Source organism: Janthinobacterium sp. GL_088 (assembly GCF_057837845.1).
The window spans coordinates 1-57671 of sequence record NZ_CM174453.1 but is presented as its reverse complement, the minus strand read 5'-3'; the positions used below and the strand labels follow the sequence as shown (position 1 = coordinate 57671).

Genomic DNA, 57671 nt, shown 5'->3' with positions numbered 1-57671 from the left:
TAAGTTAGCGTAAAGCGGCGCCTGACAAGCGTAGTAGCTTGTCAGGTGTTGAGAGTTGTAGTGGGGGAGAAACACGCCAGCAAAGACTGGCGTGCGATAAATGACACGCCGGCAATGACTGGGGTGCTATCAAAAAGAGAAACGGCGCGGATTGCATGAGCAATCCGCGCCGTTTTTTATGGCGCGTTCGAGGGGGCTAGCCTGCCTGGGCTGGCACGAAATAAATCGGATAGACCTCGTCCATCATTGCTGGACATTCTTCCGGTTTTGCCTTTGGAAATGTGACTGACAGGGGCGCTGTCTCATGCAAGCGGTCCTCCACTTCCAGTACGCCTGCGTAGGCCTTGACCTCGCGTGCGGCAGGCGCCTTGCAATCGCCGACCGCCAGTTCGCGGCCATTGCCATGAAAGCTGCTGCCATGGGCGATGTCGGTACACAGGGACGGCCAGTATTGGAAGGGAAAAAAGCGTCCTGGCGGCGCGGTTTGCTGCCTGTCTTCCTGATGTAATTTGTGCCGCATGAAGTACATCACAAGCGACTCATACGCGTCGTAGGCCAGTTGCAAGGGCTGGCTGGCCAGCTTGGCGGTCCTGGAGCAAGTGCCACCCTGCGCCATCTGCAAACGCTCACGCCGCGGTGCGCCATCTGTGCGAACGGAAAATTGACCTGGGGCATTGATGCGCAAGGGCGTGGTGCCCATGCGCAGCACCACTGTTAGCTTGCGCTCTGTAGAGCGATAGCTGATGTCGTACAGCTTGCCAGGCTTGAAGCCTTCGCGCGCCTCGATCCTGTATAAGCCATACGAGGCGTCGATTTCCTCGCTGACCTCACGCAAGCCTTGCTGCATGGCGAAGCGCTTGACGGTATCGCTCGGCCCCTCCGGTTCCGGTTTGTCCCAGCTCCGTTCCATGGCTTTCACCCTGCGGCACATCGGCATGGACGCGTTCTTCTCTTCGGCGCATTGCTGCATTTTCGGGCTGGCCAGATAGTAAATATAGGGTTGTACTCCCACCTGTTTTTCCACGCGCAATCGTACCGCCACCGGTGTCAGCTTGCGTCCCGTACCGCGCTCGATAATACGAAACCGCTTGGCGGAAAGGGGGACAGGCGGGCCGACAAGGATATGGCCATCCTGATCCCTGACCAGGAAATCGGGAGATTGATTTGGAAGGAACAGGATGCCACGTGCATTGGCAGGCACGGTGACCACGGCCGGCTTGCCGGATGCAGCCGGCGCCGCATGGAGGAACTCGCCGGATATCTCCTGCATGCAAGAACAAGCCACCGCCACGCCGGACGACAGCAACCATGGCATGGTTACGCAATGGCGAACCCAGCTGGATAAACGTGAGGGGAAGTGCGGCATGTTTTCTCTGAAAGCCGGTGCTGTGACCAGAAAGAATAGTTTCCCATAGAAAAATCCCCCGGGCAACATAGCTGGCCGGGGGATGGGCAGGGAAGCGCCGCTTATTGCTTCAGCAGCGGCCCCAGGTACTTGCCCGTCACGCTGGCCGGGTTCAGCGCCACGTCTTCCGGCGTACCGGTGGCGATGATCTGCCCGCCGCCAGCGCCGCCTTCGGGGCCCAGGTCGACGATCCAGTCGGCCGTCTTGATGACGTCCAGGTTGTGCTCGATGATGACGAGGGTGTTGCCCTGGTCGCGCAGGCGGTGGATGACCTTTAACAACAAATCGATGTCGTGGAAGTGCAGGCCTGTCGTCGGTTCGTCGAGGATGTACAGGGTGCGGCCCGTGTCGCGCTTGGACAATTCCAGCGACAATTTCACGCGCTGCGCCTCGCCGCCGGACAGGGTGGTGGCGCTCTGACCCAGCTTGATGTAGCCGAGGCCCACGTCGAGCAGGGTTTGCAGCTTGCGCGCGATCAAGGGCACGGGCTTGAAGAATTCATGCGCCTCTTCCACCGTCATGCCCAGCACTTCCGTGATGTTCTTGCCCTTGTATTGTACTTCCAGCGTTTCGCGGTTGTAGCGCTTGCCGTGGCAGACGTCGCATGGCACGTAGACGTCGGGCAAGAAATGCATCTCGACCTTGATCACGCCATCGCCCTGGCATGCTTCGCAGCGTCCGCCCTTGACGTTGAACGAGAAGCGGCCCGCGCTGTAACCGCGTTCCTTGGCCGTCGGCACGGTGGAGAACAGGTCGCGGATCGGCGTAAACAAGCCCGTGTAGGTGGCGGGATTCGAGCGCGGCGTGCGGCCGATCGGCGCCTGGTCGACGGAAATGACCTTGTCGAAGTGTTCCAGGCCGCTGATCGACTCGTGCGGCGCCGGTTCCGTCTGCGAACCGTACAGATGGCGCGACAGGGCCGGATATAAAGTATCGTTGACCAGCGACGACTTGCCCGAACCGGACACGCCCGTCACGCACGTCATCAAGCCCACCGGCAAGCTCAGCGACACCTTTTTCAGGTTGTTGCCCGTCGCGCCAGTAATGAGCAGCTGCTTTTCCGGATTGCTGGCGTGGCGCTTGGCTGGTACGGCGATCTTCAGCTTGCCGTTCAGGTATTGCGCCGTCAGCGATTTCTTGTTCTTGAGAATGTCGGACAAGGTGCCTTCGGCGATGATTTCGCCGCCGTGCACGCCCGCGCCGATGCCCATGTCGACGATGTAGTCGGCCGTGCGGATGGCGTCTTCGTCATGCTCGACCACCAGCACGCTGTTGCCGATGTCGCGCAAGTGTTTCAAGGTTTCGATCAGACGGTCATTATCGCGCTGATGCAAGCCGATCGACGGTTCATCGAGCACATACATGACGCCCGTCAAACCGGAGCCGATCTGCGATGCCAAACGGATGCGCTGTGCTTCACCGCCGGAGAGCGTGTCGGCGCTGCGGTCCAGCGACAGGTAGTCGAGGCCCACATTGTTGAGGAATTTCAGGCGCGAAATAATTTCCTTGACCACGCGGTCAGCGATCTCTTTCTTGGCGCCCGTCAGTTTCAGTTTTTCAAAAAATTCCAGGGTCTCGCGCAGCGGTTTTCCCGCCACTTCATAGATGGCCCGCTGCTGCTTGCCGGTGCCGACCTTGACGAAGCGCGCTTCCACGCGCAGGCGCGCGCCATCGCATGACGGGCAGCATTTTTCATTGATGAACTTGGCCAGTTCTTCCTTGACGGCCATCGAATCCGTCTCGCGGTAGCGGCGCTGCAGATTGTTGACCACGCCTTCGAACGTGTGTTCCTTGATGACGGTGCGGCCCCGTTCGTTCACATAGCTGAACGGAATCACTTGCTTGCCGGAACCGTACAACACGGCTTGCTGCGCATTCAGTGCCAGCTGCTCGAACGGCATGTCCAGGTCGAACTCGTAATATGCGGCCAGGTTCGACAGCATCTGGAAGTAAAACTGGTTGCGGCGGTCCCAGCCCTTGACGGCGCCCGAAGCGAGCGACAGGTTCGGGAACGCGACGATGCGTTTCGGGTCAAAGAATTCGATATGTCCCAGGCCGTCGCATTCGGGGCAGGCGCCCATGGGGTTGTTGAACGAGAACAGACGCGGTTCCAGTTCCTGCAGGGAATAGCCACACACATTGCAGGCGAACTTGTTCGAGTACACGTGCTCCTGGGCCGTATCCATTTCGTAGGCGATGGCGCGGCCATCGGCCAGGCGCAGGGCTGTCTCGAAACTTTCCGCCAGCCGTTGCTTGATCTCCTGGTTCACCTTGACCCGGTCGATGACGACGTCGATCGTGTGTTTTTCCGTTTTCTTCAGTTTCGGGAGGTCATCCACTTCATAAATCTTGGCGGCATGCGTGCCGCTCTGCACGCGAAAGCGCACGAAGCCCTGCGCCTGCATCTGCTCGAACAGGTCGACATGCTCGCCCTTGCGGTTGGCGACGACGGGCGCCAGGATCATCAGCTTGGTGTCTTCCGGCATGGCCAGCACAGCATCGACCATTTGTGATACGGACTGGGCGGCCAGCGCGTTTTCAGGATGGTCGGGGCAGTAGGGCGTACCCACGCGCGCGTACAGCAGGCGCAGATAATCGTGGATTTCCGTCACGGTACCCACCGTCGAGCGCGGGTTATGCGAAGTTGCCTTCTGTTCGATGGAGATGGCGGGAGATAAGCCCTCGATCAGGTCGACGTCGGGTTTTTCCATCAATTGCAGGAACTGGCGCGCATACGCCGACAGCGACTCGACATAGCGGCGCTGGCCTTCCGCGTACAAGGTGTCGAAGGCCAGCGAAGACTTGCCGGAGCCGGACAAGCCGGTAATCACGATCAGCTTATTGCGCGGCAAATCGAGATTGATATTCTTGAGGTTATGCGTGCGAGCGCCGCGAATGCGGATCTGTTCCATGTGATTGCCTTGCTTTCAGTGAGTGGTGCGGCCGGCGCATTGTGCCTGGGTGCAGATGAGGAGCCACAACGGGTCAACCTGTAACTATAGCCGGGTTTTGCTCTGCATGCCTGAGGCGTCCATGGGCGGATTGCGCCGCCAGGCGAACGTGCCCTGACAAAGTTTGATACAGATGCGTGCAGACGTTTAAACACTGTATATAATACCAGTATTCAAGTTTCTTGTTTTCACCTGCCGTGAAAAAAACGTGCTGCCGCACGGGAGAGGGCGTCCGCCAGAAAGCGGGTGCTTTGCGCCGCGTGGTCGCTTATAATCCTCGTTTAGTACACTAAACTACCGCGCGGGACACCGGCTCCCGCTGCAGTTCATCAGGAGTTATTCATGGCATCAGTCAACAAAGTCATCATCGTCGGCAATCTGGGCCGTGACCCGGAAATCCGCTACATGCCTAGCGGCGACGCGATCGCCAACATCGCCGTGGCCACTTCGTACAAATCGAAGGACCGCAACACGGGCGAACAAAAAGAATTGACAGAGTGGCACCGTATCTCGTTCTTTGGCCGCCTGGCGGAAATCGTCGGTCAATACCTGAAAAAAGGTTCGTCCGTCTACGTCGAGGGCCGTCTGCAAACCCGTAAATACACTGACAAGGACGGCGTCGAGAAGTACGCAACCGACATCATCGCTGAACAGATGCAAATGCTGGGCGGCCGTTCCGGCATGGGCGGCGACGCCGGCGGTGGCGATGACAGCTATGGCGGTGGCGGCGGCTACGAAGCCCCGGCTCCGCGCCAGGCGCCAGCACCGCGTCCAGCCCCGGCGCCAGCACCACGCCCGGCACCGAAGCCAGCACCGAACTTCTCGGACATGGACGACGATATCCCGTTCTAAATACGCCGTTCTGACGCCTGCCGTCAGGCACTGTCGATAAAAAGCCTGCTTCACCCGTGAAGCAGGCTTTTTTATGGGCGCGGGCAGTAGAAGGTGATGCGGAATGCATGGTCACATTCCACAGCAAGAAGCGGATGGCGGCGCTGTCCGGATGCTGGTCTGATGGCGGTTTTGACGCCACCGGAGAACAGCATGGATTTTCGTATTACGGGTTTGTCGCCCGAGCCTTTTCTGCCTTTTTTTTCCTTATCCGATGCCGAGTTGACCGCGCTCGGCATACGGCGCTATGTGGTCGACCAACATCCCGGATTTCCTGACCGTATTACGCTGGTGGACGCCGAGCTGGGCGAGACCGTGCTGTTATTGAATCATGTGTGCCAACCCGCCATGACGCCCTACCGGGCTTGCCACGCCATTTTTGTGCGCGAGGGGGCCACGCAAGCGTACGATGCCGTCAATCAGGTGCCGGAATCGATGCGGTTGCGTTTATTGTCGCTGCGTGCCTATGCTGCCGATGGCATGATGCTCGATGCCGACGTGGTGGACGGCACCGCCATGGAAGCCGTCATTGCACGACTATTTGGCAATGCGGACGTCAGTTATATCCACGTTCACAATGCCAAGCGGGGCTGTTATGCGGGCCGCATCGACCGCATTGACCGCGCCTGATTTGCTCCCTTATCTAATCGCGCAAGCCGATATCGAGCGTGTATGCCGCCACCGCATTCCTGCGCGCCGCGTTGCGCATCAGGTAGACCTGTACCGTGTACTCGCCATCGGCCGGCAGTTTCGCCTGGTAACTGTTGCCGCTGGTCGAGCCGATGAACAGGGCTTCCTCCTGGCCTGGCTGGCGGATGTTGAAGTAGTTCGACGGCTGATTGGTTTTCAGCTTGACGCCGAGGCTCTGGCCCGCTTTGCCCGTGAGCGTGTATTCGGCCGTGGCGTAGCCTTTGATCTTGCCCTTGACCGTATGCGTGGCCTGGTTCGCCGTCAATGTCACGCTTTCCTTGTGGATGGGATCGGCGCTCCAGGCGGGCGTGGCGAAGACGAGTGCCGCCAGCAGCAGGCAGGTGTGGATGGGCAGTGGACGATGCGGCATGCGTTTTTCCCTTTGACGTTGATGCCAGCACGGTTGCTGGCGCTTTCCATCTTACGCCAGGCACAAAAAACGGCCGCGCACTCATCGAAGGCGCGGCCGGTTTGCGTTGCATCAAGCGCGTTGATGCAAGCCTTAATGGGTACTGACTTCCTTGCGGTTATCGCGCGAGACCCGGTCGATCATCTTGTTGTACGGATCGACGCCCACTTCAAACGGTTTTTCCTTCACCGTAATCGTCACCACGGGGTCACTGCCCGACAACACGCGTTTGTCCGTGAACAGGACTTTTTCATCCTTTTCTTTGGCACCCGGCGCGCGCGCGAAGATGGCGATCTCTACCGGTTCGTCGTAGGCGCGCGGGCTTTCCTTGCCCTTGCCGTCGGACTCCAGCTTGGCCAGGTGCAGTTGCATGGTGACGTCCCACTGGCCATCGGGGCGCTTGACGGCCGTTGCCTGCGTGACGCGATTATCGTAGAACACGATTTTCTCGAACAGGTCCGTGATCAGGGCCTGCTTGTCCTGCGGCGCTTCGGCGCGGATGTAGGCCAGCAATTCCGACGCGGTGGTGAATGGCGCCTGCTGGTAGCCCTTGTCCTGCAGATAGCGTTTCAGGGCACGGTTCAAGGCGGCTTCACCGATTTCGTCGCGCAGGCGGTAAAACACCAGGCTGCCCTTGTTGTAGTGGATGTATTGCTGTCCCTCTACGCGCGCCAGCGGCAATTCCTCGATGGCTTCGCCGCCGCGCCCGCTCAGGTAGCGGTCCAGTTCATAGCGCAGGAAGCGGCGCATCTTGTCGCGGCCGTATTCCTTTTCCATCACCATCAGGGCCGAGTACTGCGCCAAGGACTCCATCAGCATGGTGGCGCCCTGCACGTTGGCGCCGATCACCTGATGGCCCCACCACTGGTGCGCCATTTCATGCGCCGTGACGTAGAACACGTAGTCGATGTCCTCCTTGTCGCGCAGGTCGGCGATGAAGCCGATGCCTTCCGAATACGGAATCGTATTCGCAAACGACTGGGCGAAGCTCTGGTAGCCGGGGAACTCGAGGATGCGCACCTGCTTGTGCTGGTAAGGCGTGAACTCGGTGCTGTAATAGTCGAGCGACTTTTGCACGGAAGTGATCATGCGGTCCGTGTTGTAGCCGTGTTTCTTGTCGAAATAAATTTCGATCGGCACGCCGTGCCATTCGCCTTTGTTGACTTCCCAGCGCGCCGACAGGTAGGCAAAGAACGGCAGCATCGGCTGGTCCATCTTGTAGCGGTAATAGCGGCGGCCATCCTTTTCCCAGCTGCCTTGCAGATAGCCGGGCGCCAGGGCGATCTGCTCGCCGCTGGTGGACACCGTCGTGTCGAAATGGATCCAGTCGGCATCGCCGCCCAGCACCGTGTCGCCATACGCGGTAGCGTCTTCCAGCTTGGCCATGCGCTGCGGTTCGCCCAGGCCCCGCTTGCGGCGCTCATTGCGGTCCGTCAATTCCATCTCCTTGGCATAGCCGAAGTGCGGAAAATACGCCTGGTTGTTGAAGAAGCTGCCGTTCAGGTTGACCTGGTCCGCTGCGCCGCTGTTGGTGAAGCCCTGATGCGTGACGGCCACCGTGAAGTCGAGCGGCAGGGTGGCGCCGGGCGCCAAGGGGTGGGCCAGCTTGAGGATGCTGAAACCGAGCGCCTTGTCGTCGAGCGCTACCTTGTGCTCGGGCAAGTTCAACCAGTGCGTTTCCAGGTCTGGATTGAGCTGGATGCGCAGGGTATCGAGCGGCTGCGCCGTCTTGTTTTGCAGCACGTAGTGGCCCTTGATCAAGACTTTACGTTGCTCAGGATAAATATCCACATTGGCCTGGACTTGCGTGATCTTCATCTGCGGCAAGTGCTGGTACTGTTTGTACAGTTTTTCGTAGCGCGCCTGCCTGTCCATGCCGATGTCCGACGTCTCGTATTTGTTCAGCATGTTTGTGTTGTAGAAGATCCAGCCGCCCGTGCCTGCCCAGCACAGCAGCACCACGGCCAGCGCGGCGCCCGTACGGCCTTGCAGGCGCTGACGAGCCAGGCCCAGGCGTGTCCGCCAGCCGGTCGACAGGCCGCGTACCCAGAATGCCTGCGCCAGCATGACAAGCGCCACGGTGAACAGGCTCCAGTACAGCGCAAACCAGGCCCAGCCCGTGAAGAAGTGGCCGTAGCCATTCATGTCCGAATACGGGATGGCCGGCGTGCCGCCAAAGGCGTACAGATTGTGTTCGAAGTGCAGCATGCCCAGCACGGCTTGCGCCACCATCAGCAGGATCACCAGCAGGTAGCCGATGAACTTGTTATTCGACAGCACTTGCAGGGTGAGGGCGCACAAGCTCATCAGCACGAAGAAGAGGGCGCCCAGCAGGGTGCCTTTCAGGTACAGCCCCAGTTCCACGGGCGCGCCGCCCTTGACGAGCTGGAAGCCGATGGCCGTGAGGACGCCCGCCAGCAGGTAGCCGGCGATGACGCCGACCAGGGCCGTGCATTTGGCCAGCAGTGGCACCCAATCGGGTACGGGCATGGCGTCGCTGACGTCGGCGATCCTCACTTGCCGTTCCTTGAAGATCAGTTCGCCCGCATAGAAGGTGACGATGATGATCAGGAGGAAGCTGAAACTGTTGCTGATCTGCTGCAACAGCAAATGCGTCATCGGATACACGGCCGTGCCATACATGTTCTTGCCGACATTGGCGGCGGCGATCAGGTTGATCATGCCGAACAGCAGCATGACGAGGAAGGGCAGGCTCTTGAAGACGCCGGCGGCGTCGAAGCGCAGGATTTGCCACCACTGGCGCCAGGCCGTCGCGGCCGTCAAGGTGGGGATGCTGCGCGGCAAGTCCCGCGGCGCCGTGACGGCGGGGGCGAGCGTTTCCGCCTTGTGCTTGCCGAACAAGCGCTTGCCCGTCCCCGTGCGTTGCGGCTTGAACAGGATCACGGTAGCGGTGAACAGCAGCGCCGTGATACCCAGCCACAGCAAGCGGTTGGCCAGCAGGAAGCCGGCAAACGGCGGCAGCCCCGCGTTCGCTTCGGCGGACGTGAAGTAGCGCGTCATGCGGCCCAGGGCGCGCATGCCGAACGGGTCGAGCAGGACGGCGATCCATTCGTTGTTGATGTCGCGCGTAAAGGCGCCAGCCGTGCCCCACAGCACGAAAAAGCCCAGCACGCCCACGTAGACCAGCATCATCGAGCGCGTGGTGGCCGCCAGCAGCATCAGCAGGGCGCCGATGAAGAGCAGGTTGGGAATCACCATCACGGCAAAGCTCCATGCATATGCCTGCAGCGAGAACGCGCCCACGCGCTGCGGATCGACCCAGGGCATGAGGGGGCCGAGCATGATGCCGAAGGCGATGCAGACGAAGATGGCCAGGCAGGCGACAAAGCCGGCGGCGAAGCGGCCGAACAGGTAATCCCACTTGCGCATGGGCGTGGCGAACAGCATGTCGGCCATGCCCACTTCGCTGTCGCGCAGCACGGCGCCGGCGATGAAGATGGTGATGAGCAACATCGACAGCAGGCTGAACATCGTCAGCAACTGCGCCACCACGGTGGGCGCATTGCGGTTGATGTTGCCGATGGCGCCGCCGATCTGGATCGAATCGCTGCTGCTGGCGCCAAAGGCCAGCAAGGCCAGGATGACGGCAAATACCCACAGCAGCGGCTGTTTCAGCTGGTAGCCGAGGTCAAACTTGAAAAATTCCTTCCACATGGCGCGCTCCTTACGCCGCGACGGCGGACGGTGCCGCAGCGGAAACGGCGGCGCCGTTGCGGGCAGCGTTGCGCACGTGCAGGAAGTACACGTCTTCCAGGTCAGGGGCGATCTGCACGAAGCCGCTGTCGGGCTGGCTGTCGGCATACACATTGATCTGCGGCTTGCCGCCTACCAGGCGCGTCGACAGCACATTGTGCGACTGCTGGTACTGCGCCAGCTCGTCCATGCCGACGCTGCGGCGCCACACCTTGCCGAGCAGCGTATCGATGGCCGCCTGCGGCTCGCCCTGCACCAGCACCTGCCCCTTGACGATCATGGCCATGCGCGGGCACAGGTCCGTCACGTCGTCGACGATGTGGGTCGACAGGATCACCACCACCTGCTCGCCGATCTTGGCCAGCAGATTCAGGAAACGATTGCGCTCGTCAGGGTCCAGACCGGCGGTGGGCTCATCGACGATCACCAGGCGCGGCGCACCCAGCAGCGCCTGGGCGATGCCGAAGCGCTGGCGCATGCCGCCCGAATACGTGCCCAGGTTGCGCTTGCGCGCTTCCCACAGATTGGTTTGCTGCAACAACGCTTCCACGGCTTCCTTGCGCGGGCCCTTCTCCGTCAAGCCTTTGAGCACGGCAAAGTGGTTGAGCAGGGTTTCCGCGCTGACCTTCGGATACACGCCAAAATCCTGCGGCAGATAGCCGAGCTGGCGGCGCAAGCCGGCCTTGTCCTGCAGCACATCGACGCCATCGAAATGGATGCTGCCGCTATCGGGGTCTTGCAATGTCGCAATGGTGCGCATCAGCGAAGACTTGCCCGCGCCATTCGGCCCCAGCAAGCCGAACATTCCGTTCGGAATGTCCAGGCTGACATTGTTGATGGCCTTGACGCCATTGGCATAGGTTTTGTTCAGCTGTTTGATCTTTAGCATGCAGCACTCTCCAGGACGTGGGTCTAAACGCCGGCAGATGCGTGCCTGCCGGCCTGTGGAAGGGGATCACCCTTGTTTTTATCAACCGCGATGGCGGATGTTACTTAAGAGTAATAATATATAAGCAACTGGCATGAAAAAATGGTTTTGTGACCAAGTGAGGAAATGCAGGCATGAAATGCAGGAGGGCGGGGATGAGTGACGCAATGCTACACTCGCCAGTTTCAGTGACGCCATGATGCGAAAAGGATGGGGATATGTCTGCAACGCCAGGAAACATGACATTGCGCGCCGTTGCCCCGGGCGAAGAGGGGGCATTGGCGCAGCTGTTCCAGCTGTACTGTTATGACAATTCCGCCTGGAGCGGAGAAAGTGTGCTGGCCGATGGCCGCTACGACGTGTGCGACGCGGGGCTGGCCGAGTATGTGCATACGCCCGGGCATACGGCCAGCTGGATCGAGGTCGATGGCGAACTGGCTGGCTTTTTCCTCACGGAGCCTGGCATGGCGGGTGAATTGGCCGTGCAGGAGTTCAGCGACTTTTTTATCCTGAAGAAATACCGGTGCCGGGGCGTGGCGCTGGAAGTGGTGCGCAGGGTGCTGCTGGACAGCGCGCAGACGTGGCTGGTGGCGACGTTTCGCGACGATGCCGCTGCCTGCGCGTTCTGGCGCCACGCGTTTGCACGCCTGCCGTTTGCCAGGGTCGAGCCATACGACGATCCGGCCTTGCCGCAGTTCCAGCTGACCTTGCTGAAACCGGCGGCCTGAGCGCGTTTAGAAGCGCACTTTCACATACGCCGACGGTCCTGTCAGGCGCACGTTCAAGTCCGCATCGCGTTCGCTATCGCGGTGCAGCTTGATTTTCGAGATGCCGTAATCGGCCACGAAACCGATATTTTTGAACGGAAACCATTCCACGCCGATATTGCCGCCGTAGATGTGGCCGTTGATGCGCCCGCCATTTTTTTTGATGCCCGATGCTTCCGCATACATGCGCAAGTCCGGTGTAAACGCGTGGCGCCAGCCCACTTCCAGCAGCGGCGCGAACGCGTGCTCGCCGATGGAATCGCGCGCCGTGGCCGTTTCGCCATTGACGATGCCGGTGGCCGTGCCGTTCAGGTTTGCATTGTAATAGGCCGCGCCCAGGCCGATGCCGAAAGTGTCGTTGCCGCTGCCCAGCCACCATCGGTACGACATCTTGGCCAGGTCCAGTTTCAGATCGGCATCTGCGCTGGCCGTGCCTGTCACGGGCTGGCCATTGATGGTGGTCTGGCCGCTGAGCGTGGGGGTGTAGGATTTGTCATAGCGGTAGTAGTCGAATGCCAGGCCGTGGCGGTCTCCGATCAGCAATTCGGCCTTGATGCGCGGAATGGTCGTATGCTTGGGATTCGATTCGGGCGCGTCGATGCGGCCAAACTGCGTGTCGGCGCCGATATTGATGCGCGGATCGGCGGAAAACGCCCCCACCGACAGACTGACACGGTCCAGTGCCGGCGACGGCTCGGCCCGCGCCGTGGCGCTCGCCGCGGCAATGCCCAGCACACCCAGCATCATGGCGCCGCGCATGGCGAGGTGGTGCGGGCGTGGTGGGGACAGGCGGGTGGACACGGACATGGCAGACATGGGCAACTCCTCAAGATAAAGTGAAAACTGTCGCGACGCTTGGGCGGCCCACGCTGGGCAACAGTGCAATGAGGAAATGGTAGCAACTGTTACATTTAGATCACGTAGCCGCACGGCGCAAATTACCGTCGGATTTGTCCTACCGCGTGTAACGGCTGGTACATGCCGACATTGCCTGCGATGGGGAACGCGGGCAAAATGGTGTGCAACAGGAGGAGACACCGCATGAGAATCGCCGCCATTTCCGATATCCACGGCAACCTGGATGCGCTGGACGCCGTGCTGGCCGACATCGCCCGGCGTAATGTAGACGTGACCGTCAACCTGGGCGATATCGTTTCGGGCCATCTGCAGCCGTGCGCCACGGCGGCACGCCTGATGGGGCTCGATTTACCCACCATCCGCGGCAACCACGAGCGCCAGCTGCTGGGCGACCCGGCCCGCATGGGCGTGTCGGACGCCTATGCACGCGCGCAACTGTTGCCGGAGCAACTAGACTGGATCGCGGCGCTGCCCGCCACCTTGCGCCTGCGGCATGACGTGCTGCTCGTGCACGGCACGCCCAGCAGCGACCTCGTATATTTCCTCGACAGCGTCACGCCGCAAGGCAGCCGCGCCGCCACGCCGCAGGAGGTAGCCGAACGCGCCGGGACGACGGACGCGGCCTTGATCCTGTGCGGCCACACGCACATGCCGCGGCAGGTGCGCCTGCCTGATGGGCGGCTGATCGTCAATCCGGGCAGCGTGGGTTTGCAGGCCTACGACGATGACCATGTGTACCCGCACGTGATGGAAAACGGCACGCCGCATGCGCGCTATGCCATCGCCGAACAGGGAGTGGACGGCGCCTGGACGGCGCAGCTGCACGCCGTGGAATATGACTGGGAAAAAGCGGCCCGGCTGGCGCTGGCGAATGGGCGGCCCGACTGGGCCTTGCCCTTGCGCGCGGGCCGGGTCGGCTGATCAGCGGAACTCTTCCGCCACCAGATTGTACTTCTGCATCTTGTGGTACAAGGTCTGCTTCGGCAAGCCGAGCACCGTGCTCACTTCGCTGACGTTGCCGGAATATGCGCGCAGTTCCTGTTCGATCAGGGCGCGTTCGAAGCCGTTGACCTGCTCCGCCAGCGACAGGGGGCTGGCCAGTCCGGCTGCCAGCAGGCTCGAGGCGCCACCGGCGATGCCCAGCACGAAGCGGTCGGCGATGTTGCGCAACTCGCGCACATTGCCGGGCCAGGAATGGGCCATCAGGTTGCGCATCTGCGCGCTGGAGACCACGGGCGCGGCGCGGTTGTAGCGGGCGGCGGCGGCCAGCACGAAGTGTTCGAACAGGATGGGAATATCCTCACGCCGTTCGCGCAGCGGCGGCAGATGCAGCACGATCAGGTTCAGGCGATAGTACAGGTCGCTGCGGAATTTCTGTTGCTGCGACAAGTCTTCCAGGTCCAGCTTGGCCGCCGCGATGACGCGCACGTCGACGGGCGTGGGCACGTTCGAGCCCAGGCGTTCGATATAGCGTTCCTGCAGCACGCGCAGCAATTTGACTTGCAAGGACAGGGGCAGCGATTCGATTTCGTCGAGGAAAAAAGTGCCTTGATCCGCGTGCTCGATCTTGCCCACCTGCCGCTTGGCCGCACCCGTAAACGCACCCGGTTCGTGGCCGAAGACTTCGCTTTCAAATATGCTTTCGGGAATCGCGCCGCAGTTGACTGCGACGAAGTTGTGCTTGCGGCGGTGGCTGAAGTCATGCAGGCAACGCGCCACCATTTCCTTGCCGGTGCCCGTGTCGCCATAGATCAGTACATCGGCCGGTTCGTCGGCAACGTCGAGTATCAAACGCCGTATGTCGCGCATCGCCACCGAATTGCCTAATAGACGGGATTCGATGCCGCCGCCGTCTTCCAGTTGCCGGCGCAGGCTGTGCACTTCCAGGGTCAGGCGCCGCGTTTCCAGCGCGCGCAGGATGACGTCGACCAGTTGCTCGGAGGAATACGGCTTTTCGATGAAATCATAGGCGCCCGTGCGCATGGCGTGCACGGCCATCGTGATGTCGCCGTGGCCCGTGACGAGGATCACGGGCAGGTTGGCATCGAGCGTCTTGACCGCTTGCAGCAATTCCAGGCCGCTCATGCCGGGCAGGCGCACGTCGCTGACCACGATGCCGGGGAAATCGGGCGTCAGCAGTTTATAGGCCAGTTCGGCCGAGTGAAACGCCAGCACGTCCAGGCCGGCCAGTTGCAGTGCCTGCTCGCTGCCTTCGCGTACGGTGGGGTCGTCCTCGACCAGCAAGACCTTCAAGCCGTCAAACATGTTTTTCCTCCTGCGTTGCAATCTGTAGTTCGATGGTGAAGATGGCGCCGCCGCCAGGGGCGTTTTCGGCGCGCAACACGCCGCCGAACTGGCGCGTGATCTGTTCGGAAATGGCCAGTCCCAGGCCCAGTCCCAGGCCTTGCGGTTTTGTCGTGAAGAACGGTTCGAACAGGTGTTCGCACACTTCCGTCGACAGGCCCGGTCCCGTATCGGCCACGTGGATCAGCACGTGCTCGGGCGTGCATTCGACGGCCACGCGCAGGCTGCGCACGTCGCTGCCGTTCATGGCATCGAGCGCGTTGGCGTACAGGTTCACCAGAACCTGTTCCAGGCGGTTGCTTTCGCACATGGCGAAGATGTCTTCCGGTGGCAGTTGCAAAGTAAAACGCACATTTTCCACCTGCAGCCGGCGTTCGACGAGGAACAGGGCATTGCTGATCGCCGTGGGGATCGAGACGGAGGTCAGGCTGGTCGTCGACTTGCGCGCAAAAATCTTCAATTGACCTGTAATGGTCCCCATCCTGGCCGCAATTTGCGATATCTTCGCCAGGTTGCGCCGCGCGTCGTCGAGCCGTCCGCGCTCCAGCAGGATGACGGCATTGTCGGACATGGTGCGCAGCGCCGTCAGTGGCTGGTTGAGTTCATGCGTGATGCTGGCCGACATTTGCCCCAGCACGGCCATCTTGCCGGCTTGAAACAGTTCGTTTTGCGTGATGTGGAGTTTTTGCTCGGCCTTGCTGCGCACCTCGATTTCCTGGCTCAGGCTTTGCGTCATGGCATTGAGTTCCGAGGTGCGTTCCTCGACCATGGCTTCCAGGTTGTCGTAAGCATGTTGCAGATCTTCGCGGGCGCGCAATTTTTGCGCCACGGCCGCGCGGCGCTGGCGCAGGTAAAAGAACAGCAGCATGAAAAAGCCCAGCAGCACGCAAGAGAAGGCGGCCGCCGCGCGCGCGCTGGCCTTGGCCTGCGCCAGATCCGACAAATAAATGAAAGTCCAGCCTTGCGGCGACTTGAGCTTGATCTGCGTCATGACGCTCGAGCTGATCTTCGGTGGCGTGTCGGCGTGTTCCTGCTCGCGCACGCTGATCACGCGGGCGCCATTGCCCAATTGGCGGTCGGAAATGAAGGGGATGGCTTCCAGCTGCTTCGAATAATACTGGCGCGTGCGATTGAGTTCTTCGACGATCGCGGGGGACAGCGGCGCCAGGGTCTTGTATTTCCAGTCCGCCATGGAACTGAGAAAAATCACGCCGTGCTCGTCGGCCAGCATGACCTTGTCGGCGCCCTGCACCCAGCGTTTTTCCAGGGTTTCCAGGTTCACCTTCACCGTTGCCAGGCCCAGCATGTGGCCATTCTGGTAGATGCCGTGGGCAAAGAAGTAGCCGGGTTCCAGCCGCGTTGTGCCCACGCCATAGAAGCGGCCCGGCGTGCCGCGCAGCGCATCCTGGGCGTAGGGGCGGAACGAGATATTGTCGCCAATAAAGCTGTCGGGCTGCTGCCAGTTGCTGGCGGCGCGCGTGTTGCCGTCGAGGTTGCTGATGAAAATGGTCGAGGATTTCGCCTGGGCATTCATCTGCTCGAGGTAATGGTTGACCGTATCGACCAGCACCGGGTCTTCCGGGTGCTGCAGCAAGCGGATCACGTCGCGGTTCAGCTCCAGGGTCTTGGGCAGGAAGTCGTATTTTTCCAGCGCATTTTCCAGGCTGCTGACATACACCTCGAGGCGCTGTGCGCCGCTGGCCTGCAGCTTGCCGATGGCGATGCGTTCGGTCCAGAAATACACGAGCCAGACGGTGGCCAGGCAGGCGGCCAGCACGACGCCCCAGGCCAGCGTTTCGCGGCCCGACCGTTGCGACAGGCGCTGGCGCCAGGAAAGGGAGGGTTTCGTAGTACTGCTATTCATAAAATCAGCTGCCAACTTGCAAGAACCCACAGTATCGCATTTAAGTAATCGCGGAAATAAAAAAGCCGCCGGATGTGCATCCGGCGGCCTGCGCTGTAACTAGCCGCGATTAGAACGTATGACGCATACCTAAATTGAAACCGCTGTTGCCGGTGCCATTGTCCGTGGCATTGCCGACTACGAAGGTGGCGCCGTTCTTGTTGCTGATGTGGCCGTAACCGGTGTACAGGTCGCTGCGCTTGGACAGGGCGTAGAACGCGCCGATGGCCCACTGCTGGGCGTCACGGTTGGCGTTGCTCTTGTCGTTGTGGCGGATGTACGATGCGACCAGCTTGGTGGCGCCGAACGGTGCGCTGAAGCCGAGCAGGATGTCGTTGCTCTTGCTGTCGTCGAGGGCGCGGTTGTCGGCGTAGCCGAAGTTGCCTTGCACTACGCCAAAGTCGTAGCGCGTGGCCAGCAGGGTGTTGCGCGTTTGCTGGGTCGCCAGCGCATTTTCCTTGCGGTGGTGCGTCAGGGTCACGTTCAGCGGACCGTCGATGTAGTGCACGGCGCCGCCCATGCTGCGGTTTTTCGCATTGTCGCCGGCCACTTCGCCAAAGCCATACGCCAGGTCGGCCGACAGCTTGCTCCAGGTCGGCGTGGTGTATTGCACCATGTTATCGACGCGGATATTCGTCACCATCAGGTTCGATGCCGTGCCGGCCAGGCCGATGACGAATGGATCGGCCACGTCGCGCAGGGCCAGGTAATACGGAGAATATTGGCGGCCCAGGGTGACGGCGCCGGCGCTGCCGGTCAGGCCGACATATGCCTGGCGGCCGAACAGCAGGCCGCCCTGGCCCGAGGTGCCAGTGTCGATATTGAAGCCGCTTTCCAGCACGAAGGTAGCGGCCAGGCCGCCGCCCAGGTCTTCCTTGCCCTTGAAGCCGATGCGCGAGCCGGAAGCGACGCCGGAAGCGACGCGGTTCAGGCGGTCTCCAGCCGCATCCTTGTCGAATACCAGGCCGGCGTCAGCCACGCCATAGATCGTCACGCTCGATTGGGCCATGGCGCCGGTGGAGGCTGCGCCGAGGGTCAGCAGGGTAAACAGGACTTTTTTCATGAAAATCTCTCTAATAAGTTGGAATGACTACTGATCGCACTACCTGACTGCTTGTTACTCAACATCGACAACAAATAAATGGCCCGCTTGTGGCGGGCCATGGCGCTATCAGGCTTTGCTAGCGTGATCCGCTTCGCCCCAATGGCTTTCCGTGTTCTGGCTGGCCGCGTTGGCGGCAGCGGCTTCTTCCTCGGTGGCCAGGCCACCTTCCCACTTGGCGACGACAGCCGTGGCGACGGCATTGCCGACCGCGTTGGTGGCCGAACGGCCCATGTCGAGGAATTGGTCGACGCCCATCAGCAGCAGCAAGCCGGCTTCCGGAATATTGAACTGGTTCAGGGTAGCGGCAATCACCACCAGCGAGGCGCGCGGTACGCCGGCCATGCCTTTCGAGGTCAGCATCAGCAGCAGCAGCATGGTGATCTGCGTGCCGATCGACAGGTCGATACCATAGGCTTGCGCAATGAACAGCACGGCAAAGGTGCAGTACATCATCGAACCATCGAGGTTGAAGGAGTAGCCCATTGGCAACACGAAGCTGGAAATCTTGCGGTCCACGCCGAACTGGTCGAGCGCCGTCAGCAGTTTTGGATACGCCGCTTCCGAGCTGGCCGTTGAGAATGCCAGCAGGAATGGTTCGCGGATCAGGCCGACGAGCTTGAAGATGCGCGGACCGATGACGACGAAGCCGGCGCCGATCAGCAGGGCCCACAGGCACAGCAGGCCGACGTAGAAGCCGCCCATGAACTTGGCAAACGTGACCAGCACGCCCAGGCCGTGGGTGGTGATGACGGAGGCCATCGCGGCGAACACGGCCAGTGGGGCCAGGTTCATGATGGTGCCGGTGATGCGCAGCATGACTTGTGCCAGCTGGTCGACGACGGCTGTCAGGGTCTTGCCCGATTCGCCCAGGCCGGCCAGTGCGCCGCCGAAGAAGATCGAGAACACCAGCACTTGCAGGATTTCATTGTTGGCCATGGCCTCGATCGGCGACTTCGGCACCAGGTGCGTGAAGAAATCTTTCAAGGTGAAGGCGGCCGTTTTCAGATTGGTTGAAGCGTGTACGTCCGGCAATGGCAAACCGAGGTTGGTTCCCAACTGCATCAGGTTCGACAGCACCATGCCCAGCGCCAGCGAAACGAGCGAGGCTACGACGAACCAGCACATGGCTTTCAGGCCGATGCGGCCGGCCGTCTTGCCGTCGCCCATGTGGGCGATACCGACCGTCAGAGTGGAGAACACCAGCAGCGCAATGATCATCTTGATCAGGCGCAGGAAGACGTCGGTGACGATGGAAATATTGCCAGCGATTTGAGCGCTGAGCTTGGCATCAGGGAAGGCGGTGTTGCATCCATAGCCCACGGCAATGCCGAGGATCATGGCAATCAGGATGTACAGGGTTAATGGCCGTTTCTTTTTCATTTTGACTCCTCCGGTGAAACGCCGCTGTGAGCGGATTATTGATAGCGAGCAACTCAAGCTTGGAGTCAATATTTCTCAAAAACAAGCCCTTGCGTGCTAGCGATTATTTGCAGCAAAACCTGTACATAGCAAAGGATATGCCTGAAATTGGAATTTCCTACATAACTTCTTAAGTTGTTGATTTAAGGCGGCTTTTTTGTTGTCAGGATGTCGCAATTTCGCACACTTGCGCGAAATATTGGACGCGCAAGCGCATCGCTGTATGACTTTTCATACGCTAGTCGCGGCAGGGCGGAGGTGCGCCAAAAAGACAAGATTATCAGGACAATAAAAAAGCCCCTCCGAAGAGGGGCCCGATGTTGCGGAATACTATTCTTGACGTTAGAACTTGATATTCGCCGTCAGGCTGAACGAACGTGGCTGGCCCGGAGTGTAGCGGAAGCCGGATTTGTTGATGGCCGCCACATAGGTCTTGTCGGCCAGGTTGTAGGCATTCAACTGCAAGTCGAGGTTCTTGTTGACGGTGTAGGTTGCCATGGCGTCGAAGACCCAGTAGGCATCCACGCGGGCCGGCGTGCCGACGGCGCCATCGGTGCCGCGCAGCATTTCACCCACGTAACGCGCGCCGCCGCCGATCTTCAGGCCAAACGGCAGGGTGTACGAAGTCCAGCTGGTGAACGCCTGTTTTGGCGTGTAGGTGAGGCTCTTCTCGCCGCTGGCCGTGAAGACTTTGTTCGACTCGACCTTGGTATTCATGCGCGTGTAGCCGGCGCTGACCAGCCAGTTCGGCATGATCTCGCCCACCACGCCCAGTTCCAGGCCTTGCACGCGCTTCTTGCCGGTCTGGTAATAAATGGTCGAGATGACAGGATCTTGTTCCAATTCATTCTTGACGGTGGTCTGGTAGACGGCGGCCGACAGCGACAGTTTTTGCTTCAGGAAGTCCCACTTGGTGCCGATTTCCTTGGTGATGGTTTCCTGCGGGTCGTAGTTCGGGTTTTGCGCGCTGTTGGCGCCCGTGCTCAGGGCGAAGTTGACGCCAGGTGGCGCTTTCGACGTGGCCAGCAAGGCGTACACGCTGCTGTCCGGCGTCGGCTTGTACATGGCTGAGATCTTGCCGTTGGCCAGGGTGTCGCTCAGGGTCAAATGGGTAGGAATCGGCGTGCCGACCGGCAGTTTTTGTACCTGGTCCTTGGCCACGGCCGCTTGCAGGGCGACGGCGTCATACGTGGTGTTGAAATGGTCGAAGCGCACGCCGCCGTTGAAGATCCACTTGTCGCCGAACTTGACGGTGTCGAACACATACAGGCTTTGCGTGTTGACTTCGCCTTCCGTGAAGGCGCCGCTGCGCACGGGATTGTGGCCGGTGACGGTGTCGCGCGGATTCGGATTGTACAGATTAGCATCCGGCAAGGTGCCCAGGGTGGCTGGCACATAGCTGTAGTTGGTCTGTTTTTCGCTGGTGAACTCGGCGCCGGCCACCAGGGAGTGCTTCAGCACGCCCGTGTCGAATTGCGCGCTGACCACGGTCTGGTTGGTCAGGATCGTGTTTTCCTGGTCCTTCACAGTGCGCAGCGAGCGCGCCAGCGTCCAGGTCGACGGATCGGTGGTGACCGGCGTCTTCAGGTTGGCCTGGCTGCCCATGAAGGCCGTCAGCAGGTAGTCCTGCTGGGTCTTGCCGTAGCGCGTCGTGTTCTGGAGCTGTACGTTGGGCGAGAAATCATGGTCGATGCGCAAGGTGCCCATGTCGGCCTTGACCTTGTCGTAGTCCGAGGTGGAACCGTAGAAGTTCTTCGGATCGACCTTGGCGGCGCCGTTCAGGAAGGTGCGGATGACCGGTTGCTCCTTCGTGGCGACGTCCGGCGTCGAGTAGCCTGGCAAGCCGATGGTCGGCACGCCGCCGTCGGGCACGTTGTTTTGATCCACGTGCAGGTAGCTGGCCGTGATGCGCGTCGGCTTGCCAATGCCGAAGGTGACGGTGGGCGCGAAGGCCCAACGCTTGTTCGTGACTTCATCGCGCGCCGGATTGCCGCTGTCCTGCGTCATCAGGTTCAGGCGCAAGGCCGTGCCGGTATCGCTGTCGAGGATGCGGTTCCAGTCGGCCGTGGCGCGCTTCTGCTTGCCGCTGCCTGCTGTCAGCAGCGAGTTGAATTTGTTTTCCATGGTGGCCGTCTTGCTGACCAGGTTGATCGAACCGGTCGGCGAACCGCGGCCGCTGTCCGTGCCCGCCGGGCCCTTGAGGACATCGATCTGTTCGATGTTGAAGACGTCGCGCGCGATGGAGCCCACGTCGCGCACGCCATCGACATAGATGCTGCCGGACGAATCGAAACCGCGCATGTAGACGGCGTCGCCCGTGTTCGTGTTGCCGTTTTCACCGAGGAAGAAAGTACCGACGCCAGGCGTGTTGCGCAGCGCGTCCGTCAGGGTCAGCGCGCCTTGCTGTTCGATCAATTCTTTCTTGATCACGACGATGGTTTGCGGCGTATTGACCAGCTCTTCCGTGTATTTCGGCGACGAGGCTTTTTCGGCCTTGAAATCATTTTCCTTGGACCCCACGACCTTGACTTCGTTCAGCATTTGCTGCGATGCCGGGGCGCTTTGGCCGGCTGGGTCGGCCGCCTGGGCGGCGACGGGCAGCAGCATCACGGCCAGGGCGGCGCCGATGTGCTGGTTGAAACGGGTTGGGGCGTGTTTGCGGCTCTTGATTGCCATCTTGCTCTCTCGATAAGGTCAGGGTAGTGGTTCCTGGCTGGCGCTGCGCGCGGTGCTATCGCACGCGGACAAGTGGCTGGCTGGGGAAACGGGTTGTGTGACATTGTAATAATTGGGCGCTATTTCGTAAATGAGAATCGTTATCAGTCTCGTTTACGCAACGATTTTTGTGTGCCGGAAAAAAAACACTGTGATGCCGCATGAATGCTTGCTTTGCGGCCGAACCGCTGCTACGCGGGCAGGCGTCCGGGAGCGAGAGTATGATGAGCAACCTTTACAAATTTCCGCCAAGCATGCTCCATACTCCTGACGCTTTTGTGCCCCTGATCGACGCTCCCGAACCGGCCCCGGCCGCCGAACAGACGCTGACGTTTGTCTTTCACCGCGGACGTTTATTGTTGCGCACGCCGGACCTGACCCTGCCCACCGCCGCCGAGGCGGCCGCGCTCGATATTGACCTGAGCCGCGCCCAGCCCGTGGGCTTGTGGCAGGGCCGCTATTGCCAGGCCGTCTGGCGCGATGACGAAGCCTTGCCCGCTGATTCCGGCCTGGTCTGGCACGGCATGCGTTCGTTGTTCAATGCCGTCGACGATGGTTTCCTGGGCCTGGCCAGCCGCGCCGCGCAACTGGCCGAGTGGGCGCGTACGCACCGCCATTGCGGCGTGTGCGCCACGCCCATGCAGCGCACGCGCGGCGAACGCTGCTTCACCTGCGCCGCTTGCGGCATGCTCGCGTATCCGCGCATTTCGCCAGCCATGATGGTGCTCATTCGCAAGGGCGACCAGGTGCTGTTGGCCATGCACAAGCATTCGCCATCGCAGCGCTTCAGTCCGCTCGCCGGTTTCCTGGAAGCGGGCGAATCGATCGAGGAAGCCGTGCACCGCGAAGTGATGGAAGAGGTGGGTTTGCGCGTGCATAACTTGCAGTACTTCATGAGCCAATCCTGGCCGTTTCCCCATTCGCTGATGATCGCGTTTACGGCCGATTACCTCGATGGCGAAATTCGCCTCGACGAGAACGAGATCGCCGAGGCGCGCTGGTTCGGCCCCGGCGATGCGTGGCCAGAAGCGAGTTCGAGCGTGTCGATTTCGGCGCTGCTGGTGCGCGCCCACCGTCCGCCAACGGCATAGGAAAAGCCGGGGTTGCTCGGGCAGCTTGCCGCATTTTCTATATACTGGCGGCAATTGAAAATTTTAGGGTGGTTTAGCATGTCTCAAGAAGAATTCTCCGAAAACGACTGGCGCCGGCTGATCAGCAGCTTTGGCGAAGATCCGCAGCGTCCTGGCTTGCTGGAAACGCCGGCGCGCGTGGCCAAGGCGTGGAAGCACTGGACGTCCGGCTATGGCCAGGATCCGGTGGACTTGCTGAAAGCGTTTGAAGATGGCGCGGAACAGTACAACGAGCTGATCGTCGTGCGCGGCATCCCCGTCTACAGCCATTGCGAACACCATCTGGCGCCATTTTTCGGCAAGGCCACCATCGGTTATGTGCCTAACGGCAAGATCGTCGGCCTGTCGAAACTGACGCGCCTCGTCGATTGCTTCTCCAAGCGCCTGCAAGTGCAGGAACGCATGACGATGCAGATCGCCAATGCCCTGATGGAAGTGCTGGAACCGAAATCGGTGGGCGTGGTCGTACGCTGCCGCCACCTGTGCATGGAAAGCCGCGGCATCCGCACGCCGGGCGAAGAAACCATCACCTCGGCCATGCTGGGCGAGATGCAGCCGAACCTGGCGCTGCGCACGGAGTTTCTGGCGTTGGCGCGCGAAGTCTGATTTTCGGAGACGATGCAAGACGAAGGCGGCATATGTCGCCTTTTTTTATGCGTTTTTATATTCTCCTGGATTCCCGCTCCGCCAGGTAGCGCGCCGGCGGCTTGCCCACCGCCTTGCGGAACATGGTGACAAAACCGCTGGTATTTTCATAGCCGAGTTCCAGTGCCACCGCTTTCACGCTGTGGCCTTGCGCCAGTCGTTGCAAGGCAAGGATGACGTGCAATTGCCGACGCCAGCGGCCCACGCTCATGCCCATTTCTTCCAAGGACTGCCGGGTCATGCTGCGCTCGCTCATGCCGATGCGGCTGGCCCATTCGGCCAGGGTGCTTTTATCGGCAGGCTGCGCCAGCAGCAGGGCGGCCAGGCAGCGCAAACGCGCATCGTGCGGCATTGGCAAATGCAAGTCTTCCACGGGCGCGGCCGCCAGTTCATCGAGCAGGGTGAGCACGAGGCGTTCCTGCGTGCCCTGCAGCGCGGCCAGAGGGGGAAAACCGGCCGCCTTGGTGATCAGTTCGCGCAGCAGCGGCGAAACGGCCACGGTGCAGCAGACGGCCGGCAAGGCCGGCGCCATGGCCGGCTCGACAAACAGGCAATAGCATTCCGCCTCGCCCACGCCCTGCGCCGAATGCATCAGGCCGCCCGGTATCCACACGGCGCACTGCGGCGGCACGATCCACACGCCGCTTTCCACCTCGCAATGAATCACGCCCCGCGTGGCATACAGCAACTGCCCCTTGCGGTGCTGGTGCGGCGCCTGCTCGGCATCCTCGGGCACGCTGGCCAGGCCCACGGCCAGCAGGGGACGCAGCACGCCATCGACATCGAAATCGAGGATGGAGGCGTCATCGTCCAGGCCCAGGTGGGCCGTCAGCATGCTGGGCAAGAGGGGATGGGGCATGGGAAGACTTTGGCTGGATTGAATAATATTGTGGCTATTTTATGCAATGACGCGCAATGCCGCCAACGCTATCGTATGGGCATCCGCAGCCCCGCTTCAACGGCAACCGCCGCCGCCCGTGTTCTGATGAAGGTGAGGAGGAACGGCAACCCCCTTGAAGGAGTCTCCCATGCAACTCGATATCACCGATTTCCCCCTCGTCTGGATGCGCCGCGACAACGCCGCCAGCAGCCCCGACGATGCCTTGTTCGCCCAGTTCGAGGACTTGCTGGCGCGCCAGCAGGCGTTTGTGATTCTCAGCGAAGAAGGCTTGGACGAGGATGGGCATGACCATCCGCAGGAAGAGCGCAAGCGCGCCGTGCTGTGGATGAAGCGGCACAAGGCCGCCTTGCGCGCGTATATCCAGGGCATGGTGCTGGTCGAACCGAACGCCGCCAGACGCCTGGCCGGCAAGGCCTTCGCCGTCATGTTCGGCCAGTTCTGGGGCTACCCTTTACACTTTGGCACCAGTCGCGACGACGCGCTCGACATCGCGCAGCATTTGCTCAGGGCCTGGCTACCGCCGCGGCTGCCGCCAGGTGACGGCAGCTCGGCCGCGCATCAGTAGCGGTAGTCGTTGATGAAATGCTTGGTGAAGTTGTACTTGCTGCCACCGTCGAGCAAGTCGACCAGGCGTTTCGGCGCCGAAGCCGACATGAAGGCGTCGGCCGCGCCGCCCGTGCTGCGGAATTTCATGCCGGGGCTGAGAATCTGGTTGGCGCCGATTTTCAGGTGCTGGAAACTTTTCGTTTTCTCATTGTTGAGGATGAAGTGCAATTCCTGCTTGAATGTCAGGAAGGGGATCTTCAGCCACCAGCCTTCGTCGGTGCCATAGCTGGCGACGCTGGCAAAATGCGTGTTCTTGTCCGTCAGGGTGGGTTTGCCCAGGCGGTCGTTGATGCGTTTCATGGCTTCATTCTTGGTCATGCTGTGCTTTCGTGATTCATTGAGTATACGGCGTGCATTTTGACACACGCACGCCACTCCCGCCTGCCTTGCCAGCGCCTATCTGCGTGCTTTTTTACTGCAATGCAGCATCAATTCTCATCAATTGTCGCAACGCATTAACAACACCGGGCAAAAATCATTGCTTCCCGGCATTGTAAATGTCGGTCGTTCGAGCGTATGCTGGAGTCGTCTGAACGGTGCCGCCAGAGTACCGTCGCCGCCGCATTCCTGGCCGTAGAGCCGGAAGCGGGCTACACCCCCATCGCCGCAAATCTACAGTCGGAGACACAGCATGAAGAAATTGACGTTCCAGCAGAAGTTATGGATCCCCCTGATTTGCAGCCTGTTGTGCATCACCGTTATTTTTGTCTATAACGCCCTGGAAGTGCGCAAGATCCGCATCGAGGAGCGCAGCGCCGACTTGAGCAATGCCGCCGACCTGGGCCTGGGTGCCGTCAAGATGTTCGGCGACCTGGCCGCCAGCGGCGCCTTGACGAAGGAAGAGGCGCAAAAGCAGGCTACGGCCGTCATCAAGAGCATGCGTTTCGGCGAGACCGGTTATTTGTCCATCATCAACCTCGATGCCGTCGTCGTGATGAATCCCGCCGCGCCGCAAACCGATGGCAAGAACATGTCGGACTTCAAGGATGCCAACGGCACCTATCTGTACCGCGACATCGTTACCGTCGGCAAGAGCGATGCGGGCAAGGGTTTCGTTCACTATTATTTCCCCCGTCCGGGCCAGAAAACCCCCGAACCGAAGATGAGCCGCGTGGTGGCCTACAAGCCATGGGCCTGGACCCTGGTGGTGGGCGTGTACATGGATGATATCGATGCGGCCTTCCGCCAGTCGCTGCTGACCTCGCTGGGCGTGCTGGTACTGGTGTGTGCGCTGCTGGCGGCCGTCGTCGTGGTGATCAACCGCAGCCTGCGCCATGCGCTGGGCGGCGATCCCGAGTATGCGGCCGACGTGGCCGAAAAGATCGCGAATAACGATTTGAGCGGCGTCGTGCGCACGCATGCCAACGACCGCCACAGCGTGCTGTACGCGATGAAAACCATGCAGACCAATCTGGTCGATGCGATCAGCGAAATCCGCCACAGCGCCGAGACGATTGCCACGGCGTCGAGCGAGATTGCCAGCGGCAATATGGACTTGTCGGCGCGCACGGAAATGCAAGCCAGTTCGCTGGAAGAAACGGCCGCCTCGATGGAGGAATTGACCTCGACCGTGACGCAAAACGCGGGCAACGCCGTGCAGGCGAATGAACTGGCGCAGTCCGCTTCCGCCGTGGCCCGTCAGGGCGGCGCCGTGGTGGCGCAAGTGATCGGCACGATGGACACCATCAACGCCTCGTCGCGCAAGATCGTCGACATCATCGGCGTCATCGATGGTATTGCCTTCCAGACAAATATCCTGGCCCTCAACGCGGCCGTGGAAGCAGCGCGTGCCGGCGAACAGGGACGCGGCTTTGCCGTCGTGGCGTCGGAAGTGCGCAACCTGGCGCAACGGTCCGCTGGCGCAGCGAAGGAAATCAAGGAACTCATCGGCGCTTCCGTCGACAGCATCGCTGCCGGCAGCACCCTCGTCGCACAGGCGGGCACGACGATGGATCAGGTGGTCGCTTCCGTGTCGCGCGTGACCGACATCATGGCCGACATCACGGCCGCCTCGCACGAGCAAAGCACGGGCATCGGCCACGTCAACCAGGCGATCACGGAGATGGATAGCGTGACGCAGCAAAATGCGGCACTGGTGGAAGAGGCGGCGGCGGCGGCGTCGAGCATGCAGGACCAGGCGGCCGTGCTGGCGCAACTGGTCGCCCGCTTCAAACTGTCGGCGCAAGAGTCGGGAACATCGCCGCGCCTGGCGGCCACTTCGGCTGGCGCGCCACGCGCCGTGGCGAAAAAGCCGCTGCGCAGCCTGGCGGCGCGCTAAGGACTTATTGGGCTGGTGCCGCCGCTTGCGGCGCCGGTTCGAATTCCAGCTTGTCATCAACGACCACGAATTGCCCGACCGGCTGGCCCAGGTCGGCTTTCGGGTCGTTTTCCATTTCCGTCAGTTCATTGCAGGTATTCGTTTCCGCCTGCCACAGCTGCTTGCCCATGCGGATATTCCACAAGCCATCGCCAGCCGCAAACAGCTCGACGGTGATGTCGGCCGGTGCATCCGTCGACAGGGTATGCAGGCGCTGGCATTGCGGCAAATTGGTGGCCATCAGCTGCACTTCCACGGTATCTTGCCAAAAATAACGTTGCTGGCGGCGCACGGTCAGGGAATGGTCTTGCCCATCGAACATGTAGATGGCGAAGTCCTGGACACAGCCTGACAGCAGGACGGACAGCGTGACGATCAGGAGTTTGCGCATGGTCGGCTTTCTTGGTTGGTGCTCGGGAATGTCGGGATGCCTGCGTGACGGCGCTAGTGGGTGCTTGCGCCGTCTTGTTTTCCGCTTACGTGGCATTATATCCATGCATATCAGTTGCGGCGCGACAATAGTTATGCCAAGTGCGCCTGCCCCACTTATCTACCTGGAAAGACCACGATGATCGACCTGTATTACTGGACCACGCCCAACGGGCACAAAGTGACGATGTTCCTGGAAGAAGCGGGCATCCCCTATAACATCATTCCCGTGCATATCGGCAAGGGCGACCAGTTCAAGCCCGAATTCCTCGCCATCGCGCCGAACAACCGCATCCCCGCCATCGTCGACCAGGCGCCGGAAGATGGCGGTGCACCGCTGTCCCTGTTCGAGTCGGGCGCGATTTTGCAATACCTGGCCGAGAAAAGCGGGCAATTCCTGCCGGTGGATGTGCGGGGACGTGCCGAAGTCATGCAGTGGCTGTTCTGGCAAATGGGCGGCCTTGGCCCCATGGCCGGGCAAAACCACCATTTCGTGCAGTACGCGCCCGAGCCCATCGATTACGCCATCACGCGCTACGTCAACGAAACGAACCGGCTATACGGCGTGCTGAACAAGCGCCTGGCGGACCGCGAATTCGTGGCCGGCGACAGCTATTCCATCGCCGACATGGCGATCTACCCGTGGATCGTGCCGCACGCACGCCAGCGCCAGAAGCTGGAAGACTTCCCGCACCTGGCGCGCTGGTTCGCCGCCATTGCTGCCCGTCCCGCCACCGTGCGCGCGTATGCGCGGGCGGCTGAAATCAATGTGCAACCGACCGTCAGCGGCGACGCGAAAAGCGTGCTGTTCGGGCAGACGGCGAAGACGCTCGGTTAAACTTAATTTCCTCGGTAGGTTGAAAAACCGAAAGGGCTGAGCAGCAAGGGAATGTGATAGTGCTGGTCAGTCTTTTCCACGTGAAATTGCACAGGAATTTCCGGGAAAAACGTTTCCTGTTTCAGGCGCGCATAGTGCTCGCCTGTCTTGAACACGATGCGGTAGTCGCCCGTCTGCATGGCGAGATTTTCCGGATACATGGCCGCGATGCGCCCCTGCCCATTCGTCACGCCACTGCTCAATTGCATCCAGTCCTTGCCCCGCTTGTGCTCCAGGGTGACCGTCACGCCCACCGTCGGCTGGCCGCTCTGTAAATCGAGGATGTGCACGCTCAGGGGATTGGCGGCTTGCGCCATGGCGCACAGGCAGGTGCAGGCGAGCAGGATGCTGCCGGGAAGAATGGATTTCCTGCGTTTTTCCGTTGAGTGCAATGGCGCCAGTATGGCCAGTGTTGCCCTACGCGACGATGATGGCCACATGACATTTTTATCATCCGCGGCCGTGTGCGCGCGGCGTAGAATGGTTTCATATTCTCTTTAGAAAGTGGCCATGCGCATCCTGGTAATCGAAGACGAACCGAAGACGGGCGACTATTTGCTGCGCGGTCTGGCCGAGTCCGGCTTTACGGTGAGCCTGGCGCGCAATGGTCGCGATGGCTTGCACATGGCAAGTACGGAGTCACCCGACCTCATCGTGCTCGACGTCATGCTGCCTATCATGGATGGCTGGCAAGTCTTGCGCGCGCTGCGGCTACAAGAAGGAGGCGCGGACGTGCCCGTGATTTTCCTCACGGCGCGCGACGAGGTGCAGGACCGCGTGAAGGGGCTGGAGCTGGGCGCCGACGATTATCTGGTGAAGCCGTTCGCGTTTGCGGAACTGGTGGCGCGCATCCGCACTTTGCTGCGGCGCGGGCCGCCGCGCGAAGACGACGTTATCCGCATCGGCGACATGGAAATCGATGTGATGAAACGCAAGGTCAGCCGCCAAGGCCAGCGCATCACCCTGACGGCCAAGGAATTCGGCTTGCTGCATTTGCTGGCGCGCCGCCAGGGCGAAGTCTTGTCGCGCTCCATCATCGCTTCGCAAGTGTGGGACATCAATTTCGAGAGCGACACCAACGTCATCGACGCGGCCATCCGCCGTCTGCGCAGCAAGCTCGACGACCCGTTCGAACCCAAGCTGATCCACACCTTGCGGGGCATGGGCTATGTCTGCGAACTGCGCGCGCCCACGGCGCCTGACAACGGCGCCGCCCCATGACGCTGGCGCAACTCCGCCGCTCGCTGACCCTGCGCGTCACGCTCGTCTTCGTGCTGATCGTGGCCCTCGTGTCGGCCGGGCTGGGCATGCATTTGTACCGTTCATTCGTGGCGGAAATCGAGCGCCGCGACGACATTTTATTATTGGGGAAATTGCGGCAGATCCAGCAGTTGCTGGGCAATGCGGGCACCCTCGACATCATCCGCGAGCGGCCTCAGTATTTCCGCGACACCATGAGCGGGCAAGAAAATTCCCTGGTCCGCATCGTGCGCGCCGATGGCACGCGTTTGATCGATGTCAATCCGAACGGCGAGACCGTGGCGCATGCTGTTCCCGTGGCCGTCGATGCGCCCGTCACCGACAGCGCCATCGTCAGCTGGACCAGCCGCGACGGCTATCCTGCCAGGGTCGTTGCTGCCAGCGCGCGTATCGGCGAGCCGGCGCAGATGGCCAACATTTCCGTCGCCCGGGTCTATGGCGACCGCACGGCCATGTTTGCCGCCTACCGCTGGCAGATTGTCGTCTCGGTGGCCGTCAGTGCGCTGGTGGCGGCACTGCTGGCGAGCTTGATGCTGCTGCGGGGATTGCGGCCGCTGCGCAATATCGCGGCCCATGCGGCCCTCGTGCGGCCGGGCAAGCTGGAGCAGCAGCTCGATGCACGCGGTGCGCCCACGGAACTGCTGCCCCTGATCCAGGCCTTGAACGCCATGCTGGCGCGGCTGCAGGAAGGCTATGCACGGCTGTCGCAGTTTTCCGCCGATCTGGCGCATGAATTCCGCACGCCCGTCACCAATCTGCTGGGGCAAAGCCAGGTGATGCTGGCCCGCCCGCGCAGCGCGCACGAGTATGAACAGCTGGTGTCGTCGAATGTGGAGGAGCTGGAACGGTTGTCGCGCATGATCGACAGCATGCTGTTTCTGGCGCGCGCGCAGCAGGATGAAATGGTGCTCGTCAAGCAAGTCTTGCCTGTACAGGACGAGTTTTTGCGCCTGGCCGATTTCTTTGAAGGCCTGGCTGAAGAGCGCGAGCTGGCGCTGGCTTGCCACGGCAGCGGCAATGTTACGGCCGAGCCGCAACTGCTGCGCCGCGCGCTGGGCAATCTGCTGTCGAACGCCATCCGCCACGCGGCGCCCGGCAGCACGATTTTATTGCGCGCTCACGCGACGAACGATGGCGTGGAATTGAGCGTGAGCAACCTGGGCCCCGCCATCCCCGCGCGCCACTTGCCGCACCTGTTCGAGCGTTTTTATCGCGCCGACCCGGCCCGCAGCGATTCGGCCGCTTCCACAGGCCTGGGCCTGGCCATCGTCACGGCCATCATGCAATTGCATGGCGGCAGCGCGACGGTCGCGTCGGATGCGGCCGCCACGACATTTACCCTCACGTTCCCAACGCAGCGTAGGTTGGATTAGCGGGGCGAAGCCACGCGTCATCCGACAATATTGTTGGCGTTGGCTGTGTCGGATTACGGTCCTGCGGCCCTCGGCGGCCCCACCTAATCCGACCTACGCAGCTGACCTTCCCCGTTTAGCCCATTTCTACCAAAAACTCATGCATGCCCGTATGCGGCAACTGCGCACACGCTGGCGCAAAGTGAGGCAACTGCCCCCACAGCTGCGGGTTGCCGACGATGTACACATAATGCTGCGCGCGCGTCAGGGCCACGTTGAGCAGGTTCGGCGTGGCGGCAGCCCATTGCGCCGCGCCTACCGTGCTGTCGTCGGCGCCGAGAACCAGCATCACCACGCTTTGCTCCTTGCCCTGGAAGGTGTGCACGGTGCCCACCATCTGGCTGCTCCACTGGCGCAATTCGCGCGCCGTCGGCGCCTTGCCGTAGCCGAGGCGGCGGTCCCAGTCCATGTCGACGATGCGCGAGCGCAATTCGTTGCGCACGGCCTTGAACGGCGTAATCACATACATGTCGGGCAGCTTGCCGTCGCGGCGATACAGTTTCAGCAGCACTTCCAGCACGAAATCGAGCTGCACCGGCACCACCTGCTTGTAGCTGACGGGGCCGACGGCGTCGATCCAGTGGCTGGCGCCCCGCGTCAGGCCCCGCGCGCCAGCCGGCGGCATGCGGTCAGCTAAGCCATAGACCATCTTGTCTTCGTAGGCGATGCTGTTGGCCAGCGAGAACATCGGTTCCACGCAGCGGCGGTGCACGCGCAGGGGGCTGCCGATCCACAGCGGCTGTGCGCTGCCGGTGCCGACAGTCGCGCCATAGCGGTTGGCCTTGTCCGCCAGTGTCTGCACGGAAACGGACGTTGGCGCATAGCTGCCATCCTGTGTGTGCGGCGACAGGGCGGACAGGGTTTGCACGAGGCGGCCCGGTACCGTGAACACGGGTTCGATCTGCAGCGGGTCGCCCACGACGACAGCGCGCTTGGCGCGCCACAGGCTGCCCAGCGCCGCTTGCGGCACGGCCTGGCCCGCCTCATCGATGAACAGCCAGCCCAGCGATTCGGGACCCATGCCCTGGAACTGGCGCGCGAACGAGGCAAACGTCGTCGACACGACGGGCACTACCATGAACAGGCTGTGCCAGACCATGGCGATGTGCGACTGGTCATAGGCGCGCTTGTTTTTCAGCAATTTCGACACGGCCAGCAAGTTGCCGCCAAAGCCGGGACCGCCCTTCTTTGCCACTTCCGCCAGCCACGCTTCATGCAGGGCCAGGGCCTTGGCGAACAGGCGCGAGCGCAGGCGGGCCAGGGCCGGTTCATGCCACAGGCCGCCAATTTGCAGGGCGTCGCCGTCCAGCTCGTCCAGGCTCGCCGGCGCGATAATGGTGGGGAAACGCATGCGCGCGCGGCGCAGCAGCTCCGTGCTGTCATCCCATTCGCGCTGGCGCGATTGCGCCGTGCGCAGGGCGATGTGCAGGGTGTTGCGGGCGCGCTCGCAGCGTGGCTCCAGCTCGCCCTTGAGCAGCAGCTTGATGGCGGACACGTCGCGCGCAGCCTGGCGTTGCGCTTCGGCATTGGCCACGACGGCCTCTTTGTAGGCGCGCGCCGGTGCCGTGCGGAATAGCCGGGCAAAGAAACCGGGCTGCGTCAGCGCCACCAGGCGTTCTTCTTCCAGCAATTCCTTCTTGCTGGCGAGCAGGGTGTCCTGCTGCGCCAGCGCGTCGGTCAGTGCGCCATTCGCCGCATCCATTTCTTGCTCAGCGGCGATCAGCGCGTGCTGGCTGGCCTCGATGAAGTCGGCTTCCGTGCAGGTGCCCACGGCTTGCCACAGGGCCGCGTATTGGGCGTGCTCGGCCAGGGCCTTTTCCACCACGTGTTCCGTCTCGCGAAACTCGCGCGCCGCCTGGGCGAAGCTGACGCCCTGGTAGCTGGCCAGCCATTGGCGGATATTTTGCGCATTCGGCGTCTTGCGCGCCGTGGTCTTGTCCCAGTCATCGTCGTAGAAATTGCTGACGAAGCGGCGGCGGTTGGCGCTATTGCCCAGCGCACAGGACATCATGCCCCATGGCGCTTCCGCCTCGCTCAAGGCGCGGTTGGCACCATTGCCGTCGGCCACGACCCGGCGCGCCACGCTTTCAAAGTAACGCGTGCGCGCCCATTCCTTGCCCAGCTGTTTAGGTTTCGGGAGGTCGCCGGAAATGTTTTCCACCGCCGCATTGTTCGACGAAGCGACGACCATTTCAAAGCCCGTCAGTTCCGGGCGCAAGCGCGCGATGGTGATCGGGTCGCGCACGCCTTCGAAGGCCACGGCCACCTTGCCGATGAAGGCGTCGCCGGCGCGGTCCAGGCAGGACAGCACGCTGGCGCGGCGCACGATGTTGTCGGCGAACAATTCGCGCAACAAGGTCGTCTTACCCGTACCCGGCGGACCGTTGACGGAAAAGATGCCCCGCTCGCTCAAGCCCGTGCGCGCGCCGTGGATGGCGAACTGCTGCATCAGGCTCATGGCGTAGCTGGCGTCTTCCAGCCAGTGGCCCCGGTTCATGTTGGCCGGATTGAGCATGGCGGCCAGCGCCTGGCGTCCGGCCGGGCTGTACAGGTCAATGCGCTCGTCCTGCGCCAGCGGCGTCAGGTAGGCGGCGACCGTCGCGGGCAGCTTGCCGCCACGCAAGGCGCGGATGATCTGTTCCAGGTCGTCCAGGTAAAAACTGTTGAGGATATCGATCGAGGGTTCCACTGCGTCGCCGAAGTCCAGGCTGCGGTTCTGGCTGGACTCCAGTGCATCGGCGTCCGCCACGGCCGCGCGTTTCTTGCGCGTGCGCAATTCCAGCACGGCCAGCGGCTGGCCGGCGGACGGGTGGAAACCGGCCCAGTCGCGCAGCAGGTCGGCCAGGGCCGCGATTTCCATGCCGGACAGGGGAGAAGACACATTGCCCGCCTCATCCGTCACCTGCTGCGGGGCGCGGCTTGCCGCGAAGTTGCGCAGGCTGTCTTGCAGCGCCAGCTGGCTGTCGCTGAAGGCATCCAGGCTCAGGCCCGACCAGTCCGGCGTGCGGGCGCGGCCCAGGGCCCACGGCAAGGTCGACACGGACACGGGGTCGAACTGCGGCTCGCCCAGCGCATTGAGGTTCAGGCGGGCAAAGCACGAGCGTCCCAGCAGTTCTGTTTTTTCTGTTTCGGCCATGTTTTCCGGGCCGTTGGCTGGCGGACAAGCCTTGTTGATTTCGGCTTTGTCGAACACGCCGAGGAACAGCGAGTAGCCGTCAATCTCGCGGTCGGATGGCACTTGCCATTGCGTGGCGAACTGCAGCGGCAATTGCGCCAGCTGTTCGCGGTGAAGGAGACGCACGGTGGACTGGTCTTCAACGTCCGTGATTTGATTCAGGTCAAACGGGATAAAAAATTCGATCTTGTGCCAATACTCCAGGATAGCCAGGAGGCGCTGCTGTTCTGCCTGATTCATGATGACCAATATTTTGTAAAGCGAGCGAGGATTGTAAAGCGTATGCGCGGCGCGTGTTTTGCACTTTCGCCTATTGCGCGGGCTTTGCCGCAAAAAAAGTGGCGATTGCGGACGAAAAAAAGCCAGGCAGCAACTTCCTGCCTGGCTTTCCCTTATCCCGATGTTGCTGGGTGTTAAAACTCTTGTATTAAAGCTCGTGCATTAAAACTCTTCCCATTCGCTCTCGGCAGCCGCATTGCTGCGGCGTGCCGGCGCGGCCACGACGGCCTTGCGCGCGGGTGCGGGCTTGGCCGATGGGCGTGCGATGGCTGGCGCTGCCGGCGTGGTGCGCACCGGGCTCAGTTTGGTTGCGCTGGCAACATGGTCGCCCGTCTTGAAGAAGCCCACCACGTGCGCCAGTTCGCCCGCCTGTTCCTGCATGCTTTGCGAAGCGGCCGCCGCTTCTTCCACCAGGGCCGCGTTTTGCTGCGTCACTTCATCCATCTGCGCGATGGCCATGTTGATCTGCTCGATGCCGATGGTTTGCTCGTGCGTGGCGGAGGTGATTTCTCCCATGATGTCGGTCACGCGCACGATGCTGTCGACGATGTCGCCCATGGTCTGGCCCGCTTCATTGACGAGGCGCGAACCCGTGTCCACGTTGGCGACGGACGCGGCGATCAGTTCCTTGATTTCTTTTGCTGCGCCAGCCGATCTTTGGGCAAGATTACGCACTTCCGTTGCCACGACGGCAAAGCCGCGTCCCTGCTCGCCTGCGCGCGCCGCTTCCACGGCCGCGTTCAAGGCCAAAATGTTGGTCTGGAAGGCAATGCCGTCGATGACGCCGATGATGTCGACGATTTTCTTCGACGACGCGTTGATGGTGCCCATGGTGTCGACCACTTGCGAGACGATGCTGCCGCCGCGCACGGCCACTTCCGACGCGCTTTTCGCCAGCTGGTTGGCCTGGCGCGCATTGTCCGCGTTCTGTTTCACGGTCGAGGTCAATTCTTCCATGGCCGACGCCGTTTCTTCCAGCGAACTGGCTTGCTCTTCCGTGCGTGACGACAGGTCGAGGTTGCCGGCGGCAATTTCGCTCGATGCCGTGGAGATCGCATCCGTGCCGTGGCGCACTTGCGCCACCACGCCCAAGAGGCTGGTATTCATGGCTTTCAGGGCGCCCAGCAGGCGGCCCGTTTCATCGCTGGAATTGACGACGATGTGCGACGACAAGTCGCCCGAAGCCACGGTTTCGGCCACGCTGACGGCCGCATTGATGGGCTGGGTGATCGAGCGGGTGATGATCCAGGCAACAAAAGCGCCCAGCAGCACGGCCACGCTGCCCAGGGCAATCATGGAGGCGCGCGCGCTCGTGCTCAGCGTTTCGGCGTCCGTTGCCGCCTGCGCCGCCTGCTGCGCTTCATACGCGACCAGGCTGTCAAGCGCGCCCAGCACGATTTTCAGGCTCGGTGCCGCCTGCTGCGTCAAAAAGGCGATCGCCTCTTCCGTCTGGCCCGCATTGCGCAGCTCGATGACCTTGTTGTTCAGCGGCGCGCCCGATTTCAGGGCGGCATCGAGTTCGGCCATCAGCGCCGTTTCCTTGTCCGTCGAGATTTTCTTTAGCAAGGTTTCCTTGGCGGCGCCGTATTTCTTGCGCGACTCGCCGATCTTGGCCAGTTCCGCCTGCACCAGCGCTTCCGTCGGCGCCACCACAATGCTCGTGATCGCCAGGGTAATGTTGCGCACGTTGTCGCTCATGGTATTGGCGGCCGCCATCTTGACGTTCTTGTCGGCCACGATGTCGTGCGTGCGCGCGCTCAGTTGCCCCATCGAGTACAGGCCGACGAGCAAGACGGCCACCAGCAGGCCGAGGACGACAGCAAACCCGATCCCGAGCCGGGTGCCGATTTTGAATTGTGTGAGTGACATGATTGCTTTCGTGTTGCGGAAGTGAAGGAAAACGTCGACAGGCCAGGGCTACGGGTTTATACGTAAGGGCGGCCAGCCTGTAATTGTTCCTCAAAATTCCGCACTGCAATACAAAAACTTGTATCAAGTCCGCGAAAAGTTTAAAAATTGGTAGCAAATTAAATAAGTTGTCGTGTGGAAACAACGAGCGCGGCGCTGGATGCGGTCTTAGTTTTCCGGAAACACGTGCTTGGCCAGGAAGTCGATGAAGGCGCGCAGTTTCGGCGTCAGGTGACGGCTGCTGGGCCACAGGATGCGAAAGGCGCCGTCGTGCAGGCGGTGCGTGTCCAGCACCGGCTGCAAGCGGCCTGCGGCGAGCGCCGCGCGCACGGCAAAGTCGGGCAGGGCGGCGATGCCCAGGCCGCTTTCGGCAAAGTGCAGCAGGGTCTCGACATTGTTGCAGTTGAGCAGGGCCGGCAAGCCGGCCGCGTGCAGGGCAGGCCACTCGGGCAAGGGCCAGGCTTCGACCTTGCCGCTGCTGGGAAACTTGTACAGCAGGCAAGTGTGCTGCGCCAGCTCGGCGGGAAGCCGCGGCGTGCCATGTTGCGCCAGGTAGGCGGGCGCGGCCACCAGTTGCAGCTGGAACTGGCCCAGCTGGCGGCTCATCAAACGGCTGTCGGCGCTCTCTCCCGCGCGCACGACGGCGTCGTAGCCTTCCTCGATCACGTCGACCCGGCGGTCGCTGAAATCGAGGTCGAGTTCCACCAGCGGATAGGCGCGCGCGAACGCGGCCAACACGGGATTGAGCAGGCTGCCCACCTGCGGCAGGCTGACGCGCAGCCGCCCTTGCGGTGCGCTCTTGCTATTGGATAACTCCAGCTCGGCCGCTTCGATCTCGCCCAGGATGCGCCGGCAGCGTTCCAGGAACACCGTACCCTCGCTGGTGAGCGCGATGCTGCGCGTGCTGCGCTGAAACAGGCGCACGCCGAGGCGCTCTTCCAGCCGCGCGATGCTCTTGCCCACGGCCGAGGCGGAAATACCGAGCACCCGGCCCGCCGCCACAAAACTGCGCGTTTCGGCCGCCTGCACGAAGGCCGTGAATCCTGCCAGGTTATCCATGTGGTTCCTCTTTGATTGCGGATGTCAACGTCCGCACAGACAGAAACTATAGCCTGTTTTTCTTTGATCGCGCCTGGCTTACCTTGGCAGCCTGATCATTTGAAAGGCTGAGCCATGATGTACAACTTCTCTCCTGCGGCTTTGTCCGCCCGCATCGATCCCTTGCTGGACGTCGTGTTGCAGCGGCAGCGCCTGGTGGGCGCCGTGGTGCTGGTGCGCCAGCGTAGCCAGGAAATTTACCGCCGCGCGGCCGGCTACCTGGACCGCGAGGCGGGCACGCCCATGGTTGAGGACGCCGTCTTCCGCCTGGCATCCGTGAGCAAACCCATCGTCTCGACGGCCGCGCTGGCGCTGGTGGGGCAGGGTCGGCTGGGGCTGGACGATCGGGTAGTGCGCTGGCTGCCGTATTTCGCGCCGCGCCAGCCGGACGGCGCCGTGGCGGCGCTCACCGTGCGGCATCTGCTCACGCACACGGCAGGACTCGACTATGGCTTTTTCCAGCCGCCGGGCGGCGCGTATGCGCAGGCCGGGGTGTCGGATGGCATGGACGCGTCGCCCGTGAATCTTGAAGACAACCTGCGGCGCCTGGCCACCGTGCCGCTCGCGTATGCACCGGGCGGGCGCTGGGCGTACTCGATCGCCACCGACGTGCTGGGCGCCGTGATCGAAGCGGTGACTGGTTGGCCGCTGGCGCACGCCGTGGCACAGCTGGTGACGGCGCCGCTGGCCATGCGCGACACGGGTTTTGTGGCGACCGCCCCGGCGCGCCTGGCCGTCGCGTATGCGGACCGCGCAGCGGGAGAGTCCAAGCCGCGCCGCTTGCTGGACGAGGGCGAAGACCATCTGCCGTTTCTTGATGGCATGGCAGGTTTTGCCTTATCTGCGGCGCGTGCCCGCGACGCGCACGCCTACCCGTCCGGCGGTGCCGGCATGGTCGGCTCGGCTCCCGACTTCATGCGTTTGCTGGAAACCTTGCGCCTGGGCGGCGCGTCGCTGCTGCCGCCGGCGCTGGCGCGCCAGATGGGAGAAAACCAGACCGGTGGCTTCGATTTGCCGTTCTGGCCCGGTCGTGGTTTCGGCCTCGGTTTTACCGTCTTGACGGATCCGCTTGCGGCCGCCACGCCGGAATCCACGGGCAGCTGGCGCATGGGCGGCACGTATGGCCACTCGTGGTTTGTTGATCCTGCGCAGGAACTGTCCGTGGTGGCGTTCACGAATACGGCACTGGAAGGCATGGCGGGGCCGTTCGTGACGGAACTGTGCCAGGCAGTGTATGGCGCCAAGGAAATGCCATGACCCGCCCGCACCCGATCGTCTTCCTTGCGCTGGGCCTGTTCGGCGTGTATTGCATCGAGTTTGGCGTGGTCGGCATCTTGCCGATGATCATGCGTCGCTACGACGTGACGGCCGCGCAGGCAGGCTCATTGGTGAGCCTGTTCGCCCTGGTGATTGCCGTTGGCGGGCCCTTCCTCGTGCTGCTGGCCACGCGCTGGCGCCGCAAACCCGTGCTGATCGCGTCCCTGCTGGTGTTCGCGCTGGCCAGCGTGGTGTCGGCGTATGCGCCCCGCTTCGAGGTGCTGCTGGCGCTGCGCATGGTGCCGGCCCTGTTCCACCCTGTGTATTTCTCGCTGGCCATGGTGGCCGCTGCCGCCCTGTACCCGCCGCAGCAATCGGCGCGGGCCGGCGCGCACGCGTTTACGGGCACCAGCATGGGCATGGTGCTGGGCAGCCCGCTCACCACGTGGATCGCCGCGCAGTATGGCTATGAGGCATCGTTCCTTGCCTGCGCGCTCGTCAATGCCCTGGCGGCGCTGGGCTTATACCTGTTCTTGCCGGACACGCCGCGCGAGGCGCCGCTGGCGTATGGCCGCCAGCTGGCCGTGCTGCGCAAACCGGCCCTGTGGTTCAATATTGCCGCCGCCGTGCTCGTATTTGCCGCCATGTTTGCCGTGTATGCGTATGCGGCCGCCTACCTGCAGCAGGAAGCGGGCTTGTCGGCGCGCCAGACGGGGCTGGCGCTGGTGGTATTTGGCGTGGGTGGCGTGGCGGGCAATCTGTTCGCGGGGCGTCAGCTCGGCACGCACGTGCTGCGCACGGTGTTGCTGCAACCCCTGCTGCTGGGACTGGCGTACTGGCTGCTGTACCGCTATGCGGGTAGCGAAACCGGCTGGGCGGCGCTGGCCGTCTTGCTGCTGTTCTGGGGCGCCGCGCACACGAGCGGGCTGATCGTCACGCAAGTGTGGCTCAGCAGCGAAGCGCGCGAGGCACCCGCGTTTGCCATCGGCGTGTATATCGCCGCTATCAACCTGGGCGTGACGGTGGGTGCATTGGCGGGAGGCATGGCCATCGTGTCTTGCGGCATGCCGGGGGCGCTGGCTTGCGGCGCGCTGCTGGGCGGTCTGGCGCTGGCCTTGATCTTGCTCAAGGCGTGGCTGTACCGCCCGTCGTCAATCCTCGATATGGTTGGGGATGCGAAACAGTAGATCCGTGTCGCCGATGTCCACGCCCGCTTGCGACAGCAGGGTGCTGGCCTGGCCCCGGTGATGCGTCTGGTGGTTGAAGAAATGCATGAGCAGGCTGAAAAACTCGCGCCGGTTCGGCCCCTTGCTGTTGCGGTAATCGAGCAAATGGTCGAGGTCCGCTTCCGTGATCGAGGCGGCCCAGGCTACGATGAGCTGGTCCAGCCATTGCCGGTGCGCGTGCATGGCGGCAAAATCCTCGGCCGCGAACAGCGGGTGCGTGAGTGAGGCAGGCGGCGTGATGGCGCGGATGGGATCGAGCAGGGGGAAGCCGGCCGGGTGCTTGGCATAGCGCTGCAGCCACAAGGTGTCGCCCACCATCACGTGGTTCAAGGTGGCCAGCAGGGAGCCAAAAAAGGCGCCCCGCTCGCGCTGCAGCTCGCCGGGCGGCAGGCTGGCTGCCGCCGCGTAGACCTTGGCATTCATCCACTGGTTGTAATCGGCCATCAGGCAAAGGTGGGCGCAACGGCTCATGATGATTCCTCCGGTGGATGAATGATGATGTTAAACGGATTTCAGGAACGCGCGTATGCCGGCGAGCAACATTTCTATGGCCATCGCCGTCAGGATCAAGCCCATCAGGCGCTCGAAGGCCGTCATGACCCTTGGACCCAAGGCCCGCTGCAAGCGTTCGGCGCACAGGAACACGGCCAGCCAGACGACGGCCACGGCCGTCAGCCCCGCCACGTGGGCGATGACTTCGTTCATTTCATGCGAGGAAAACAGCAGCACGGTGGCCAGGGCGGACGGGCCGGCCAGCGCGGGGATGGCCAGCGGCACGATGAACGGTTCGCCGCCCATTTCGTGGTCGCTATTGCCGGCGTTTGGCTGCGGAAACACCATGCGCATGGCGATCAGGAACAGGATCACGCCGCCGCCGATGCGCAGGGCCACTTCCGACAATTGCAAGGCGTTCAGGAAATGGCGGCCGAAGAACATAAACAGCAGCAAGATGCCGAAGGCGATCAGGCACTCGCGCACCACGACTTTCCAGCGCCGCTCGATGGGCACCCGTTTCAGGGCATTGACGAACAGGGAAACGTTGCCGAACGGATCGGTGACGAGCAAGAGCAGGATAAAAGTCTGGAAGAAATTCTGTGTCATGGTGGTGTGATTGAGGTCAACACCGCTGCCAGGATGGGCGCGGTGCGATAAGGCTTGCGATGATAACAAGAGCGGCGGCTATCGCCCATGATTATTGATGCATAGCAGCATTTTTTTTACGCTGCGATGACTTTTGCCTGGTAAAACGCGCTGGGCGTGGTGCCAAAATGCTTCTTGAACATGGCGGTGAACGCGCTCTGGCTGGTGTAGCCATTGTCCATGGCCACGTCGATGACCTTGCTGCCATGCGCCAATTGTTCCAGTGCCCGCAGCAAGCGCGCCTGCTGGCGCCACTGGCCAAAGCGCATGCCCGTCTGTTTCTGGAACAAGCGGTGCAGGCTGCGCTCGGTGATCGCCAGCTCCTGTGCCCAGTGCGCCACCGTCTGCTGTTCGCCCGGTTGCGCCATCAGCCGCGCGCAGATGCCGCGCAGGCGCGCGTCAGAAGGCAAGGGCAGATACAGGGGCAGCACGGGCAGGCTGTCGAGCTCGTGCAACAGCAATTGCAGCAGATGCCAGTCGCGGCTGCCTTCCGTAAAGTCGGGCGCGATGTCGACGGCCGCCACGATCAGTTGCCGCAGCAGGGGGCTGATGTCGAGCACGCAACTGTGGCGCGGCAGCAAGGGCGAGCTGGCGCAATCGATGAAGACGGTGCGCATTTTCACGGCGCCGCTCATGCGCACCTGGTGCGCGATGCCGGGCTGCAACCACACGCCGCGCGTGGGCGGCACCACCCAGCGCCCACCCTGCGCCTCGATGGTCATCACGCCTTCGATGGCGTACAGCAATTGCGCATGCGTGTGGCGGTGCACGGAAATCACGTGGCCATGCGCATAGTCGACGGCCAGCGCCATGGCGCGCGCCGTGACGGGCAGCAATTCCTGAAAGGCGGGAGACGTGCAATCCATTAAATAAGGTCAGTTTTGCGATAGGTATGGACATCTTAGCGCGAGAAGGCGCGGCATGCCTGCGGCATGATGGTTCCCCGCAACTATTCCCGGAGTGACACATGCCTGTGCGCGCTTATCTGTATCCGTTTTTGGCCATGCTGCTGTGGGCCGGCAACGTCGTCGTCTCGAAGCTGGCCGCGTCCAGCATCGCCCCCACGGCCATCACTTTTTACCGCCTGGTGCTGGTCTTGCTGGTGATGACGCCATTCATCGCCCGCCCCCTGTGGCGCAACCGCGCCGCCATCCGCCGCCAGTGGTGGCAGCTGGCGCTGTGCGGCGTGATGTCGATGGCGCTGTTCCAGAGCCTGTCCTACCGCGCCGCGGAAAGCACCACTGCGACGAATATGGCCATCGTCACGGCGCTGGCGCCCCTGATGACTGCCCTGCTCAGCGTGCTGCTGCTGGGCGAGCGATTGACGGTCGGCATGACGGCCGGCGGCGTGCTGTCGTTTGGCGGCTTGCTGTATCTGGTAGGGCGCGGCGACGTGCTGGCCTTGCTGCATCAAGGCGTGCATGCGGGTGACGCGCTGATGCTGCTCGCTTGCCTGGTGTTTGCCCTGTACGGCGTGCTGCTGCGCCGCTGGCGTCTGTCCATTCCCGCCTGGCAAGCTATTTATTGCCAGGCCCTGGCGGCGCTGGCGTGCATGCTGCCGCTGTTCCTGCTGCTGCCGCCCGGCAGCGCCCGGCTGGACGCCACCACCTTGCCGCTGATCGGTTATGCGGGCATCGGTTCGTCCATCGTCCTGTCCTACCTGTGGATCGAAGGGGTAAAGCTACTGGGGCCGAATCGCTGCAGCATCTACGTCAACCTGCTGCCCCTGCTGACGGCCTTGCTGGCCATCGTCTGGCTGCACGAAAGCATGCATGTGTACCACCTGGTCGGCGGCGGCATTTCGCTGCTGGGCGTGTTGCTGGCGCAGACGGTGCAGCGGCCCCTGTGGCGCCAGCGTCCTGGCGTGTCCGGTCTTGCCTGAACGGCCATGCATAATGGCGCTTTTCAGGCAGTGGAGTTGGCATGCGGCAAATATTTTGGATGAGCACGATGGCAGCGCTGCTGGCGCTGGGTACCTTGGCGCCGGCGCAGGCGGCAGTGCGGTTCTACGAGGGTAAACCGATGGCTACCGCCAGCGTTGTCGAGCGCCGCGACGGCGGCGTGGTGCTGGCCTTCCTGCGGGAAAATGGCGAAGTCAACGGCTACTACTGCCAGTGCAACGGGGTCAGTGAAAAACGCATGAACCTGGACAAGTATGGCAAGGCCAGCATCGCGGCTGTGTTCCAGCTTGACCTCGACAGCGAAGGCGAAACCACCTTGGTGCTCAGCCGCAACGATGGTCAATACAACTTGCATGCCTACCGTTACGAGCGCAGCGGCGGCAGGATGTTCAAGGTGACCACCTTGCAGCCGGTCCTGGACGCCATCGTGCGCGGAGCGAAAACCATGGACGAGGCACAGGTGCGCGCCGCGCTGGGCCGTTTGCAGCTGATCGACTACAGCATCGCCTACGCGCCCACGGGCGTGGCCGAGTTCGACGCCATCGAGCATGGCCATGGCACCCTGGTCGGCTATTTCAATATCGATGGCGAGTTATTGCCCGGCAAGCCGGCGGACGCGCCGGCATTTGCCTATAAAAAAACCTTCGAGGAAAAGGACGGCCATTTCCTCACGGTGACCTATCTGCTGGGCAAGGGATGGGAAGGGGGCCGCGCGCCCAGTTATCACGTCAAGTGGATCACCTGGGAAACGCAGCCGCAGCGCTTTGCCGCCAGCCAGGATGGGCTGCTCATCGAATACGACGTGAATTGCTGCACGGGCAGCGTGTTTGCCCGCGGCCTGTATGCGCAGGGCAAGCGCACGGGGCAGTGGCACTATGAAGAGCCGCTCACCATCCGCTCGTTTGGCGCCTTCGTCGATGACAAGGCCGAAGGGCCATGGACGTATGAAAGCGGCGATGAAACGACGACGGGCATGATGCAGCGTGGCCAGCGCACGGGCCGTTGGGAAGTGAGTCCGGGCGTGGAGGAGTGGCGCGCAGCGGACATGCACAGCTTCACCGGTTACGACACGTTTGTGAAAGACCGCTTGAACGGTCCCAGCGAACGCCGCGTCAATGGCGTGGTGCAATGGCAAGGTAACTATGTCAATGGCAAGAAGCAGGGCCAGTGGGTCGAGCCTGGCGGTGGCGGCAACTACGTCAATGATGTGAAACAGGGGCCGTGGAAGAAGGCGACGCCGGACGGCGGCTGGCAAGTGTTGACGATGATCGACGGCAAGCCCGACGGCAAGCTGGAACAATACGCGGCCAGCGGCCAGCTGGAACTGGCCGAACATTATCGCCTGGGCGACCTCGATGGCCCGATGGAGAGCTTTTATCCGGATGGCAAGCGGCGTTACCAGGGCAGCTTTGCCGGCGGCAAGCGCGATGGCGCGGAAACCCTGTTTTATCCCGATGGCGAAGTGCCGCAATTTCACCGCAACTGGCACAAGGGCGTGCTGCATGGTGTCAACATCGAGAATTTCCAGAATGGAAAACCGAAGCAGATCGGCGCCTACAACATGGGCAGGAAAACGGGCCGTTTCCAGTATTTCCGCGACGATGGCCAGCTCATCGAAGAAACCATGTATTAACTAATTGGCTAACATAAATGGCATTCCGGCGCGAGCGCGCACGATTGCGGAATGCCAGTTCTGCGCAAAAAACATCATCCGCTTGTTACAAAGCGTGAAAATCCATGCTGGATGTTGCTACTAGTAATCTTTCCCTGTATCTTGCAGTCAGGAAATAAAAGTACAGAAAACCTCAACCCTGTTGATCTGTCTTTCACTCCTGACGATATGCGCGGGCCGCCTTCCCCCCTGCCGCCGCACACGCCGTATCGACCTGTCCTGAACAATTCACGTGACCCGCCCGTCTGGCGCTTGCTGCTATCCCGTTTGGTGAGCGCAGGCATGGTTGCGCCCCTACCAAGGAAACTGCATGCTGTCGAATATAACAATAAAAATGCGCCTGATCGCCACCATGAGTGTGCTGGGCCTGCTGATCGCCGTGCTGGGCGTCATGAGTATCATCAGCCTGAAATCGGCCAACAACAGCCTCAACGAGGTCTACAGCAATCAGCTGGCATCGACGCAAGCGATCGGCGAATCGCAGATTCTGCTGGGCCGCGCCCGGTTCACGATGGACCGCGTGATGGTGCATCCCGATGCGGCCGACGCCAAGGATATCCTGGCCCGTGCGGAACAATTCATGGAAGCGTCCAACAAGTCCTGGAAGGTGTACCTGGCCTTGCCGCAAAGCACGGACGAAAAGCGCCTGTCCGACGACATGGACAAGAAGCGCAGCGATTACATGAGCAACGGCTTGCTGGTCATGAGCAAGGCTTTGCGTGAAGGCAACGTTGCACAAGCGGACGGTTTGATGATGTCGGGACTGACGCCGCTGTACCGCACCCTGGACCAGGCCGCCGAAACATTGACGCAATACCAGGCCACTTCGGCCGCCGCGATGTATGCGGCCAGCCAGTCCAGCTATCGCAGCCAGGTGGCCATGGCTATCGGCGGCATGATCGTCGGCGCCTTGCTGACCATTATTTCCAGCTTTTTGCTGCTGCGCGCCATCTTTAACCCGCTGGACCAGGCCCTACGCCATTTCGGTGCCATTTCCGACGGTAACCTTGCCAATGACATCGTCATCACGCGCAACGACGAGATGGGCGCCTTGCTGACGGGCTTGCAGAAAATGCAGGAACGCCTGTCGACCACCGTGCGCGGCGTGCGCGACGGCAGCGGCGCCATCGCCACGGCCAGCAATGAAATCGCCTCGGGCAACCTGGATCTGTCGAGCCGCACGGAGCAGCAGGCGTCGAGCCTGGAAGAAACGGCGTCCTCGCTGGAAGAACTGACCTCGACCGTCAAGCAGAATTCCGACAATGCGCGCCAGGCGAACCAGCTTGCCGTGTCGGCCTCGGACGTGGCCGTGAAAGGTGGCGCACTGGTGGCGCAAGTGGTCGACACCATGGGTACCATCAGCGAATCGTCGAAAAAGATCGCCGATATCATCGGCGTGATCGACGGCATCGCCTTCCAGACGAACATCTTGGCCCTGAACGCGGCCGTGGAAGCGGCCCGTGCCGGCGAGCAGGGCCGCGGCTTTGCCGTCGTCGCCACGGAAGTGCGCAACCTGGCGCACCGCTCGGCCAGCGCCGCCAAGGACATCAAGATGCTGATCGAAGCGTCGGTGCAGAACGTGGGCGCCGGCAGCGCGCTGGTCAGCCAGACGGGTACGACGATGGACGAGATCGTCTCCAGCATCCGCCGCGTGACGGACATCATGGGCGAAATCAGCGCCGCCGGCCGCGAGCAGGAACTGGGCATCGGCCAGATCAATCAAGCCGTGGCGGAAATGGATACCGTGACGCAACAGAATGCGGCGCTGGTGGAAGAAGCGGCAGCCGCCTCGGAAGCCATGCAGGAGCAGGCGGCTGCGCTGGCCGAGATGGTCAGCATCTTCAAACTCGACGCCAACCACAGCGGTCCGGCCGCCGCCAAGCCCGCCTTGCGCAAGCCTGTCGTGGCTGCCGCCAGCACGGCCTTGAAACGTCCGGCCCTGCGCCTGGCGCCGGCCCGCGCCGCTGCAGCACCTGCCGCTGCCGCAAAACCGCGTCCAGCCAAACCTGCCGCGGACAATAGCGGCGAGTGGGAAGAGTTCTAAGTTAGTGCACTGGCAGGGTGGCCTTGCTGCCCTGTTCCTGCAATCGCGCCGCCTCGGCCAGGGCCTGGGCGCGCGCTTCTTCCGCCGCCTGTTCCGCTTTCTCATGCGCATCATGGCGCGCCTGCAATGCCGCCCGCGCGCGCACGAAGACGATCTTGATGGCCGCCATCACGGGCACGGACAGGAAGATGCCGACCACGCCCCCCAACTGGTCGCCGGCCAGCAAGCCGACAATCACCATCAACGGGCTCACTTCCACACCCTCGCTCATCAGGTACGGATTGACCACGTAATCCTGGAACAAACGGTAGGCGGCGATAAAGCCGATCAGCCAGAACACGTGCTCGAAACCGCTGAAACCGGCCACGACCACGGCGATGACGGCGGCGGCCAGCGGGCCGGCAAACGGGATGAATTCCAGCAAGGCGGCCGCGCCGGCCAGCAGCAGGCTGTACGGCACGCCCATCAGGGAAAAGGCGATGCTGTAGGAGACAAAGGTGGCGATCGACAACAGCAGCAGGGCGCGCACATAGCGCGACAGCAGGATGTCGAGGTCATCGATGATGGCGCCCCAGAGTTTCTTGTTCGGGCGGTTCAGCAGGGACAGCAAGCCGTCGCGCATGTCCGGCCCTTCCTTGATCAGCAAAAAACTCAGCACGGGCACCAGCACCAGATAGATCAGGTTGCTGGCCGCATGCATGACGGTCAAGCCCAGTTCCTTCGCCAGCGGCATGGCTTGTCCCGTACTGCTGCTCAGCTGCGTCTGCATGAACGACAGCAGGCGCGCGCGCAACGGTTCCATGAATTCCGGCAATGGGATGCGCTCGGCAAAGTTGTTGCCTTTGAGCAGGGTCGGCAACTGATCACTGAGCTTGATCGCTTCCTCCTCGATGCGCGCGCCGAAGATGGAGCCCAGCACCGCCACCAGCAGGATCACCACCAGGAAGACGATGCCGATATTGGCCGTGCGCGGCAAGCGCTTCGGCCCATACCGCTCCAGCAGGCCGATCAGCGGGTACACGAGATAGCTGAAGAAAATGGCAAATACCACCACGATCAGGGTCGACGAGACCTTGTAGGTGAGAAAGAGCAGGAAGGCGATGAGGAAAGCCGTCCACACCATCTTGGCAACGCGCAAGTTAAAACCGAACATATGAATTCCTTAGGGCAGGAGGCGACGCAAGCGTGACTGGCTTGAAGGGCAGGGTGGGCAAGGCAGGGATCGGGCCGCGCCGCACGGCCGGAAATCATACCGCAAAATGCCAAAATGCCATGCTCTTGTGCGGAATGGCAATGCTTTCCCTGCTCTTGCGCTTATTTTTCCCGCCAGCTTGCCACGGTGATGAAGACGCCATCGTCCTTGTTGGGCTCGCGCAAGGTCACCGTATAGCGGCCGCTCGTATCGCTGCCGGTGAACACGACCTTGTCGTCATGGCCCTTTACTTGTGCGCCCTTGGCCAGCTTCGCGTAGGTGTTGAGCACCCAGTGGAAGTCTGCATAGCTGCGCACGGTGATGTCCGCATCGGGCATGGGCTCGTCGCCGGCCTCGGCCGCTTCCGTGGGCGTGCGCATGGGCAAACCGGCCAGGCCGGCCGGTGTGACGATCTTGCCGCTGCTGGAGCTGCTGTTCAACTCCGCATTCGGCAGCAGCAGGTGCAGCAGGCTGGCAGGAAAGCCGGGCGGCACGTCGCGCGGCTCCCAGCCGGGCTGGCCGGGGCGGGTGGTGATGTATTCCACCACAGCAATACTTTGCCGCTGTTCCGGCGCAGCCTGCGCCAGCATGGTCGGCAGTTGCCGTGCCCAGACCAGCAGCGGCGCGGCCGTCTCGTCCTCCGCGCCCGGCGGCAGGAACAGGGTCAGTACAGCGTGCGTGGACGGCAGGCAAGCGGGGCCGGCGTCGCCGATGGCGGCCTGGCAATGGCCGTTGACGAGGCCCAGGGCCAGCAGCTTGCGTTGCGGATCGAACAGCATGGCGGCGCGCCATGCACCGTGCGTGCTGGCATCGATGGAGGCCAGCACCGAGCGTCCGTCGGGCAGCATGGTGCGCGTGATGTCATCGAGTGAATGCATGCTGTCGAGCACCTGGCGCGCGATCAGGGAGTTGCCCTGTGTATAGCTACCGCGCGCATAGCCGAGCAGTTTCAAGACGTCGGCGCGGATCTGCGGATGCGCACTCAGGCGCAGCGGCGGCGACGGCACGGGCACGGTGGCGGCCACGAAGGCGGCATCTTCGGCAGAAATGACTTGTGCCATGCTGGAAAGCGGCAAGCACAGGGCGGCGCACAGCGTCAGCATGCGCAGAGTGATTTTTCCTGGGGTGTTCAATGGCAATCCTTGTCGAGTCGCCATGCCGGACGGCTTGCCGGCATGCGCGGGCCGCGATCTTAGCATTTCAGGAATGAAACGCTTTCTGCTAAGCTTGGCTATTGAATCACTGTCCTCCGTTATCATGGCCAAGATCACCATTTCCTGCAGTATTCCCGTCGACGATGAGGTAGTAACCGAGTTCCTGTACAAGTACGTGGGCTACTCGCGTGTCGGCCAGGCCAGGAAATTGCGCATGGGAGAGAAGGGCTGTTTCTATACCTGCTCCTTGTATATGGACGACCACGCCAAGGTGAGTCGTTTGATTCGCCGCATGCTGGCGTTCTTTGAAAGCAAGGACATTCCCTTGACCATCCTCAAGATCGGTGCCCTGGACAGCTGGGACGAGGTGGACCCCGAGCAGCGCGCCCCGTGGAAAATTGCGCCGCAAGCCTTGCTGGCGCTGCTCGACGCGACGCCGGACGGCGGTGTTCAGGCGGCATTGAGCACGTAGCGGTTCTTGCCGCTTTTCTTGGCCTGGTACAAGGATTCATCGGCGCGTCGGTAGCTGTGCGACAGGTCCGCTTCCTTGATCAGTTCCGCCATGCCGATGCTGACGGACACCTTGCGTTCCGGCACAAAGGCCGCCTCGACAGCATCGACCAGCTGCGCGGCAAAGGCGCAGGCCGCGTTTTTTTCGCCCAGGTAAATCACGGCAAACTCCTCGCCACCCAGCCGGCCGCACAGGTGCTCGCCCGACAGTCCACTGATGACCTCGGCGATCTTTTTCAGCACCTCGTCACCCACGTCATGGCCATGCACGTCGTTGATTTGCTTGAAGTCGTCGATGTCGATCATCAGGAAATACGCGGGCGTGCGCGCCGTGCGCTGCAAGGCGCGGGCGCTTTGCGTGAACATGCGTCGGTTGTTGAGCCCGGTCAAGCCATCCTTGTAAGCCATCGTCGCCAGTTCGCGCTGGGAGCGGTAGTTATGGATGCGCAAGACGAGAAAATAGATATTCAGCGCCAGGCCGATGATCACGCTGATGGTGACGGCCAGCACGGGCCAATGCTGGTCGGCCTGGCCCGCATGCACGGGAAACTGCCCCAGCCCCAGGATGGCCCACACGCACAGCGATACGCCCAGGTAATACGCGATGCCGCTGAAGATGGGCGCCGTCGTCAGGGTGATCATCACGCCCAGCGGCAATACCCAGAAAGCGGGATCTTCCGTGCCCAGCATCAGCACGCGAAAACTGAAAGCGATGAACAGCACGCTGATGGTGCCGCTGACGATGATGGCCTGCAAGGACTTCGCATACACGGTCAGCAGCAGCCCGACCAGCATGCCCGTCACGCCCAGCGCCGCTTGCGCATGATCGAGCGAGGCGCGCGGCAAGGTCAGGCTGAACGTGACCAACCAGCAAGCCAGGCCAAACGTCAGGATGGCTATCGAAATGAAATGCAGTTCCTTGAAAAAGCGCTGCTGCTGCTCCCGTTCTCCTGAAAAGAACAGGTAATAGAAGGCAGGAGACAGGCTGCGCGAAGTGAACATTGCATTTGTCCAGGCAGACAACACGCCTTGCGGCAGGGGCGCCTCCCGGCAACGGCAGGCGGCTTGGTGCATGCGCAAAATTAGTTGCGCTCAGGAACTAGTGTACTGGTTTCTTGGGGGGAATGGTGACTGGGGCGAGGAAAACGGCGGCCAGTGTCCTGCTGCCGCCACAGTGAGCGTCACAGCTCGCGTGCCAGCACCTGGCCGAGCAGGTCCTTGCCAAAGCTGTGATGCGCTTCTTCCTCGACCAGCTGGAAGCCAGCCTTGTCGTAGATGCGGCGCGCATCGGTGAGGATGCTGTTGGTCCACAACACCATGTTCGTATAGCCGACCTGGCGGCTGAAGCGCAGGCATTCATCGACCAGACGGCTGCCGATGCCCAGGCCGCGCGCGCACGGATCGACATACAGCAGGCGCAGCTTGGCCGTCGTATCGTCCTGGCGAACGATGAAGACGGAACCGATCACCTTGCCGTCCTTTTCGGCGATCCAGCAGCGCTCACGGGCCGGGTCGAATTCGCGCACGAACTTGGCGAGAATCTCGGCAACGAGTGCCTCATATTCGTTGTTCCAGCCATATTCCTGCGCATACAGCACGGCTTGCCGGTGGATGATCCAGCCCATGTCGCCCGGCTGTGGATTGCGCAGGATATAACTGGGTGACGTTTCTCCCAGCAAACCCTGGATTTGCCCCATCGCAGCGACCAGCTCCTGCTGCGCCGTTGGCGGCAAGCGCTCCAGCATGGCGGCAACTTCGCGCCGCGAAGCGTCGACCAGGGGCGCGAGGGTGCGCTGTCCTTGCTCGGTCAGCTGCAATTGCGCCGCGCGTGCATCCGTGGGCGAGCGCGTCTTCGCGATCAGCCCCTGCTTTTCGAACCCGGCAATGACACGGCTCAGGTAGCCCGCGTTCAAGCCCAGCTCGCGGCACAGGTCCGCATTGGTCAGTTGCGCCTGATGCGCCAGTTCATACAGGATGCGCACTTCCGTCAGCGAAAACGCGCTATCCAGCAAGTGTTCATGCAGCACGCCAATCTGGCGCGTGTAGAAACGGTTGAAACGACGCACGATCTCCGTGCGTTCGCCGAGTTGGTCTGTCTGCATGTGACACCTCTTATTTGCTTGCTTAAGGCAGATTATTGCTTGCTTTTGGCAAGTATGTCAATATGGCGACAGGATGCAGGCGTACATAAAAAAAGCGGCCCTGAAGAGGGCCGCCTTGGCGGTCACGCAAACCAGAAAAGCTGGCTTACACGTCGATATTGCCCGCGCGCAATGCGTTGTTTTCAATGAAGGCGCGGCGTGGTTCCACGTCGTCGCCCATCAGTGTCGTGAAGATTTGATCTGCCGCAATCGCATCTTCGATCTGTACCTTCAGCAAGCGGCGTACGGTCGGGTCCATCGTCGTTTCCCACAGTTGATCCGGGTTCATCTCGCCCAGACCTTTGTAGCGCTGTTTCGAGACGGTGCGCTCGGCTTCGTCGCGCAGCCATTGCATGGCCTGGTGGAAGTCGACCACGGCGATTTCCTTGATGCGCTCGCCTTCGCCGCGGCGCACGAAGGCGCCTTCGCCGATCAGGCCTTCGAAGGTGGCGGCGCCGCTGCTCAGCACGGCGTAGTCCGGGCCCTGCACGAAATCGGCGTCAATGGCGCTGACTTTCACGTTGCCGTGGTGCATGCGCTCGATACGCAGCATGTGTTTTTCCGACAAGTCGTCGGAACGCACGTGCACGCGCACGGCGCTGTCGTTGATGGCCGTCTGCAGGGCCAGGGCGGAGGTTTCCGCCAGGTCCAGGGTCGACAGGTCCAGCTGCACGCCCGTCATGATGGCCGTCAGGGCGGCGCGGTCGATGACGCGCGTCAGACGGGTCATGATGGTGTTCGACAGGTTGAATTTGCGCACCAGTTCCGTCAGCGTTTCGCCGGAAATGCCTTCCGCGCCTGTGCGCGGTACCAGCACGGCCGTGTTCAGCGCCACCGTCATCATGTAGCTCGCTTCTTCGGCGTCATCTTTCAGATAGCGCTCGTCGCGGCCCGACTTCACCTTGTACAGCGGCGGTTGCGCGATGTAGATGTGGCCGCGCTCGACCAGTTGCGGCATCTGGCGGTAGAACAGGGTCAGCAGCAGGGTACGGATGTGGGCGCCGTCGACGTCAGCATCGGTCATGATGATGATGCGGTGGTAGCGCAGTTTTTCGACGTTGAATTCATCCGGTCCGATCGAGGTGCCGAGCGTGGCGATCAGGGTGGTGATCTGCTCCGACGACAGCATTTTTTCGAAACGGGCTTTTTCCACGTTCAAGACTTTACCGCGCAGCGGCAAAATCGCCTGGAACTTGCGGTCGCGCCCCTGTTTTGCCGAGCCACCTGCGGAGTCACCCTCGACGATGTACAGTTCGCACAGGGCGGGATCTTTTTCCTGGCAGTCGGCCAGCTTGGCCGACAGGCCCAGGCCGTCCATGATGCCTTTGCGGCGCGTCAAGTCGCGGGCCTTGCGTGCCGCTTCGCGGGCGCGTGCCGCTTCGACGATCTTGCCGCAAATGATCTTGGCGTCGTTTGGTTTTTCCTGCAGGTAGTCGGCCAGGGTCTTGGCGACGATCTCTTCGACGGGGCCGCGCACTTCGCTCGACACCAGCTTGTCTTTCGTCTGCGACGAGAATTTCGGTTCCGGCACTTTTACCGACAAGACGCAGGTCAGGCCTTCGCGCATGTCGTCGCCGCTGATTTCCACTTTCGCCTTCTTGGCGAACTCGTGTTCATCGATGTATTTGTTGATGACGCGCGTCATTGCTGCGCGCAAGCCCGTCAGGTGGGTACCGCCGTCGCGTTGCGGGATGTTATTCGTGAAGCACAGTACCTGTTCATTGTAGGCATCGTTCCACTGCATCGACACGTCGACCGAGATGTTCGTGCCCTGGTCCGACATGCGCTCGCCCGTGGCCTGGAAAATGGTCGGGTGCAAGACCGACTTGGCCTTGTTGATGTATTCGACGAAGCCGCGCGTGCCGCCTTCGAAGGCGAAGATTTCTTCCTTGCCCGTGCGCTGGTCCGACAACTTGATGTTGACGCCATTGTTCAGGAAGGACAGTTCGCGGATGCGCTTGGCCAGGATTTCGTAGTGGAATTCCACGTGCGTGAAAATCTCTTCATCGGCCCAGAAATGCACGTCGGTGCCGCGCTTGTCGGTGTCGCCGATGACCTTGATCGGGGAAGTGGCGATGTCGCCCACCATGACGATCTGGCGGTCTTGCGGCACGCCGCGCACGAATTCCATGTGATGCACTTTGCCATCGCGGCGGATGGTCAGTTTCAGCAATTTCGACAGACCATTGACGCAGGACACGCCCACGCCGTGCAAACCGCCCGATACTTTGTACGAGTTCTGGTCGAACTTGCCGCCCGCGTGCAGTTCGGTCATGACGATTTCTGCCGCCGAACGTTTCGGATCGTGCTTGTCGTCCATTTTCAGGCCGGTCGGCACGCCGCGGCCATTGTCGGTGATCGAGATCGAATTGTCGCTGTGGATGGTGACGTGGATTTCCGTGCAGTGGCCGGCCAGCGATTCATCGATCGAGTTGTCCAGCACTTCGAATACCAGATGGTGCAAGCCGGTGCCGTCCGAGGTGTCGCCAATGTACATGCCCGGGCGTTTGCGTACGGCTTCCAGGCCTTCCAGGATCTGGATGGAGGAGGCGCCGTATTCTTCCGTTTTGGCCTGGATCGGGGTGTCTTGTGGATTCTCGGACATGGACTGCTTTCTCAAATAACGATTGCTGATTGCGGGGCCTGACCCTGTTGGATCAGACCCCAGTTTTGCATTGGGTTACGCTTAAATCCGCATCGGCATGACGACGTACTTGAAGTCGGCATTGTCGGGGATGGAGATCAGGGCGGACGAGTTCGAGTCGCCCAGCGCGATGTTGACGTATTCGCATTTCAGGTTGTTCAGCACGTCCAGCAGATACGTCACGTTGAAGCCGATGTCAACGGAGTCGCCGCCGTAATCGATTTCCAGCTCTTCGACGGCTTCTTCCTGGTCCGCATTGGTCGAGCTGATCTTCATGCTGCCCGGGGTGATGATGCAGCGCACGCCCTTGAACTTGTCGCTGGTCATGATGGCGGCACGTTGCAGCGAGCGCAGCAGTTCATCGCGGCCGATGGTGAAGTCGTTTTTGTAGCCTTTTGGAATCACGCGCGTGTAGTCGGGGAACTTGCCTTCCACCAGCTTCGAGATCAGCTCGATGTCGGCAAAGGTCAGTTTCACCTGGTTGGCGGCGATGTCCAGTTGCACCGGCTCATCGTTTTCTTCCAGCAGGCGCTGCAGTTCGATGATGGTCTTGCGCGGAATAATGACTTCCTGGCGTGCAAACGTCTGCTCGGTGGCCACCTGGCAAAACGCCAGGCGGTGACCGTCGGTGGCCACGGCGATGACATTATTGCCATCCAGAACCAGCAGCAAGCCGTTCAGGTAATAGCGGATGTCTTGCTGCGCCATCGAGAAATGCACCATGTTGAACAGGTGCTTCAACGTTTTCTGGGGCAGGGTGACGGACGCGTTGTAGCTTTCCGCTTGTTGCACGGTTGGAAACTCTTCCGCCGCCAGCGTTTGCAGGGCGAAGCGCGACTTGCCCGTTTGCACGGTCAGGCGCTTGTTCAGCAGGGTCATCGTGACGTCGCCCGATTCGGGCAGGGCGCGCAGGATGTCCAGCAGCTTGCGCGCGGCCACGGTGGTGCCGGTGACGTCCGCGCCGGAACCGATTTCCGCGTGCGTGGTGATCTGCACTTCGGTGTCGGTCGACAGGAAGGAGACATTTTCACCGTCTTTGCGGATGAGGATATTGGCCAGAATCGGCATAGTGTGCCGACGCTCGACAATACCGCTCACGATCTGCAGTGGCCGGAGAAGGGTATCTCGGGTGGTTTTGACCAATTGCATATTTATCCTCAATGTATAGGTTGAACAGTACGACGTTTAACGTATTAATTTAACAATTGTTGCCATGGGAAGCCCCGACAGACCGGCTGCGGCGCCCTCCCAGATAATAAGGGTAAAGCACGTTTTGAGCCAGTCTTGCCAAAGCCGTGCTTAGCCCTTCAACGTTTGCTCCAGCACATGCAACTCGTGGTTGCATTCCGGGTTCTTGGTGCGGTCCAGCGCGATCTTGCGCACGGCATGCAGCACCGTGGTGTGGTCGCGGCCGCCGAACAGCTCGCCGATCTCCGGCAGGCTCTTCTGTGTCAATTCCTTGGCCAGGTACATGGCGATCTGGCGCGGCCGGGCGATATTCGCGGGGCGGCGCTTCGAATACATGTCGGCAACCTTGATATTGAAGAAGTCGGCCACGGTTTTCTGGATGTTTTCCACGGAAATCTGGCGGTTCTGTACCGACAGCAAATCCTTCAGGGCTTCCTTGACGATATCGATCGTGATGTCTTTGCCATGGAAACGCGAGTACGCGAGGATCTTGCGCAGCGCGCCTTCCAGCTCGCGCACGTTCGAGCGCAAGTGCTTGGCGACAAAGAAAGCCACGTCGTCGGAGAAGGTCACGCCTTCCTGCTTGGCTTTTTTCAGCAGAATCGCCACGCGCATTTCCAGTTCCGGCGGTTCGATGGCCACCGTCAGGCCTGAATCGAAGCGCGAGATCAAACGGTCGTCCATGCCCGTGATTTCCTTCGGATACGTATCCGAAGTGATGATGATCTGCTTCTTCGCGGCAATCAATGCCTCGAACGCATAGAAAAACTCTTCCTGCGTGCGGCTCTTGCCGCCAAAGAACTGGATATCATCGATCAGCAGCATGTCGAGCGAGTGATAGTAATGCTTGAAGTCGTCGAAACCCTTGCGCTGGTAAGCGGTCACTACATCGCGAACGTACTGTTCCGCGTGGATGTAGCGAATTTTTGCGCCCGGATTGTCGGCCATCACCTGGTTGCCGATGGCGTGGATCAAGTGGGTCTTACCGAGGCCGACGCCGCCGTAGAAGAACAGCGGGTTGTACGACACGCCCGGATTGTTCGCCACCTGGATGGCGGCGGCGCGCGCCAGCTGGTTGGCTTTACCCGTCACGAAGCTGTCGAAGGTCAGGTCGGTGTTGATGCGGCTCTGCTCGCGGCGCGGCGCGGCACCAATGCTCAGTTCCGGCACGCTGGGCTGCGGCTCCGCGGCGCGTGCGCTGGGCGCGCCGCCATTCGGATCGCTGGCCGGGGTGCTGGCGGTGACGGGTTTCTTCGGCAGGGCCAGGCGCGGGTCGAGCACGAACTGCACTTCCGTCGGCGCTTCGAAGTACTGAATGGCCAGCGCAGTGATGCGGCTGGCGAACTGAGTCTTGACCCAATCGAGCTTGAAGCGATTGGGCGCAGCAATGCGCAGCTTGCCCTCTTCGTAATCGAGAGGGATAAGCGGTTTGATCCACGCACTGAATTGTTGCGGTGTCAGCTCCAGTTCCAACTGCGCGGAACAGGCCTGCCAGAAATTATCCAT

At 61.7% G+C, this 57671-nt stretch carries 46 protein-coding genes; 18 read left to right on the top strand and 28 right to left on the bottom strand.

Translation table 11 applies throughout. The features are described 5' to 3' along the window. Window positions 1-196: 196 nt before the first annotated feature. Both AC3IQ7_RS00230 and uvrA read right to left on the bottom strand, forming a co-directional pair. The gene (locus AC3IQ7_RS00230; RefSeq protein ID WP_489208046.1) at window positions 197-1315 is read right to left on the bottom strand and encodes a hypothetical protein; all 1119 of its coding nucleotides are present in this window, start codon (window positions 1313-1315) and stop codon (window positions 197-199) included. 152 nt (window positions 1316-1467) lie between these two features. Continuing rightward, window positions 1468-4317 (bottom strand): excinuclease ABC subunit UvrA, encoded by a 2850-nt coding sequence (uvrA, locus tag AC3IQ7_RS00225; RefSeq protein ID WP_099379256.1) that lies wholly within the window; start codon window positions 4315-4317, stop codon window positions 1468-1470. Window positions 4318-4698: 381 nt separating this feature from the next. On the opposite strand from uvrA, the gene ssb reads away from it, so the two are divergent. Both ssb and AC3IQ7_RS00215 read left to right on the top strand, forming a co-directional pair. Continuing rightward, window positions 4699-5208 carry a single-stranded DNA-binding protein gene (ssb, locus tag AC3IQ7_RS00220; RefSeq protein ID WP_034781209.1) on the top strand — a complete coding sequence of 170 codons (510 nt, stop codon included), beginning with the start codon at window positions 4699-4701 and terminating at the stop codon, window positions 5206-5208. Between the two features lie 192 nt (window positions 5209-5400). Then, complete coding sequence (locus tag AC3IQ7_RS00215; protein WP_099379299.1) at window positions 5401-5877, top strand: DUF1203 domain-containing protein; 477 nt, start codon at window positions 5401-5403, stop codon at window positions 5875-5877. Window positions 5878-5890: 13 nt separating this feature from the next. Here the strand turns inward: AC3IQ7_RS00215 and AC3IQ7_RS00210 are convergent, their stop codons facing one another. The 3 genes from AC3IQ7_RS00210 to AC3IQ7_RS00200 all read right to left on the bottom strand — a co-directional run bounded on the left by AC3IQ7_RS00210 (window position 5891) and on the right by AC3IQ7_RS00200 (window position 10949). After that, window positions 5891-6307: a hypothetical protein gene (locus tag AC3IQ7_RS00210; RefSeq protein ID WP_489208045.1), complete on the bottom strand. Its 417-nt coding sequence runs from the start codon at window positions 6305-6307 to the stop codon at window positions 5891-5893. A 132-nt stretch (window positions 6308-6439) separates the two neighbouring features. Next, the gene (locus AC3IQ7_RS00205) at window positions 6440-10021 is read right to left on the bottom strand and encodes an ABC transporter permease/M1 family aminopeptidase (protein ID WP_489208044.1); all 3582 of its coding nucleotides are present in this window, start codon (window positions 10019-10021) and stop codon (window positions 6440-6442) included. 10 nt (window positions 10022-10031) lie between these two features. Next, on the bottom strand, window positions 10032-10949 hold the full coding sequence (locus AC3IQ7_RS00200) for an ABC transporter ATP-binding protein (protein ID WP_322428952.1): 918 nt from the start codon (window positions 10947-10949) through the stop codon (window positions 10032-10034). 278 nt (window positions 10950-11227) lie between these two features. Here AC3IQ7_RS00200 and AC3IQ7_RS00195 point away from each other — a divergent pair, with 278 nt between their 5' ends. Next, window positions 11228-11716 (top strand): GNAT family N-acetyltransferase, encoded by a 489-nt coding sequence (locus AC3IQ7_RS00195; protein ID WP_489208043.1) that lies wholly within the window; start codon window positions 11228-11230, stop codon window positions 11714-11716. A gap of 6 nt (window positions 11717-11722) precedes the next feature. On the opposite strand, the gene AC3IQ7_RS00190 is transcribed toward AC3IQ7_RS00195, so the two are convergent. After that, the gene (locus tag AC3IQ7_RS00190; RefSeq protein WP_322428954.1) at window positions 11723-12571 is read right to left on the bottom strand and encodes a hypothetical protein; all 849 of its coding nucleotides are present in this window, start codon (window positions 12569-12571) and stop codon (window positions 11723-11725) included. A gap of 225 nt (window positions 12572-12796) precedes the next feature. Between AC3IQ7_RS00190 and AC3IQ7_RS00185 the strand changes: the two genes are divergently transcribed. Then, window positions 12797-13534 carry a metallophosphoesterase family protein gene (locus tag AC3IQ7_RS00185; RefSeq protein WP_489208042.1) on the top strand — a complete coding sequence of 246 codons (738 nt, stop codon included), beginning with the start codon at window positions 12797-12799 and terminating at the stop codon, window positions 13532-13534. On the opposite strand, the gene AC3IQ7_RS00180 is transcribed toward AC3IQ7_RS00185, so the two are convergent. The 5 genes from AC3IQ7_RS00180 to AC3IQ7_RS00160 all read right to left on the bottom strand — a co-directional run bounded on the left by AC3IQ7_RS00180 (window position 13535) and on the right by AC3IQ7_RS00160 (window position 22020). After that, window positions 13535-14878 (bottom strand): sigma-54-dependent transcriptional regulator, encoded by a 1344-nt coding sequence (locus AC3IQ7_RS00180; RefSeq protein WP_034781227.1) that lies wholly within the window; start codon window positions 14876-14878, stop codon window positions 13535-13537. It abuts the gene before it with no gap. Beyond that, window positions 14871-16781: a sensor histidine kinase gene (locus tag AC3IQ7_RS00175; RefSeq protein WP_489208041.1), complete on the bottom strand. Its 1911-nt coding sequence runs from the start codon at window positions 16779-16781 to the stop codon at window positions 14871-14873. The genes AC3IQ7_RS00180 and AC3IQ7_RS00175 overlap by 8 nt, the downstream gene beginning before the upstream one ends. A gap of 109 nt (window positions 16782-16890) precedes the next feature. Beyond that, the gene (locus AC3IQ7_RS00170) at window positions 16891-17883 is read right to left on the bottom strand and encodes a porin (protein WP_099379264.1); all 993 of its coding nucleotides are present in this window, start codon (window positions 17881-17883) and stop codon (window positions 16891-16893) included. Between the two features lie 108 nt (window positions 17884-17991). Next, window positions 17992-19305 (bottom strand): dicarboxylate/amino acid:cation symporter, encoded by a 1314-nt coding sequence (locus AC3IQ7_RS00165; protein WP_035822991.1) that lies wholly within the window; start codon window positions 19303-19305, stop codon window positions 17992-17994. 381 nt (window positions 19306-19686) lie between these two features. Next, window positions 19687-22020, bottom strand: a complete 2334-nt coding sequence (locus AC3IQ7_RS00160; protein ID WP_489208040.1) for a catecholate siderophore receptor Fiu — start codon at window positions 22018-22020, stop codon at window positions 19687-19689. 293 nt (window positions 22021-22313) lie between these two features. Between AC3IQ7_RS00160 and nudC the strand changes: the two genes are divergently transcribed. Beyond that, window positions 22314-23150 carry an NAD(+) diphosphatase gene (gene nudC, locus AC3IQ7_RS00155; protein ID WP_489208039.1) on the top strand — a complete coding sequence of 279 codons (837 nt, stop codon included), beginning with the start codon at window positions 22314-22316 and terminating at the stop codon, window positions 23148-23150. A gap of 78 nt (window positions 23151-23228) precedes the next feature. Beyond that, complete coding sequence (gene folE / locus AC3IQ7_RS00150) at window positions 23229-23795, top strand: GTP cyclohydrolase I FolE (RefSeq protein WP_035822985.1); 567 nt, start codon at window positions 23229-23231, stop codon at window positions 23793-23795. A 55-nt stretch (window positions 23796-23850) separates the two neighbouring features. Here folE and AC3IQ7_RS00145 read toward each other — a convergent pair whose 3' ends face one another. Then, window positions 23851-24693, bottom strand: coding sequence for an AraC family transcriptional regulator (locus AC3IQ7_RS00145; RefSeq protein ID WP_489208038.1), 843 nt, complete (start codon window positions 24691-24693; stop codon window positions 23851-23853). A 169-nt stretch (window positions 24694-24862) separates the two neighbouring features. Here AC3IQ7_RS00145 and AC3IQ7_RS00140 point away from each other — a divergent pair, with 169 nt between their 5' ends. Beyond that, entirely contained in the window at window positions 24863-25300 is a 438-nt protein-coding gene (locus AC3IQ7_RS00140) for a hypothetical protein (RefSeq protein ID WP_322428960.1), read from the top strand. On the opposite strand, the gene AC3IQ7_RS00135 is transcribed toward AC3IQ7_RS00140, so the two are convergent. After that, on the bottom strand, window positions 25294-25659 hold the full coding sequence (locus AC3IQ7_RS00135; RefSeq protein ID WP_046683244.1) for a hypothetical protein: 366 nt from the start codon (window positions 25657-25659) through the stop codon (window positions 25294-25296). The genes AC3IQ7_RS00140 and AC3IQ7_RS00135 overlap by 7 nt on opposite strands. A gap of 313 nt (window positions 25660-25972) precedes the next feature. Here AC3IQ7_RS00135 and AC3IQ7_RS00130 point away from each other — a divergent pair, with 313 nt between their 5' ends. Then, complete coding sequence (locus AC3IQ7_RS00130) at window positions 25973-27619, top strand: methyl-accepting chemotaxis protein (RefSeq protein WP_099379268.1); 1647 nt, start codon at window positions 25973-25975, stop codon at window positions 27617-27619. Window positions 27620-27623: 4 nt separating this feature from the next. Here the strand turns inward: AC3IQ7_RS00130 and AC3IQ7_RS00125 are convergent, their stop codons facing one another. After that, window positions 27624-28049, bottom strand: coding sequence for a hypothetical protein (locus AC3IQ7_RS00125; RefSeq protein ID WP_099379269.1), 426 nt, complete (start codon window positions 28047-28049; stop codon window positions 27624-27626). 177 nt (window positions 28050-28226) lie between these two features. Between AC3IQ7_RS00125 and AC3IQ7_RS00120 the strand changes: the two genes are divergently transcribed. Continuing rightward, window positions 28227-28925, top strand: a complete 699-nt coding sequence (locus AC3IQ7_RS00120; RefSeq protein ID WP_099379270.1) for a glutathione binding-like protein — start codon at window positions 28227-28229, stop codon at window positions 28923-28925. 2 nt (window positions 28926-28927) lie between these two features. On the opposite strand, the gene uraH is transcribed toward AC3IQ7_RS00120, so the two are convergent. Beyond that, window positions 28928-29404 carry a hydroxyisourate hydrolase gene (uraH, locus tag AC3IQ7_RS00115; protein ID WP_489208037.1) on the bottom strand — a complete coding sequence of 159 codons (477 nt, stop codon included), beginning with the start codon at window positions 29402-29404 and terminating at the stop codon, window positions 28928-28930. Window positions 29405-29474: 70 nt separating this feature from the next. On the opposite strand from uraH, the gene AC3IQ7_RS00110 reads away from it, so the two are divergent. Further along, window positions 29475-30185 (top strand): heavy metal response regulator transcription factor, encoded by a 711-nt coding sequence (locus AC3IQ7_RS00110; RefSeq protein WP_322428963.1) that lies wholly within the window; start codon window positions 29475-29477, stop codon window positions 30183-30185. Then, window positions 30182-31597 (top strand): heavy metal sensor histidine kinase, encoded by a 1416-nt coding sequence (locus AC3IQ7_RS00105; protein WP_489208036.1) that lies wholly within the window; start codon window positions 30182-30184, stop codon window positions 31595-31597. Before AC3IQ7_RS00110 ends, AC3IQ7_RS00105 begins: the two co-directional genes overlap by 4 nt. A gap of 115 nt (window positions 31598-31712) precedes the next feature. Here AC3IQ7_RS00105 and AC3IQ7_RS00100 read toward each other — a convergent pair whose 3' ends face one another. Then, entirely contained in the window at window positions 31713-34937 is a 3225-nt protein-coding gene (locus AC3IQ7_RS00100) for a DEAD/DEAH box helicase (RefSeq protein ID WP_489208035.1), read from the bottom strand. Here AC3IQ7_RS00100 and AC3IQ7_RS00095 point away from each other — a divergent pair. Continuing rightward, the gene (locus AC3IQ7_RS00095; RefSeq protein ID WP_489208034.1) at window positions 34905-35228 is read left to right on the top strand and encodes a hypothetical protein; all 324 of its coding nucleotides are present in this window, start codon (window positions 34905-34907) and stop codon (window positions 35226-35228) included. The genes AC3IQ7_RS00100 and AC3IQ7_RS00095 overlap by 33 nt on opposite strands. Window positions 35229-35252: 24 nt before the next feature. Here AC3IQ7_RS00095 and AC3IQ7_RS00090 read toward each other — a convergent pair whose 3' ends face one another. Beyond that, window positions 35253-36959, bottom strand: a complete 1707-nt coding sequence (locus AC3IQ7_RS00090) for a methyl-accepting chemotaxis protein (protein WP_489208033.1) — start codon at window positions 36957-36959, stop codon at window positions 35253-35255. Window positions 36960-37166: 207 nt separating this feature from the next. Beyond that, the gene (locus AC3IQ7_RS00085) at window positions 37167-38057 is read right to left on the bottom strand and encodes a LysR family transcriptional regulator (protein ID WP_489208032.1); all 891 of its coding nucleotides are present in this window, start codon (window positions 38055-38057) and stop codon (window positions 37167-37169) included. 114 nt (window positions 38058-38171) lie between these two features. Here AC3IQ7_RS00085 and AC3IQ7_RS00080 point away from each other — a divergent pair, with 114 nt between their 5' ends. Continuing rightward, window positions 38172-39353 carry a serine hydrolase domain-containing protein gene (locus AC3IQ7_RS00080; RefSeq protein ID WP_489208031.1) on the top strand — a complete coding sequence of 394 codons (1182 nt, stop codon included), beginning with the start codon at window positions 38172-38174 and terminating at the stop codon, window positions 39351-39353. Then, entirely contained in the window at window positions 39350-40540 is a 1191-nt protein-coding gene (locus tag AC3IQ7_RS00075; protein ID WP_489208030.1) for an MFS transporter, read from the top strand. Before AC3IQ7_RS00080 ends, AC3IQ7_RS00075 begins: the two co-directional genes overlap by 4 nt. On the opposite strand, the gene AC3IQ7_RS00070 is transcribed toward AC3IQ7_RS00075, so the two are convergent. The 3 genes from AC3IQ7_RS00070 to AC3IQ7_RS00060 all read right to left on the bottom strand — a co-directional run bounded on the left by AC3IQ7_RS00070 (window position 40505) and on the right by AC3IQ7_RS00060 (window position 42585). Beyond that, window positions 40505-41050, bottom strand: coding sequence for a DinB family protein (locus AC3IQ7_RS00070; protein ID WP_219312148.1), 546 nt, complete (start codon window positions 41048-41050; stop codon window positions 40505-40507). The genes AC3IQ7_RS00075 and AC3IQ7_RS00070 overlap by 36 nt on opposite strands. A 30-nt stretch (window positions 41051-41080) precedes the next feature. After that, window positions 41081-41680, bottom strand: coding sequence for a MarC family protein (locus tag AC3IQ7_RS00065; RefSeq protein ID WP_034781292.1), 600 nt, complete (start codon window positions 41678-41680; stop codon window positions 41081-41083). A gap of 116 nt (window positions 41681-41796) precedes the next feature. Beyond that, window positions 41797-42585 (bottom strand): AraC family transcriptional regulator, encoded by a 789-nt coding sequence (locus AC3IQ7_RS00060; RefSeq protein WP_099379279.1) that lies wholly within the window; start codon window positions 42583-42585, stop codon window positions 41797-41799. Window positions 42586-42686: 101 nt separating this feature from the next. Between AC3IQ7_RS00060 and AC3IQ7_RS00055 the strand changes: the two genes are divergently transcribed. The 3 genes from AC3IQ7_RS00055 (at window position 42687) to AC3IQ7_RS00045 (ending at window position 47336) form a co-directional block, all read left to right on the top strand. Continuing rightward, entirely contained in the window at window positions 42687-43601 is a 915-nt protein-coding gene (locus tag AC3IQ7_RS00055; RefSeq protein ID WP_099379280.1) for a DMT family transporter, read from the top strand. Window positions 43602-43642: 41 nt separating this feature from the next. Continuing rightward, window positions 43643-45253: a toxin-antitoxin system YwqK family antitoxin gene (locus tag AC3IQ7_RS00050; RefSeq protein ID WP_489208029.1), complete on the top strand. Its 1611-nt coding sequence runs from the start codon at window positions 43643-43645 to the stop codon at window positions 45251-45253. 349 nt (window positions 45254-45602) lie between these two features. Then, window positions 45603-47336: a methyl-accepting chemotaxis protein gene (locus AC3IQ7_RS00045; RefSeq protein ID WP_489208028.1), complete on the top strand. Its 1734-nt coding sequence runs from the start codon at window positions 45603-45605 to the stop codon at window positions 47334-47336. A gap of 1 nt (window position 47337) precedes the next feature. Here AC3IQ7_RS00045 and AC3IQ7_RS00040 read toward each other — a convergent pair whose 3' ends face one another. Both AC3IQ7_RS00040 and AC3IQ7_RS00035 read right to left on the bottom strand, forming a co-directional pair. Beyond that, window positions 47338-48489, bottom strand: a complete 1152-nt coding sequence (locus AC3IQ7_RS00040; RefSeq protein WP_489208027.1) for an AI-2E family transporter — start codon at window positions 48487-48489, stop codon at window positions 47338-47340. A gap of 161 nt (window positions 48490-48650) precedes the next feature. Continuing rightward, window positions 48651-49685, bottom strand: a complete 1035-nt coding sequence (locus AC3IQ7_RS00035) for a hypothetical protein (RefSeq protein WP_489208026.1) — start codon at window positions 49683-49685, stop codon at window positions 48651-48653. 100 nt (window positions 49686-49785) lie between these two features. On the opposite strand from AC3IQ7_RS00035, the gene AC3IQ7_RS00030 reads away from it, so the two are divergent. Beyond that, window positions 49786-50154, top strand: a complete 369-nt coding sequence (locus AC3IQ7_RS00030) for a hypothetical protein (protein ID WP_489208024.1) — start codon at window positions 49786-49788, stop codon at window positions 50152-50154. On the opposite strand, the gene AC3IQ7_RS00025 is transcribed toward AC3IQ7_RS00030, so the two are convergent. The 5 genes from AC3IQ7_RS00025 to dnaA all read right to left on the bottom strand — a co-directional run bounded on the left by AC3IQ7_RS00025 (window position 50133) and on the right by dnaA (window position 57671). Next, the gene (locus AC3IQ7_RS00025) at window positions 50133-51194 is read right to left on the bottom strand and encodes a GGDEF domain-containing protein (RefSeq protein WP_489208023.1); all 1062 of its coding nucleotides are present in this window, start codon (window positions 51192-51194) and stop codon (window positions 50133-50135) included. The genes AC3IQ7_RS00030 and AC3IQ7_RS00025 overlap by 22 nt on opposite strands. Before the next feature lie 179 nt (window positions 51195-51373). Continuing rightward, window positions 51374-52294 (bottom strand): bifunctional helix-turn-helix transcriptional regulator/GNAT family N-acetyltransferase, encoded by a 921-nt coding sequence (locus AC3IQ7_RS00020; protein WP_489208022.1) that lies wholly within the window; start codon window positions 52292-52294, stop codon window positions 51374-51376. Between the two features lie 145 nt (window positions 52295-52439). Next, window positions 52440-54938 carry a DNA topoisomerase (ATP-hydrolyzing) subunit B gene (gyrB, locus tag AC3IQ7_RS00015; RefSeq protein ID WP_322428992.1) on the bottom strand — a complete coding sequence of 833 codons (2499 nt, stop codon included), beginning with the start codon at window positions 54936-54938 and terminating at the stop codon, window positions 52440-52442. Between the two features lie 81 nt (window positions 54939-55019). Further along, window positions 55020-56126: a DNA polymerase III subunit beta gene (dnaN, locus tag AC3IQ7_RS00010; RefSeq protein ID WP_034754341.1), complete on the bottom strand. Its 1107-nt coding sequence runs from the start codon at window positions 56124-56126 to the stop codon at window positions 55020-55022. A gap of 150 nt (window positions 56127-56276) precedes the next feature. Continuing rightward, on the bottom strand, window positions 56277-57671 hold the full coding sequence (gene dnaA, locus AC3IQ7_RS00005; RefSeq protein ID WP_034781304.1) for a chromosomal replication initiator protein DnaA: 1395 nt from the start codon (window positions 57669-57671) through the stop codon (window positions 56277-56279).

Coding starts and splice junctions, on each gene's coding strand:
- dnaN (WP_034754341.1), bottom strand. CDS start 56,126: ATGCAATTGGTCAAAACCACCCGAGATACCCTTCTCCGGCCACTGCAG.
- dnaA (WP_034781304.1), bottom strand. CDS start 57,671: ATGGATAATTTCTGGCAGGCCTGTTCCGCGCAGTTGGAACTGGAGCTG.
- AC3IQ7_RS00020 (WP_489208022.1), bottom strand. CDS start 52,294: ATGCAGACAGACCAACTCGGCGAACGCACGGAGATCGTGCGTCGTTTC.
- AC3IQ7_RS00145 (WP_489208038.1), bottom strand. CDS start 24,693: ATGCCCCATCCCCTCTTGCCCAGCATGCTGACGGCCCACCTGGGCCTG.
- AC3IQ7_RS00205 (WP_489208044.1), bottom strand. CDS start 10,021: ATGTGGAAGGAATTTTTCAAGTTTGACCTCGGCTACCAGCTGAAACAG.
- AC3IQ7_RS00075 (WP_489208030.1), top strand. CDS start 39,350: ATGACCCGCCCGCACCCGATCGTCTTCCTTGCGCTGGGCCTGTTCGGC.
- AC3IQ7_RS00190 (WP_322428954.1), bottom strand. CDS start 12,571: ATGTCTGCCATGTCCGTGTCCACCCGCCTGTCCCCACCACGCCCGCAC.
- AC3IQ7_RS00130 (WP_099379268.1), top strand. CDS start 25,973: ATGAAGAAATTGACGTTCCAGCAGAAGTTATGGATCCCCCTGATTTGC.
- AC3IQ7_RS00210 (WP_489208045.1), bottom strand. CDS start 6,307: ATGCCGCATCGTCCACTGCCCATCCACACCTGCCTGCTGCTGGCGGCA.
- AC3IQ7_RS00185 (WP_489208042.1), top strand. CDS start 12,797: ATGAGAATCGCCGCCATTTCCGATATCCACGGCAACCTGGATGCGCTG.
- AC3IQ7_RS00030 (WP_489208024.1), top strand. CDS start 49,786: ATGGCCAAGATCACCATTTCCTGCAGTATTCCCGTCGACGATGAGGTA.
- AC3IQ7_RS00090 (WP_489208033.1), bottom strand. CDS start 36,959: ATGTCACTCACACAATTCAAAATCGGCACCCGGCTCGGGATCGGGTTT.
- AC3IQ7_RS00160 (WP_489208040.1), bottom strand. CDS start 22,020: ATGGCAATCAAGAGCCGCAAACACGCCCCAACCCGTTTCAACCAGCAC.
- AC3IQ7_RS00165 (WP_035822991.1), bottom strand. CDS start 19,305: ATGAAAAAGAAACGGCCATTAACCCTGTACATCCTGATTGCCATGATC.
- AC3IQ7_RS00105 (WP_489208036.1), top strand. CDS start 30,182: ATGACGCTGGCGCAACTCCGCCGCTCGCTGACCCTGCGCGTCACGCTC.
- AC3IQ7_RS00025 (WP_489208023.1), bottom strand. CDS start 51,194: ATGTTCACTTCGCGCAGCCTGTCTCCTGCCTTCTATTACCTGTTCTTT.
- AC3IQ7_RS00175 (WP_489208041.1), bottom strand. CDS start 16,781: ATGAATAGCAGTACTACGAAACCCTCCCTTTCCTGGCGCCAGCGCCTG.
- nudC (WP_489208039.1), top strand. CDS start 22,314: ATGCTCCATACTCCTGACGCTTTTGTGCCCCTGATCGACGCTCCCGAA.
- AC3IQ7_RS00110 (WP_322428963.1), top strand. CDS start 29,475: ATGCGCATCCTGGTAATCGAAGACGAACCGAAGACGGGCGACTATTTG.
- AC3IQ7_RS00140 (WP_322428960.1), top strand. CDS start 24,863: ATGCAACTCGATATCACCGATTTCCCCCTCGTCTGGATGCGCCGCGAC.
- AC3IQ7_RS00180 (WP_034781227.1), bottom strand. CDS start 14,878: ATGTTTGACGGCTTGAAGGTCTTGCTGGTCGAGGACGACCCCACCGTA.
- AC3IQ7_RS00065 (WP_034781292.1), bottom strand. CDS start 41,680: ATGACACAGAATTTCTTCCAGACTTTTATCCTGCTCTTGCTCGTCACC.
- AC3IQ7_RS00055 (WP_099379280.1), top strand. CDS start 42,687: ATGCCTGTGCGCGCTTATCTGTATCCGTTTTTGGCCATGCTGCTGTGG.
- AC3IQ7_RS00125 (WP_099379269.1), bottom strand. CDS start 28,049: ATGCGCAAACTCCTGATCGTCACGCTGTCCGTCCTGCTGTCAGGCTGT.
- uraH (WP_489208037.1), bottom strand. CDS start 29,404: ATGTGGCCATCATCGTCGCGTAGGGCAACACTGGCCATACTGGCGCCA.
- gyrB (WP_322428992.1), bottom strand. CDS start 54,938: ATGTCCGAGAATCCACAAGACACCCCGATCCAGGCCAAAACGGAAGAA.
- uvrA (WP_099379256.1), bottom strand. CDS start 4,317: ATGGAACAGATCCGCATTCGCGGCGCTCGCACGCATAACCTCAAGAAT.
- AC3IQ7_RS00080 (WP_489208031.1), top strand. CDS start 38,172: ATGATGTACAACTTCTCTCCTGCGGCTTTGTCCGCCCGCATCGATCCC.
- folE (WP_035822985.1), top strand. CDS start 23,229: ATGTCTCAAGAAGAATTCTCCGAAAACGACTGGCGCCGGCTGATCAGC.
- AC3IQ7_RS00070 (WP_219312148.1), bottom strand. CDS start 41,050: ATGAGCCGTTGCGCCCACCTTTGCCTGATGGCCGATTACAACCAGTGG.
- AC3IQ7_RS00045 (WP_489208028.1), top strand. CDS start 45,603: ATGCTGTCGAATATAACAATAAAAATGCGCCTGATCGCCACCATGAGT.
- AC3IQ7_RS00170 (WP_099379264.1), bottom strand. CDS start 17,883: ATGAAAAAAGTCCTGTTTACCCTGCTGACCCTCGGCGCAGCCTCCACC.
- AC3IQ7_RS00195 (WP_489208043.1), top strand. CDS start 11,228: ATGACATTGCGCGCCGTTGCCCCGGGCGAAGAGGGGGCATTGGCGCAG.
- AC3IQ7_RS00040 (WP_489208027.1), bottom strand. CDS start 48,489: ATGTTCGGTTTTAACTTGCGCGTTGCCAAGATGGTGTGGACGGCTTTC.
- AC3IQ7_RS00085 (WP_489208032.1), bottom strand. CDS start 38,057: ATGGATAACCTGGCAGGATTCACGGCCTTCGTGCAGGCGGCCGAAACG.
- AC3IQ7_RS00135 (WP_046683244.1), bottom strand. CDS start 25,659: ATGACCAAGAATGAAGCCATGAAACGCATCAACGACCGCCTGGGCAAA.
- AC3IQ7_RS00035 (WP_489208026.1), bottom strand. CDS start 49,685: ATGGCGACTCGACAAGGATTGCCATTGAACACCCCAGGAAAAATCACT.
- AC3IQ7_RS00230 (WP_489208046.1), bottom strand. CDS start 1,315: ATGCCATGGTTGCTGTCGTCCGGCGTGGCGGTGGCTTGTTCTTGCATG.
- AC3IQ7_RS00200 (WP_322428952.1), bottom strand. CDS start 10,949: ATGCTAAAGATCAAACAGCTGAACAAAACCTATGCCAATGGCGTCAAG.
- ssb (WP_034781209.1), top strand. CDS start 4,699: ATGGCATCAGTCAACAAAGTCATCATCGTCGGCAATCTGGGCCGTGAC.
- AC3IQ7_RS00215 (WP_099379299.1), top strand. CDS start 5,401: ATGGATTTTCGTATTACGGGTTTGTCGCCCGAGCCTTTTCTGCCTTTT.
- AC3IQ7_RS00050 (WP_489208029.1), top strand. CDS start 43,643: ATGCGGCAAATATTTTGGATGAGCACGATGGCAGCGCTGCTGGCGCTG.
- AC3IQ7_RS00060 (WP_099379279.1), bottom strand. CDS start 42,585: ATGGATTGCACGTCTCCCGCCTTTCAGGAATTGCTGCCCGTCACGGCG.
- AC3IQ7_RS00120 (WP_099379270.1), top strand. CDS start 28,227: ATGATCGACCTGTATTACTGGACCACGCCCAACGGGCACAAAGTGACG.